The organism is Maledivibacter sp., assembly GCA_025210375.1.
GTDB lineage: Bacteria > Bacillota > Clostridia > Peptostreptococcales > Caminicellaceae > JAOASB01.
Genome location: JAOASB010000003.1, coordinates 1 through 57,671, shown reverse-complemented (window position 1 = coordinate 57,671; position 57,671 = coordinate 1). Strand labels below are relative to the sequence as shown.

Sequence of the window (57,671 nt, the reverse complement as noted above, 5' to 3'; positions counted from 1 at the left end):
ATATCCAGCTACAAAATAGCTCCTTGGTATATTGTAATTCTTTTCGGGTTTTTCTAATATCCATCCACCGGGAATACCTACCTGATGAATCATAAGTTCAAAATATAACATTGCTATTCCTGCTTCAATTTTTGCTGTTCTTTCCGTAATTTTTTCATCCTTGCTAACAGCCAAAACAATCCTCTCTCCATCTATTATAAACTTCCAAGGTTGTCTATTCCCCCATGAAGGTGCTAATCTCATGTAATAAAACACCTCAGCCATACCCCTATTTTCTAAATCATCAATTGTTGCTTTTTTACCCCAATCCTTAATATATGCCATGTCTTCGATGGAGATTCTCTCACTTACAGGGGCATCTGCATATTTAATATCTATATTTGGATATCCATACTGGGTTAATGGGGATACACTTTTTCCCTTGACATCATACATGCCTGCAACCTTTGATCCCTTTTTAGGATAGCCAATCGCCAATAGTCCTATGATATCCCTATCTTCTTGGATATCCAAAATATCCTTTACCTTGCTTATATTTTCAGAAACCTCTATCCAGCATGAGCCGAGTCCCAGATCAGTAGCCCTTAAAATAAGCTCCTCACCTAGATAACCTGCATTCTCTAGATATCCGTCTTCAACCTCTGAAGTGATATAAATATAATGGGGTGCCTTAATAAACTTTCCAAAATATCCCACAAGACCATCTAGCTTTTCGAAGGCTTCCTTTCCATTGTCCATGAAGCCAAAATCCATTTTTATATCTTTCTTTAAGGCTCTATTCCTATTCAAATCATCCAACAGCTGATTTATAACACCTGTATCTATTTTTTTGTCCTTATATTCCCTTACCGATCTTGTATCCTTGATCACTTTATTTACCTTCATAATTAAGCCTCCTAAATTCTTATTTCTGTATTTAATATATACACTATAGATATTCCAGTTAAACAATTAATTTATACACATCAAAAATCCCTAGAATCATCGGATATTTTGAGATGTATAAATTAAGTTTAACTTTGGGAAATCTATATAGATATTCCAGTTAAACAATTAATTTATACATGTACAAATACTCAGTGTTTGTGGGAGTTTTGGACATGTATAAATTAGAGTTTTGACTGGAATCTCTATATATTATTGTTATATTAAAACTTTATTTTATGAATTTTATAAGAATTTAGGATAGGTTTATACTATTATTCTTCAACCATATTAGTTAGGGTTCCTATTTTTTCAATATAACACTCTACCTTATCCCCAGGTCTTAGATACTTACATGGGTTAAATCCTAAACCAACTCCTGCTGGAGTACCAGTAATGATTATATCTCCAGCCCTTAACCCCATTCCCTTGGATAAATCACTAATTATATATGGTATGTCAAATATTAAGTTCTTTGTATTAGAATTTTGTCGAATCTCATTATTTACTTTACAGGTAATATCAAGTTCTATTGGGAATGGAATTAAAGTTTTGTGGGCAATATATGGTCCCATTGGACAATGGGTTTTAAGGCTTTTCCCTTTAAACCATTGTCCATGCTTCATTTGAACATCTCTAGCCGATACATCATTTACAATAGTGTATCCAAATATATGCTCCTCAGCTTCTTGGGCCTTTATATTAATACCATCTTTTCCAATAATAACAGCAAGTTCAACCTCATAATCAACCATATCCGTTATCTCACTATGGTTTAAGATAATATCTCCATCACTTATTGCGGGAGCTGCAATTTTTGAAAAATAAATCGGGGACTTTGGTATGTCATCGGTACCGCCCGGGATTCCCCTAGTCTCCTTAGCATGATCTATATAGTTTTTACCGAGACAAATAATATTTCTTCTTGGATAGGGTATAGGAGCAGAAAGCTTTACATCTTCTTCTGGTATTCCTTTAAGTTTTCCGTCATTGAGTACTCCCTTTATATCTTTTATCAAATTATCAGCTGCAATGTCAATGAAATCATTCATTGTTTCAGGACAATTCATATCTATGTATTTAAATACTTCTTTCATAGGAAAAATTCTTTTCTGCTGTTTTAAAACAATCCCTATTTCCTCTGTATTATCATGTATATAGGTTATAAAATACATATCCATTCTCCCTTTCATAATTAATAAATTATATTTAAAATTTCTATATAATTTTTCTAAATCCTTTAACATTTATGAATAAATTAATTGCTTTTCATTAAGTCTACAAAGAATTTTCTCAAAACATATATTAGAAGAAAGATTGAACTACATCACTATTTGTTCAAAAAACTATCTTTACACCTCAAATTTTTTTATAAAAAATATTTTAAATAAAAAACTTGTGTTCTGATTTTTATTCAAACACAAGTCTACCTATTGATTATAGTAAAAGACAAAATATAAATTCAATTTCGTTACTGATCTATTATTTGCTCCTCACCATCATCTATCTTTATGTTGTTTTTCTTTCGTGTGCTTACAGGAATATCTTTGTCGATTGCGTATTGATGAGACCAATTACTCAGTCCTTTCAAAACATCTGATAATTGATAGCCGTATTCTGTTAGAGTATATTCAACACGAGGTGGCATTTCAGCATATATCTTTCTTGAGATGATATCTTTGTTTTCAAGTTCCCGCAGCTGCTGTGTAAGGGTTTTTTGGGAAATGTTTGGTATTTTCCGTGCAAAATCAGAAAACCTCTTGGTTCCATCTAAAAGATACCAAATAATTCTCATCTTCCATTTACCACCAAGTATATCTATAGCAAGCTGAAGAGAACATCTATACTCATTTTGAAGTTTTCCCATCACATTCACCTCTGTATATTTATTATTTATTATATAACAACTAAAAAATTTGTCAATATTCAGAGTGTATTGTATGATGTGGCGAAAAACAACAGGTAAGAACAAGCTTTATATCATTATCGACCATATTTGTTATTTATAGCTCCTATATCAGCCCTTGTCACAATTATGCCCCATAGATTTAAGTCCTTGATTAAAAGGAGAATGCTCAATTTCTCCTTTTTAAAATCCTCAATAGCTATTATAAATCAAATCCTTCACATATAATCATTTCCTTATCCTGTTTTATATTATTACCTATGGTTGTCAAATAATTTCCTGTTAATGCACCGTTTACTCCTGCCTTAAATCCTATATTCTGCTTTTCCTTCAAAGCCATTCTTCCCCCAGCATATCTTATATAGCAGTCTGGAATGATATATCTATATAGTGCCATCGTCTTCAAAATTTCATTAGGTGCCAATAGCTCTGTATCCTCTAATGGTGTTCCCTTAATAGGACTAAGTACATTTAAAGGCACGGATTTTACCCCTAGATCCTTTATTTCAAATGCCATCTTTATCCTATCCTCTTTAGTTTCGCCCATTCCTAAGATACCACCACAACAAATCTCAAGACCAGAGTTCATTACAGCTTCTATAGTGTCTATTCTATCTTCATAGGTATGGGTGGTGCATATATCACTATAATAATCCTTACAGGCTTCCACATTATGATGATACATTTGGACTCCAGCTTCCTTTAATCTTATAGCCTGATCATAGTCTATTATGCCATGGGAAGCGCATAGCTTTAGATTAGTATCTCTACTAAGTTTCTGGTATATTTCTACGATTGCTTCAAAATCTTTATTTTGCATTCCCCTTCCACTAGTTACCAGGGAAAATCTATGAACCCCTGCTTCTTCCATTTCCTTTGCTCTTTCTAAAATTTTATCATAGTCTAAAAGCTCATACTCATCTACGCCAGTTTTATAATGGGAAGATTGCGCACAAAACTTGCAATCCTCGGAGCATTTTCCAGATCTTGTATTCATTATGGTGCATAGGTCAGCCTTCTTGCCAACAAACCTTTTTCTTATTGCATTTGCCCCTTGAAATAAGGACTCTAAGGATTCCATATCGTCTTCATTTATATTTATTAGTTTTAGTGCTTCTTCAGTTTTAATTTTTCCACCCTTTAGTATCCTATCTGTGATATCCATTATTAGTTTTCTCATATGGAATATAACTCCTTTTCAAATTTGGTCTATTATCCATCACTTTTAAGCTATTTAATAAATCCTGCTCTTCTAATAGCTGGTATAACAAATATGGATGTAAATGCAACTATACCTACCTTGATCAAATCCTGTATTATAAATGGATAAAGACCAGCCTTCATTGCAGCTTCAAATGACATTGCATTGCCTAAGTAAAAATTAACTATTCCATATAAATATGGAACTCCGACTGCATAAACGACAAAAAGTCCTATTGCTCCTGCGGTAAAAATCTTAAAAAACCCTATAACCCCTTTAATCTCACTAATATTTTCAGTTATCTTTCCAATAATAGCAGCACATAAAATAAATCCTATGAGGTAACCAAATGTAGGTTTTAGTATATAGAAAAATCCTCCCGTACCCCCTGCAAATACAGGAAGTCCTATTAATCCCATTAAAATATAAACTACCTGTGATAAAAAACCTAATCTTGCTCCTAAAAATACTCCTGCGTACATACAGAATAAAATTTGTAGTGTAAACGGAACTGGCTGTGTGGGAATAACTAAATAGGCTCCTATGGCAGTAAGTGCTGCAAATAAAGCTACTAGAATCATATCACGTGTACTTAATTTCATAGTCAGTCTCCCTTCATTTATGTATTACATATATATAGTAACTTAAGGAACTCGCATTGTCAACTACCAACGTTTACTTTGTTGACATTTGAAGTTTGCAATCTCTTCCCTTTGACACCCTCAGTATTATAAAGAAAGGGTATTTTATCACACACTGTCAATTTTACAGCTTTATTACAACCAATTTACATCTTTATTAATATACTGTACTTTTTGTGACTTTGTCTTATAATTATATTATTCCAAAATTTTAGATTGGAGGAATGATTTATGCTAAATATTAAGGAAGCCGGTAGGTATGCAAATTTTTTACAGAAAACAATTGATAGGTTGAGTAATTATTTGGATAGTGAAACTTTAATTTATGATATAAAAGAAGAGCATTTGAAAAGCAAGGTTTTGAAAAGTGAGGAAGATGAAGTAAAGTTAATTGAACAAAAAAGTGATTTGGATATCGGTATTGAGGATATTATTTATTTAATCAATTCTTTAACAAATAAAAAGATGGAGCTTTCAATGGCTATAAACAAGGCTAAATCTACTATACTGGTTGACTGGGTAGAAAACTCTGAGAAGCTTCCATTAGATACTGCCATTGAATATAGTAAAAACCTTCGCAGCTTTGCATTATATAGCCTAGAAAACCTTACTCAAAATAGAAGTGAGGAATACATAAGAGATGGAATTGGATATCTTATAAACAACGAAGGTAATCAAAGTCAGTATAACTATGAGGTTAAGGTTCTTAAAAAAATAAATTATGACAGGAATATAGTAAAGGGACTTTACAAAAAAGTACTTAATAAGGCGGATCTTCTATCGGAAGCAATAGATAACGTAATGCTTCAAAAGGTCGTAGATTTCCAGATGGAATACAATATCCATGATTCCTTGGAGGACATAGTAGAGGCCTTTAAAAGAAATAATAAAAATAGTTAGCAAAGAGGTATAGTCCCCTTTGCTAACCTAAAAATCCATATTTAAGCTGAAACATACTGGAGCTTGATTATTTAAAAGTGTGGATTGGTTCGGTAGCAGAACTATGGAGCTACAAAATATCAAAGATGATCTAGCTAAAGAGCTTAAGTTGAAAATATGAGATTATTTGTTCATCTGTCATCTATAGCCAATGGCTTCGATATTCGTTATGCATCATCCATAGATCATAAAGCCCACTATTTCACTTATTCAATACTCCAATAATTCACCAAAATAAATGGTTAATAAAAGATAAATAATCCCGTTTTAGATTTTTAAGCCTCGGTTTTTTTCAGCTTTAATATGGATTTTTAGGTATAGAGGAAATTGCATAACTCTTACTTGGCTAAACCTAATATGCGAATATCATCCTTAATTTGAATATTTAAGATATGGCATATTTGGTGGTATAGCTTTAGTGATTTTAAAACTACATGTAGTAGATGATTCTTATAGAAAGTAATTATGTAATTTGCTCTATAGATATTATAGTCAAAATCTTGATTTATACATATCAAAGTTCCCCAGAAACATGGTATATTTCCATATGTATAAATTGAGGTTCATCCTAAACTCTATGTATATGTTTTAATAATAAAGGATTCCTCTATAATTAAAGGAATCCTTTTTTGTAAACAAATTATGCTATTTTTCCATAGGCATATCGAAATCTCCGCCCCACTCATATATTGAAGCTTCATAATTTCTAACTTTATCAAAGCCAACGGCTCTGAGGATCATGGATGTATATCCAGATCTTATACCCATAGTTCAGTATACTGTAAAGTCATCTTTAGGCCCTACTCCCATATCAGCCATAATAGTCTTAATTTCATCTGGAGATTTTGGAGTACCATCTTTATTTAAAATATCTGTCCATAGCATATGCTCAGATCCTTTAATATGTCCTCCCCTTGGCTCTCCTACTTTTTGAGATCCCTTAAATTCCCCTTCTGTTCTAACATCTATTAAGACTTGCTTTCCTAGATTTTCATATATATACTCTTTTGTTGCACTATAGCTCTCATCATAGTCTTTAAGAACTACACCTGAAGTCGGAATTGGTTTTGATACTTCGTTAGTTGTTTCATAACCTAGCTCTTTCCAATAGGAAAGTCCTCCAACTAATAGCTTCACATTATCCATACCAGCTTGCTTTAACTGCCAAATAGCCCGTCCATCAGCTCCCGGTCCCTTGAATACATCTGAATAAAATACTACCGTTTTATCATTATCTATACCTAATGCTTCAAGTCTTGACTTTAATTCCTGTTTTTTTACAAGGGTTCCCCATCCTGGATCCCCTGGTTTCCCTGTTTTATCTGAGAATGTATGAAGCCCTATGCTCACAGCTCCAGGAATATGTTGCTTATTGTAAATATCAGGCTTATTGCAATCAAGAAGTACTAATTCTTCACTTCCCAATAAATCCTTTAATTCATTAGGCGTTATTAAAAATTCATTATTTACATAAATCGACGCATCAAAATCTTCTTTTTTTACTGTCGAGTTTTCTTTAGCACATCCAGCTAAAAAAGTAATAATCAAAATACTCATCAGCAAAAAAATTTTCCCTTTAGATTTCAATTCTAATTCCCTCCTTATCTTTTTTTGTCATCCCAAATTTTCTTAATTAGTGCTATTAATATACTTAATGAAAATAAGCATAATAATCCAAATACAAAAGTCCTTGTAGTTCCTGTAAGCATACCTCCTATATATGAATAAATAATTGTAGCAGGAAGTTGTCCCAGTCCTGTAGCTATAAAGAATGACCAAAAACTCATAGATGTAAGCCCTGCTGCATAGCTTACAATATCGAATGATATGAAGGGTAGTAATCTTGCAATTAAAATCGCGTATTTACCATATTTTTCAAAAAATCCATCTACACTCTTTAATGCTGTTCTAGATGTAAGCTTTTCTACTGCATTTCTTCCTAAAAATCTGGCTATATAAAAACAAATTGCAGCTCCCGCCATGGCACTAGACCAAGAAAGAATAGCTCCTTTAATCCATCCAAATAATCCTGCATTAGCAAAGGTAATAATGAATGCAGGAAGGGGTGCAGCAATTGATTGTAAAATCATGAGTAAGAAAGATACAATAGGCGCCCACATCCCAAATGACAATATATATTCTCTAGCCATGTCCACATTAACATTACTCAAAATAAATATAGCTTGATTTATATTTATTTTAACTGAAGGTATAAACAAGTACATACATATAATAGCTAAAATAATTAATATCTTTATTTTATTGTTTTTTATAAATTTCATTTGTTATTCCTCCCTATGCATTGATACTAAAAACGATATCATTTTATCCATGTTACTGTCTAATTAATTTTTTCTATACTTCAAGTATGTATCATATGTTTTTTTTATAGTAACCCCCACAAAAATTTTGCTATTTACTTTTATGCTATTGTACCAACTGTAAAAGCCTATGTACCATCGTATTATTTTAATAAATCCAGGGGTTCTCTAATATAGGGTCTTATGCCATATTTTTCTTCGTATTCCCTTAGAATTTTACCCATATTTTTCTTAGAAATCCTCATATTATCTACCAGCTCCCTAGGTACTCCTTGACTAAATGGACATGTAGATAGACACACACCGCAGTCAGTTCCTATACGTCTCCACATGACATAGCAATTTTCTTGATTTATTTGCCATCTAAGCTCCCCATCAATTTCTTCCATGTCTCCAGTGGGTATGGCTTTACCTGGACAGGTTTTAGAACATTTATTACATACCTTACAGAATTCCTTAATCCCGAAATCCTCTCTTTCATCTGGTATAAGGGGCATGTCCGTAGTAACTACACCAAGTCTCACCCTTTGTCCATATTCCTTTGTAATTAGTAATCCATTTCTTCCTATCTCCCCAAGACCAGCATCCTGAGCGACAAGTGGCGCAACTACCATGTAATTACCATCCATATGATTTCTTGCTTCGTATCCCAGCTCCCTAATATAATAGCTAATCCACATACCTATTATTGCCCCATCAATATACCCCTTTGTCACAGCTATAACCTCTTCACATTGTGGGGCCCTGTTTATCATATCCTTATCCATTTCTACAGCAAAAACTATTCCGTATTTATGAAATTTATCTATTTTCTCTCCGTAGCTTTCTGGATTTCTTCCCCTATAGCTATAATAATGATGCTCTTTAAGCTTTGCTATTCCTACTAGTTTTGCTCCAAAATATCTTGAAAATTTCTTTATCTTTTTGGTTATTTCCTCAGCTTCAACCTCAACTCTATTTTTATTTACTTCACCTTCTACATATTTTTTTATATCCGATAAAAATCTAAATCCAGCATCTGCAAGGGGTGAATGAAGAGAATGAAAGGTGGCTGTTCCTTCTCCACATATACTTGGTAGGGTTCTAAGTTCATCATCAATTTCCTTTTTATCGGGATTTCTTTTATAGTAATCTTCGTATTCCTTGGAGCCTTTTTGATAGGTCATCCTTGCAAACATCGTATCTCTTTCATCTATCCTCTTCATAGCAATCATCCTTCTTAATTTTTCTTTAGTGTATAGGGTTTTATAGTATAGCTTAATTTATAAATGGAGAAATATGAGATGCTTTCGGGCATTTTGGACGTGTATAAGTTAGAATTTATGCTGAAATAATAAATACTTATATACTTTTTAGAAAAATTCATCAATATTTAAAGCAGTATTACTATATATTATATCATTATTTAAATTTAATCTACATGGTTGTATTTGTCATAAATAACTGGGAAATAGGAAAGAAATATGGGATTCATGTGCATAGGATGTACTCCTAAAACCTTAACTATTCTTTCCTGAATATAGTTTTCATTAGGCTCTACATTTTTGCTTCCCCTATTACCTCCAAGTTTCGCTAATTTTATACTGTTTTCTATCCATAGACTTCCAAAGCCCCATAGGTTATTGGGAAACTCCATTTTCTCATTTTTTCTCATTGCACCTTTAATAAGATATTCTTTTACTTTATCTCCGTACAGTTGGGTATCGTTTCCCATTACTATACCCCATTGCATTAATAGTGCTGCTGCACCAGCCACATATGCTGTTGATATTCCGGTACCAATTAAATTACGATTATCTATCTTAGCAAGGGGATTTATTATATTGCCATAAGGGGCAACTAATTCCGGCTTAATAATTTGTTCTGGCTCTGAATTCCCTTTGCCAGAAAAATTACAAACACTATTGGTCAAAGGATCATAGCTCCCTACAGTTATCACCTTTGATGCCGTTCCGGGAACTCTTATGGTACGGCTGAAATCACTTTTTAAAAATCTAGTTTCTTCTTGGTCTATTTCCGTCATGGGAATCCAAATATCTAGGCTTCCATCCACAATGTTTTTACCATGAATTTTTAAGCTCCATATCCCCTCCTTAATTGTGTCATTTTTAGGCAAGATTAAAATAAAAGCCTGTTGGTTCCTATCGTCTTTATTGGGTTCATTCAAGCATATATAGCACTCCATAGTATCTATATCAATCCTATAAAGCTCTTTGTCCACATCTATTTTCCCCGTTGTATATCCATGGGGAGATATCAATTCAAAATCAAATACATCATAGAAATTTTTCCATACTTCCAACGTTATTATTCTTTCTTCTCTGCCCACTTGTATTTTTATTTCAGTATCTTTATTTCCCTGTACTCTTCCACCAAAATGATGGCCTGCATATCCCGTATTACCAGCAGCAACCACCATTGTTATCTTCCATTCCTCCAAAATTTCATTTATGCAGCTTTCAAATAATGAATTACCATCACCACATCCTTCATCGGTACCATAATTTCCATTTATGACTATAGGTTTATTTATGCTTTTAGCTTTATCTACTAAATATCTCATAGCCCTCATAAACTCTGTAGTTCTTGAAAATCCTTCTCCTCCCCTTGCTCCTAGCTTAACAATCATTAATTCGGATTTTGGAGCTACGCCCGAATAATTACCTCCATGGGACCTTCCATTTCCCGCTGCTATACCTGCTACACAAGTTCCATGACCCAATACATCAATATGGTGTATTACTGATGAATATTTATCTTCCTTTATATCCTTTAAGGCTCTATTTATTTCCTTTCTATTCCATTCCGTTCCCTTATTGAATCCCTTAGGGGACTGTCCCTCAACAACTGATTGATCCCATATGCATTCAATTCTTGTAGTCCCATCTTCATTTATAAAATCAGGATTGTTATACTCTATCCCGGAATCGATTATTCCAATCATTACTCCTTCTCCATTTAAATCCTTTATAGAGTATTTTTGAAGGGCATCTAAATCATATTTTCCCACTGTATTAATTGAACTAATAAGCCTCCTAGGCTTTTCAATATATTCTACCTCCTTGTATTGTGATAATAGATATATCTTTTCTTCCTCTATAGTAAATATGGCAAATTTTTTACTAATAATTTCTACCTGTGCATCCAATTCATTAGCTATTTTTTTTATATTTTTACCTTTATACTTCACTATTAGCTCCCAACTATCTGTAAGGGTTTCGAATCCGGTCTTTAAATATCCGCTTCTTTGTTTTCTTTCCTCAGGCAGCTTCAAAATTAAATCCAATGTCGTATCAATTTTATTGTTTGCCTTTTTCATAAATACTTTTTCCCCCTATATACTACAACTGAGCAAATTGCATAATCCCCCGTTCATTATGCAACTTAGCTAAGTTTAAATTATGCAATTCCCTCAACTAATTTATAATATTCCCATTTGATGAATAAAGTGTATAAAAATAAAAATTCAGTATAAATACATTTTATGTAACAATATTTTTTTATTTGGAACATATTGCTTTGTATTTCATATACTCATAGTAAAAGGAATAAAGTTGTCAGACTATTTATATGGGGCTTTCTTATATTTTTCAGGGTCTTAAAAAACACTTTATTACAAAATAGAATCCGGTAGCTCCCTGCATTATTGCTATAGCTACTTCCGATTCTATTTATATAAAAAGCCAGGTAGTCAATAAAAATAATTGATTACCCGGCTTCCATGTTTTACCTTAATCATCTTCCTCTTCGCCATTGTCGTCGTCATTGTCGTCGTCATCGTTGTCTTCTTTTTCTTTATCCATATTTTTCTTTGATTTTATTTCTATGATTTTTGTACTTATATCTTTAAATATCTTACTTTCATTGTCTTTTATGATCCCTTTATCATTATCATCGTCGTCTTCATTTTTATTTTCTTTTTCTTTATTCATCTTTTTCTTTGATTCTATTTCTATGATTTTTGTATTTATATCTTTAAGTATCTTGCTTTCACTATCTTTTATAATTCCTTTATCATTATCAGCTTTATTTTGATTTTTATTCTTATCTTTGTACTTTCTAATATTTATATTTGTTTTTTGCTTCTTGCCTTTATTTGATTCATTTTTATCCTTTGCTTTTTTCATATTCTCAAGCTTTCTCTTCTTCTTTTTAATTTCATATTTTATATCCTTCTTTTCTTCCTCTTTATTTTTGTTTTTTATTTGCTTCTTTTTGTTTATCTCTTTTTTAATTTTGTCTTTCTTTTCCTTTATTTTTTTATTAGTTTTTAAGATTTCATCTTTCCTTAACTCTTTGTGTTCCTTCACTAAGTCACTTACTTTTTTATTCTTTATGTCCTCTACCTTCACCTCAGGCTTATTAGTTGAAACAATCTCATAAACCTTATACTTACCAACTGAAACATGATTTTCCCTTGCTTTCTCTAGAACTTCCTTGTCTGAATCAACATATATGAGGTCTATATCCTGTAGTTCGTCATCCTCTTCTACTTTTTTATAAATCTCATTCTCAATTATTGCGGTATGCTCAACATCATCATTTAAAATTACATTTGAAATTAATACTATATTGTTTTCATTATTTAGGTATTCCTTATCGATTGCCTTTTTTATACTATATATGACTGCATTTTCAATCTTCATCCCTACCATATTATCATCAATAATTTCTTGCCCTTGGTCATTTAGAGGGTTTACCTTCTTAACAATTTCTCTATCATCTATTTGAAATTCTAAACTAGGATTTATATCCAAACTTACTATGGCATATGCCTGAAAGCCTTTTATGAAATCAATTCCAAAGCCTCCTATAATAGTAGCAATAATCAAAATAATGGCAGCTGCAATCCCAATGAAAGGTTTAAAGGATGTATAACTTTCCCTTATAATGTCATCCTCTATGAACATTATTTTTTTCCCTATATCAACGTTTCCTTTTTTCTTTAGCTTTACATAATCAACGCCATGGGTAAGAACTATTATGTAACTCTTTTCTACTTCCATTACTACGCCCTTATATACCATGCTTCTTCCTCCCTTCTACTTCGTATATATAATCCCTTAATACATCTAATTCACTGTCTAATATTAAAGCCACTGAAATAATAAATTTTCTATTTCTTTTCAAGACCTTTTTGCTCCCGCCTATTTTTTCTAGTATCTTTTTTACTGGAAGCATTTTCTTTCTATACAATTCTTCCTTTATAGAATCGTCTTCAATCATAGAATTTGCTATAGATATGGCATTTAACCGAGTATCAATATGCTTTGGAGTTTCTTCTACCAACTCTTTGAAGGATATATTAAAGTCCTTCAGCAAAGCTTGTAATTCTAATATCTGTTCCTTCATCTCATATCTTTCAGTTAGGCTACAATGTTTTGATTTTCCTTCCAACTTATTTTCAATTACATCCTGTCCATCCATGGATATCACTTTCTTTAATTTTTTCGTTTTCCTATGAAAGTCTATTACCCTACTTTTAATAACCCTTTCTGCATATCCAATAAAGCTACCTTTAGTAAATTCGTATTTATTTATGGCCTCATTAAAAGCTTCAAGTCCAATACTAAATTCATCGTCATTCTCTATCTCAATATATCTATTTGTGACTTTAGTAATGCACTTTATTATAAAAGGAGTGTATTCATCAATGAAATTTTCTCTTTCCTCATCATCTCCACCTTTAATTTTTGTCAGCCTATCTTCTATAGGTGTTTTTGTTTTCTTAAATATTTTTAAAAATGGGCCCACGCTTTCACCACCTTTTACATCACAGATATACGTAAAAAATAAATATTTTTAGGTACTCAAATATATTATATTTGATTTTATAGGCATAATAAAAGCACTGGATTTTTCCAGTGCTTTTTTGCAGCTATTCTACTCTATATGCCCTTATCTCTTCTACTTCACCATCATCCACGATAAGTAGTATATTATCATCTTCTTCTAAATCCGATAATTTAGCTCTATCGTCATTTACATATACGTTAGTGGAGCTTTTATAATCATAGATCTTTACTTTTGTGTCCTGCTTAATTGCTATCTGTCTTTCATCTTCATAGACAATTATTAGTTTACCAGCTATGCCTACAGCATTATATTTTCTATCTACTTGAATTTCTAGAACCTCGTCATCATCTTCATCTACTATTAATTTAACTTCGTCTCCAACCATTAAATCGTCTAAATCCCCTTCTCTATCTTTAAACTCAACCTTTACATGTTTCTCTAATTCAAATGAAATAACTTTTTTGGATGAAAGGATAGATATTTCTTCATCGTCCACTTCTAATAAAAGCCCCTCATACACATCATAATCTAATTCTCTGTCAACCTCCATATACTCTATCTCTTCATCTTCATTTATTTTTACTTCTACTTCATCCCCTATTTTGATATCCTCTATATCTCCCTCTATATCATCTTCAAATATTACCTTTGTTTCATCTGTTATGTCAAATCTTTTATCCTTACTTCCTATGTCTATTTCAATCCAATCATAGTCACCATCAATATCCTCTACTTCGCCTTTATATTCATGATATAGTTCTCTGTCTACTTCAATATATACTATTTCGTCATCTTCTCTTATTTTTACATAAACTTTATCACCTACTTTTACATCTTCTATATCACCTTCTACACCATGATCAAATACTACCTTTGTTTCATCTATTACGTAATATTTTCTATCTCTATTTCCTATCTCCAGCTCAATCCATTCATAATCATTATCTATATCTTCTACTTCACCTGTATATTCCTTCACTGTATCCTTGTTATAATCTCCTTTGATTTCAAAGAATACTATAATACCTTCATCATTAAGCTGTATCTTTATTTCCATACCTACTTCTAATTCCCTTGTTGAAACATATTTGCCATCCTTAGTATAAACAGGGGCATTTTCTAAAATCCTATATTCTTTATTTCGGTCATCGATTTTTAATATCAATTTATTTTCCCTAATTGCCACTAGCTCCGCAAATTTTTCATTTTCATCTATATCGCTATACACACTATCATCCAACCTTGCGATTAGGACTGCCATTTCTGCCCTGGTAATGGATTTATTTGGTCTATAGGTTTTATCAGGATATCCCTTGATGATGCCCTTTTTATCTGCAAGATATACATACCCTACCGACCCAAGCTGTACAGCTTCGGCATCAATAAATCGAAGCTCCTTATTCATATACTCTTCAGCTTCTTCCTCATAACCTAAGGCTCTTATTATATACTTTGCTACCTCGTGTCTTTTGGCGGGTTCATTTAAGTTCATATCTATAAGCTCAAATTCATCAAGTATTCCCTTTTCCAAAGCCACATCAACATATCCATAGGCCCATACTTCAATCTTGCCTTTATTTTTTAGTTTCTTAGCCCCTTTTTTAATTCTATCTAGGTTTATCCTCGCCATATCTTCATATCCCATAACCCTAAGGGCCATGATTATTGCTTCAAGCTTAGTAACAGATCGTTTAGGTTGATATGTTCCTTCTCCATATCCCTTTATAACTCCCTTTATTGCCATTCTTTCTATGGCCTTTTCAGCCCAATCATAATCATCGATATCTTTAAACTGTTTTGTAATCCCTATTGACAAATAGCCCTTCTTCGCGATTTTAAGGGACTTATGCTTATAATTATTATTCATAGCATAGGTGTCTGTCATCGTTACTGACATTATTAGCAATAATGCTAACATAAAACTTACAATTTTTTTCATACTTTATCCTCCTAATTTCATTTTTGTTATATGGATCATAATAAATAAACTTTACATAGCATACGGAGATCATTAAATTTTTTGGGCCCTCTTAATAAATAATTTATTAATATGATCATAAAAAATTCCTTATGTAAAGGAATTGTAATTTAATGGTAACATATGCTTAATAAAGTATTTTTAAACCTTTGAAGTGATTTTCATATGGAGCATTTAAGATTAATTTGAAATATCGTTTATTTTGATAATGGAAGATAAGATATGAAAAATTTTATTTTTAAAGATATGACATTATGGAGAAGAACTCAATTTTCTTGAATATATGATATAAAATGGGGAACATAAATTAAAGTTTTGACTGGAATCCCTACAATTATAAATTCAAAGCCCTAAGTTTTAAGATATCCCTTTAGATCATAGAAATCTTTAGATTGTTTTTCTTTAATCTATATATTAGAACTTACCACTTAGAACTTTGAACCAAAATATGTCTAATACTCTACATCATATAAGAATAGTCCCTGTGCAGGAGCTGTTGGTCCTGCCTTACTTCTGTCCTTTTTATTTAATATTTTAGCTACTTCCTCGGGCCTCATCCTTCCAACGCCTACTTCTATCAAAGTCCCAACCATAATTCGCACCATATTGTGTAAAAACCCACTTCCCTGAACCGTTATTGCTATGATATTATTATCCTTAGTTATATCAACTTCAAAGACTTTTCTCACCCTAGACTTTTTCTTGGACTTGGCCGTTGTGAAGCTAGTGAAGTCATGTTCTCCAATAAAATAAGAAGCGGCCTTTCTCATATTATCTATATTTAAAGTTTCTTCGATATGGGTTATATGCTTCCTCATAAATGGATCATGGTATTTATGATTCCATATTTTATATAGGTATTTTTTTCTTCGTACATTATATCTTGCATGAAATTTCCCACTGGCTCTTTCTACCCTTTTTACGACTATATCATCGGGTAAATATCTATAACAATAATCTAGGATTTCATTGGTGGTCATTTCGCAGCTTGTATTGAAGTTGGCCACCTGATTTAAAGCATGGACCCCAGCATCGGTTCTACCGGAACCAAAAAGCTCAACATTTTCTTCCGTCATCTTACTTAAAACATCCTCTAGCTTTCCCTGTATGGTCATTTGACCATCCCCAAGTCTTTGCCAACCTTTATATCTACTCCCATCATATTGAATTATAAGCCTTATATTTCCCATAATTTAATCTACCCCTTATCAGAATTTTCAGTACTACTTTAAATTTTACAGTTTATTTTTTCTTATTACAAGGAATCTTTCATAGGGCATATGAAAAAATGAGTAAGATGGATGGGTCTATTATTTTTCAATATCCCTGGTAAGTCCCTTTACATATTTTCTATTCATGAGCTTCTTTTTCTTTCTATCCTCCTTTGTCTCTAGGACAATGTCCATGTCATAATTGTCAAAATCGGGATAAAGCTTTTCCGCTTCTATATGCAAGGTCAATCTCTTTTTATTTACCCTTATCTTCTTCTTTTTCACTATAACCCCGATTTCCCCCTTACTATCTTCTAATCTATGGACTATACCAAAGGCATTTAAGCTGCTAATATATACCCTATCTCCAATACTGAATTCATTATCAATCCTTTGTTTCTCTATTTTTTTCTTATCTATTTTAGTTTTTTTCACTTTATTAAGCTGTTTATCATGGTGGTAAATTATCTCCTTATTTTCTACCTCATTCAATTCCTTAAGCCTTTTATGAACATCACTATAATCTTTACTCTCTTTATATGATATTTCATGGGCTCTTTCGATGAGCTTTTTATCCATACCCAATCTAAGGGCTATATTAAAGCCATTACTATCTCCAGATTCACCTATTTTCAATCTATATAAAGGCTTTAATGTAGCTAAATCAAATCCCATACATCCATTTTCAAAGCCCCTTTCCTTACTTGCGAATTCCTTTATCTCGCTATAATGGGTTGTAGCCAATATGGTTGCCCCTTTTCTATGAATTTCCTCTAGTATGGAGGTTGCCAGTCCCATTCCCTCAGTTGGATCAGTTCCCGCACCCAATTCATCTAAAATGACTAATGAATCCTTATCCGCACATTTTACTATACCTATTATATTGCTCATATGGGAAGAAAATGTACTTAAGCTCTGCTCTATACTCTGATTATCGCCAATATCGACTAGGATATCATTAAATACTGCAAGTTCTCCATCCCTTTGCATGGGTATATGCATCCCGGACTGAGCCATAATGGTTAAGAGTCCTACCGTCTTTAGTGCTACGGTTTTTCCCCCTGTATTAGGCCCTGTAATTACCAAACTTCTAAATTTATCCCCTATGCTAAAGTCTAATGGTACAGCATCCTTGCCGATTAAGGGATGCTTTGCTTCCCTTATGGATATATATTTTTCCATGTTTAGTTTAACTGTATTTCCTTCTATAGCTTTACTATACTTTGCCTTTGCAAATATAAAATCATAATAGGCCATAGCCTCCAGATTAATTTTTATTTCTCTACTATATCCATTAATCATATCAGTCAAATAGGATAATATCTTATATTCTTCATTTTGCTCTTCAATCCTTAAAAGATTTAGTTCTTCTTGTATTTTCCCTACGGCCGCTGGTTCAATAAAAACCGTTGAACCAGAACCAGATGTATCTATGACCTTTCCATTTATATTTTTTCTATATTCTCTTTTCACAGGTATTACATATCTTCCTTCCTTAAAGCCGATAAGATTGTCTTGTATATACTTGCTATAGGCTGGAGAACTTAATATGCTTTGAAATTTACCTTTGATTCTATCCTCTAGGATTCCTATTCTTTTTCTAATTTTGCCTAGTTGTGGTGAAGCTTTATCATCTACCCTCCCATTTCTAATACATCTATCTATTTCTTCACTAATATCTTCAAGATCATATATAGACAAGGAATAGGCACATATATTTGGTGAAATAAGCTCTTTAGATTTCATAAAACCCTTCATTCTCTTTGAATTTTTTATAAAATCCAATAGGAGCATCAATTCCTCAGGGTTTAGTGTATAGTTGATATCTAATTTTTCTAGGGTTTTATTAATACCGGTTAGACTATGAAGAGGAACTCGAAAATTGCTTTCCAACAAATTTTTGGCCTCTGTGGTCTCATTTAGCCAATTTCTAATAATATTTATATCTATTGATGGCTCCAGCCTCCTAACAAAGTCTCTTCCCTCTTCTGACACAGCATATTCTATTAGTATTTCCTTTATTTTATCGTATTCCAACATTCTTAAAGTAGTTTTATTCAACCTTAATCCCTCCATAATTTGATATAATGCTTTGAAAAATATATACGTATTTAGAAACCAGCAACATTCAATTCCTCCTCTCTAGGGTTTTGTTCTATATAAATAAAAAAAGACCGCAAACAAACATTTGGCTTGTTTACAGTCTTTATCACAACATCTGAAATATATAATCCTTATCATACAAATTATTTTTTCCTATAACTACCAATAATCAATAATTATATGGTAGATTGCGGTTTAATCTGACGATAATGATTATACACCCATAATAAAATTAGACATAAGAATGCCGTGGAATTAAGCCACGGCATTTCAGGCTGCCTGAAAACTCGAATTTCTTCGTTGTTGCTTCAACCAAGAACCCTTACGTATGTTTGTATACGCTGCGGTCTCTCGGTTTCAGCACGCCTCGAACTTCAAATTTTCAGACAGTCTGCCATCTTGTTGACTTTGCCAACAATCTGGAATGCCGTGGAATTAAGCCACGGCATTTGTCATCAATTTAATTTATATATCAGCCTATGTTCTTAACAACGATATGAATATCAATTTGAATCCTTAAAAATAGGTTCAAAACTGTATATTCAATCCACCAAAAGAAGGGTACAACAAATAGACCTGATTGGCTCAGATTCTTGAAAGCTTCTCTTGATGCAAATATTAAATTTGATTAGTTTAGTTAAGAACAAACTCCAGCATAAAACACCTCGTAATTATCTTCCTAATAATTATTGCTTCTAATTATAGTATATATTATATACTAATTAGAAGCAATGAATATGTACAATTTCCCTAGATGGCTTTATTATCCACTATTTTTGTCCCCCCGCACCGGTATTAGGACAACCACCTATCCCAAATGTAGAAAATTCTCTTTTTACATCTGTACTTTCGCATTTAGGACATTCTTGTATACTATCATCGGTAATCTTCACAAGCTTCTCAAATGTACTATCGCACTGACCACATCGATATTCATAGATTGGCATAATCTCACCTCCCTATAAATATTATAAGCATATAAATAAATATTTCAATCATTTTTAGGCATATATAGATAACTCAGGTTAATAATTAATATATGCATTGAAATTATTAGCTTAATTTGAAGCTTTGCGATGATGCATAAATTAATTATTAACTCAGATTATCTATAGATATGTGACTAAGAAAATTAATAAAAAGAAAAGAGAATGACTTCAAGAATTTAGTAAGAAAACTATCTGAAAGATTTGTGAAAAATTCGTAGAACTGACAGGAGGTCAGTTCAGCGACCATGAGGCATGGACGCCTCACGGGAGCGTTAGAATTTTTCTCAAAGCTTGAAGATAAAGTTTTCTCTAAATTCTTGTCGGATTGAACGTTCTTTTTATTAATTTTCGAAATTCCACATCTATATATAGAGTTTAGAGTAAATCTTAATTTATACATAGCAAAATATCCCATGTTTCTAGGGCTTTTTTCATTACTTTCATAACCCCATGACTATCTTCTAAGGGTTGCAATAATTCTACTGGTATCCTTTATCATTTCAAATAAATCCCTTATATCCTTTACAACAATATCGCTTGCAAGAAGGGCTTTAGTCGCTAGACCCTCTGCCCCTATGACACATATCCCTATGGTGCTTTCCCTAAGCATCAATGTATCATTGTTCCCATTCCCTACCGCTATTGTCCTATATGAACCTAGTTCCCTTATAAAATTCAATTTATCTACAGTCCCATTTTCCCTAGATATTATCTTAACTTCTACATCCATATCCTTAAAGTTTTCCTCAACAGTTCCAAAGGTATCAGCAGTAATAATATATATATTAGCCAGCCTTGAAATATCAACTAGTTTTTCTTTGATTCCAGCTATTAGCCTTCCACCCTCAGCTAAAGTTCCATTATAATCAAAAACTACATTTTCAATATATATTTTTTTGTAGGAAGGAATGTTCACTTCTATCATAATTTCCCACTTCCTTTTTAGGCATATAAAGAAAATAAACCAGTCAGGTTACAAAGTAATTCTGATTATTTTCTAGGAACTCAATCGTGAGCATACTCACTGTATGTGAGTATGCTCGAAAAGAATCAAAAGAACGAGTAAGATGACTAGTTTATTTTTTGAATATGTCTTATACTTTAAATTCGTTTATTATTTCATTCATTTTATTGGCTGATTCCAATTGATTTTCTGATATATTAGCTACTTCTTGAATCGCTGCCGTTATTTCAGTAATATTATGGGCAATTTCATTTGAACCAGACGCAGATTCCTCAATGGTAGTATTTATAGCTTCAATAGTACTACTTATTTCATCCATTGAAGCGGATATTTCTTCTGTGGTTGCAGCAAAATTTTCTACTAAGCTACTAATAACCTCTGAATCTTTCATATATTGCCTTCCAGTATCTTCTAACAAGTCATAGTCTGAACCAATTTTTCCATCTATAAAATATAGTATCCCTTCAGCATTTTCAGCTAGCTCCTTAACGGCCCCTTGTACTTCATCGATAATTGGTTTGATTTTGGATACTGTATTTGAGGATTCCTCAGCAAGCTTTCTGACTTCTTCAGCTACCACAGCAAAACCTCTTCCTTGTTCTCCCGCACTAGCGGCTTCTATTGCAGCATTCAAAGCTAGTAGATTTATTTGCTGTGATATTTGTGAGATTATATCCGACATATTTTGTATCTCTATTACTACCCCACTTTTTTCTACAGCCTTCTTGATATGGTTTGACTTTTCTTTATACATATCATCAGTTATTCTTCTGGACTCTATGGCATTTTCCTTCATTTCATTTGCTCTTTTACCTATTTCATTTGCTATTGTATTCCCCTCATCGGCCTTATGGGCAAGTTGTCTTGTTGCCTTAGCAATTTCTTCAAAAGAAACGGTCACTTGTTGAAGGGCAGCATTATTTTCTTCCATTCCTGCTGCGATTTCCTCAGTAGTAGCGCTCATATTTTCAGCCTGGGCCAAAACTTCCTCAGTAGTAGCTGAAAGCTGTTCACTGGATTCACCTAAATCATTAGAATTATTCATAGCTTCTTTAACTAAATTCTTTATATTAAAATTCATTTTATTAAATGCCCTAGCAAGCATCCCAATTTCATCATTTTTCTTAGTATTAATCTCCTGAGTTAGATCCCCTTCAGAAATGACATCTGCATATTCAGCTAGTCTTTTCAATGGTTTTGTCATGGCACCTAAGAATAGTATCATAAATAATCCAGTAACTATGAATAATGCAACTAATATAAATACTGACCTTATGATAATATCACTAATACCAGCTTTTATACCCTTAAGGGATATCCCTACCTTTAATGCTCCTACATGTTCTTCATTCTCAAAAATAGGTACAGTTATATCAAAGACATCAGAACCCGCTTCCTCATAAAACATGTTGCCAGAATATTGCTCTCCTTCCACAGCAGCAGTTTTACTTCCTTCATCATTCAGCTGTATTCCGATCTTATCTCTATTACTATGGGCTATTGCCTTTAAATCTCTATCTAAGACTATAGCATATATTACTATTTCTTCTTTTCCTACTTCCTCCACCAGCTTTTGCTTATCAAAAACCTCCTGAGCCTTCATTATTTCCTCTGCTCTTATCCCGATTTGGATTATTCCACCATTTTCCATGGAAATGGCTCCATATTTATAGTAATGGTCATCGGATTCACTTTTTCGAACTTTTTCCATTATTTCTTTATTTGATCCTGTAAATAAGGGATAGGCTTTATGATCCTTTGAATAAACCAATCCAATATTTTTATCTATGTTTGAATATATTACTTCTCTATCTTTATTAGAAATATTTATTTCAAAAACGCCAACTTCTTTTCCAATTTTCTTTAGATATTCATTTGACATATTTTCACTTTGGGATAACATTTTTGCGATGAACCTAATATTATTTTCAAACTGAGTTTCAAGATTTGTAATAGCTATATCATCTGTCTTAATTCTATAGGCCAGCTGATTGGCAACCATAAACAAATCCTCTTGAACTTGTTTTTTCATATGCCCATTAAGTGTATATCCTGATATTGCAGTTATTAGTGAAAGAGATAATAGCATGGCAATTAAAGAAAGTGCAGCAATTTTTACTCTTAAAGAAACTCCTTTTGTTTTTTTCTTAGTCACAAACTCTCCCCCTTATACTTAGTCATATGCAATATTATACCACAATTTTTGGATTTAAATCATTTTTTGTCGTATCTTGTTAATTTTAACAATAATTTAAATTTTATCTTTTTTATAAATGAGGAAATTTTATAACTCTTACTTGGCAAAGTTTTATATGGAAATATCATTCTTAATGTAATTATGCGGTTTGCCCATAAAAAAACCATAGGATAGACTTTTTTTAATTGTCTACCCTATGGGGTGCATTTTAACTACTCTAAAACCAAGTTTCATGGGCTTAAGTAACTTAAAACAATGAATATAAAAAACCGAGCAGTCTAGATCTACTCGGTTTTTACATATCCTAATATTCCATTTCAGCTAAACGCTTATATCCTGTATATCTTTCCTTTGAATCCTTTTCAGCTTCTTCAAATAGGGTAGCTGCAACTTCTGGGAATCCAGTTTCAAGAGCCGTATATCTTACTTCGCCTCTTAAGAATTCTTTGAAGTCACCCTTAGGTTGTTTTGAATCAAGGATAAATGGATTCTTACCTTGTTCCTTAAGTAATGGATTGAATCTCCATAGGTGCCAGTATCCTGCTTCAACTGCAAGCTTAATTCTTTCTTGAGATTTACCCATACCAGCTTTTATACCATGGTTTATGCATGGTGCATAGCAGATGATTAAAGAAGGTCCTTTATAGCTTTCAGCCTCTACTAAAGCCTTCATGAATTGGTTATTATCTGCTCCCATACCTGTTTGAGCTACATATACATAACCATATTGAGTAGCTATCATACCAAGGTCTTTCTTCTTAACCCTCATACCAGCAGCAGCAAATTTAGCTGTAGCAGCCGTTGGAGTAGCCTTAGAAGCTTGACCACCTGTATTTGAGTAAACTTCAGTATCAAATACAAGGACATTTACATCTTCACCGGATGCAAGAACATGATCTAATCCGCCATAACCAATGTCATAAGACCATCCGTCTCCACCAACAATCCAAACTGACTTCTTAACTAAATAATCTTTCTTTTCGATTATTTCATCTGTTATTTCTTTAGCTTGTGCCTCGAAGCTATTTCCTTCTATAGCAGCAATTACCTTAGCAGAAGCTGCCTTAGAAGCTTCTCCATCATTCATTACTTCAATCCAGCACTCAAATGCTTCCTTAACCTCAGTAGCTACTCCTAACTCCATAGCTTCTGCCATTAACATTTGAAGCTTTTCTCTGATTTTCTTAGAAGCTAATGCCATACCATAACCGTATTCAGCATTGTCTTCAAATAATGAATTAGCCCAAGCAGGTCCTTTACCTTCTGCATTCTTACAATAAGGTGTAGAAGGGGCACTACCTCCCCAGATTGAAGAACAACCTGTGGCATTGGCGATCATCATTCTATCTCCGTATAATTGAGTTACAGCTTTCATATATGGAGTCTCACCACAACCAGCACAAGCTCCTGAGAACTCGAATAAAGGCTGTGCAAATTGACTTCCCTTTACAGTAGTCTTAGCCATAATATCATCTTTATAGGTTACATTGTCAACTGCATAATCCCAGTTAGCAACTTCATTTTCTTGAGTAGCAAGATTTTTCATAACTAATGCTTTACCCTTAGGAGCAGGACATATATCCGCACAGTTTCCACAGCCTGTACAATCTAGTGTAGAAACTTGGATTCTATACTCAAGTCCATCCATACCTTTTCCTATAGCCTTCTTAGTAGCAAAAGACTCAGGAGCATTTCCCTTCTCTTCCTCATTTACTAAGAATGGTCTTATAGCCGCATGAGGACATACATATGAGCATTTGTTACATTGGATACAATTATCTATTTGCCATTCAGGTACGTTTACTGCAATACCTCTCTTTTCGTATGCAGCTGATCCAGCTTCAAAGGTACCATCTTCAATATCTTTGAATGTAGAAACTGGTAGATCTTCACCTTTTTGAGCATTTATTGGTTTTAAGATGTTCTTGATAAAACTAGGATCGTCAGTTGTAGCAGCAGCTTCCTCAACTACTTCTCCAGCCCAAATCCCTGGAACCTCTACTTTCACAAGAGCTTCTCTTCCTTTATCAACTGCGGCATGATTCATGTTTACTATCTTTTCACCCTTCTTACCATAGGACTTAACGATAGCATCCTTTAAGTAATTCATGGCATCATCAACAGGAATAACCTTAGCTAGAGTAAAGAAAGCCGATTGCATTACCATATTGAATCTGGTACCTAAACCGATTTCATTAGCTATATTATATGCATTTATGATGTAGAAATTTATATTATTTTCTGCAATATATTTTTTCAGCTCTGCTGGAAGATTCTTATCTAATTCTTCTACAGTCCATTGAGTATTAAGAACAAAAGTTCCACCCTTTTTAAGTCCTTTTAGAAGATCATATTTATCAACATAGGATTGATTATGACACGCTACATAATCAGACTCATCAATAAGATAGGTTGATCTGATTGGCTTTTCACCAAATCTTAAGTGGGATACTGTTATTCCACCTGACTTCTTAGAGTCATAGGCAAAATAACCTTGGGCATAAAGGTCAGTTTTGTCGCCAATGATCTTGATTGCATTCTTATTAGCTCCAACGGTACCATCTGAACCTAGTCCCCAGAATTTACATCTTTTTGTACCCTTTATTTCAGTGATTATACGCTCTTCAACACTTAATGAAGTATGAGTAACATCATCATTAATACCTATTGTAAATCCATTCTTAGGTGCATCATTATTAAGCTCATCGTATATTCTCTTTATTTGAGAAGGTGTAGTATCCTTTGAACCAAGACCATATCTACCACCAACAACAATAGGAGCGTTTTCCTTATCGTAAAATAATGTTCTTACGTCTTGATACAATGGCTCACCCAATGCTCCAGGCTCTTTAGTTCTATCAAGTACAGCAATTTTCTTAACCGTGCTTGGTAATACATCAAAGAAGTATTTTTCTGAGAAAGGTCTATAAAGACGAACCTTAATTAAACCTATCTTTTCTCCTTTTTCTATTAGATGATCTATAGTCTCTTCAATGGTTTCTACTACAGAACCCATTGCAATAATTATACGTTCCGCATCCTTCGCACCATAATAGTTAAATGGCTTGTATTCTCTACCAGTAATCTTACTTATTTCAGCCATGTAACCCGCTACTACATCTGGTACTTCTTCATAAAATTTATTGGAAGCTTCCTTAGCTTGGAAGAATATATCTGGGTTTTGAGCAGTACCTCTAGTAACAGGATGCTCAGGATTTAAAGCATTCTTTCTAAATGCTTTTATAGCGTCCCAATCGACTAATCTAGTAAATTCGTCATAGTCAATCAGCTCAATTTTTTGAATCTCATGGGAAGTTCTAAATCCATCAAAGAAATGTAGGAATGGAACTCTAGTTTTAATTGATGAAAGATGGGCAATTCCACCTAGGTCCATAACCTCTTGAACTGATCCTGATGCAAGGAATGCAAATCCAGTTTGTCTTGCAGCCATTACGTCAGAATGATCTCCAAAGATTGAAAGAGCATGTGTAGCTATGGCTCTAGCACTAACATGGAATACGCCTGGTAATAATTCCCCTGCGATCTTATACATATTAGGTATCATTAAAAGTAAACCCTGTGAAGCAGTATAAGTAGTGGTTAATGCTCCACCTTGAAGTGAACCGTGAACAGCACCAGCGGCACCAGCCTCTGATTGCATCTCTGTTACAGCTACAGTTTGACCAAAAATATTTTTTTGACCATTAGCTGCCCATTCATCAACAAATTCAGCCATATTTGATGATGGTGTGATTGGATAGATAGCAGCAACATCTGTAAATGCATATGAAACATATGCAGCAGCTGTATTACCATCCATTGTTTTCATAACCTTATTAGCCATCATTTTGACCCCCTTATTATGTAAATATTATGATTAATCTACATTACAATCTTAGTATAGTATACAATATACAATTAGTCAATGGCATGTTTTTAACAACCTTTATACAATTATGCAAGAAAATAATCCAAGCCATAAAACCATTGAAAATTCTAGGTTGTAGGTTCATAGTTGCAAATGTCAAAGTGAATACCAGTGGCTTCTTAAAAGTATTGATAAAAATACATTAAAGATAAACAACTTTAAGGTTTAATATATTTTCCAAAACAATAATACTTGTAGGCCTATTTATTTTATATGGAGAAATTGCATAATTCTAACTTGCAACTTAAAACTTTTCTTTGAACTTTTCCCCCATTGCCTTCTCCAAATAAGGCTCAATATTCCAAAACTCTTTAAAGCCTTTATATTCTTTTAAAGCGACTTCATTTGATTTGTCATCCTTAAAAGCCCTTATAAGTATGTTTTTAGGTGTATGCTCCATATCTATGAATTCTAGCATCTGAACTGAATATCCCATGATTTCAAGGATATTTCCCCTCACACTATCTGTCACAAGGCTTGAAAGCTTTTCTTTAATTATGCCGTGTTTTTCCATGGGTTTCATTATAGGATTATGGATTTTATTAAAAAGCTCATGCTGGCAGCATGGTACTGCAAGGATAACATCTGCATTCCAGTTTACTGCTTTTACAAGGGCATCATCGGTTGCAGTATCACAGGCATGAAGTGACACTACCATATCAATCTTGTCTATTCCTTCAAAGCCCTTAATATCTCCGTGTATGAACTTCAATTTATTATAATTTAATTCATGGGCTATCTTATTACAGAAATTAATGACATCCTTCTTTAAATCCAAGCCAATTATATTTATATCTAAGTTCAGTTCTTCTACAAGGTAGTAATATAAAGCGAAGGTAAGATAGGATTTTCCACATCCGAAATCAATAATATTTATGGTTCTGTCTTTATCTAAGTATGGAATACAGTCTGAAACCATTTCTAAAAATCTATTTAATTGTTTAAATTTATCGTATCTTTGTGATAAAACCTTGCCGTTTTTGTTCATTACCCCTAACTTGATTAAAAATTCACAGGGCTTGTCTTCCTCTAGTATGTATTTTTTCTTTCTATTATGGCTAAAATCTATGTTTTGCCTTGTGGGAGGTTTTTTTAATATGCTTGATTTTCCCTTCTTACTTATTAGAATTTGATAATCTGCGTCGGTTGTGTATATGGCTCCTTGCTTAAAATAATTTTTCATAAGCTCCTGTGCCTTAGATTCCCCTTCCCTAGAAGTAAGATTATTGTGTATTATTTTTTTATCATAATGATATGAAAACTGAAATAGTAATTCATCTTTAATCATTACGGGTTTTATTGAAACCTTATTAAATGTCTTTTCACTTTTTTTTCTTACCTTACTTAGTACTCCATATATGATTTTTTCTTCTTGAAATGTCATATGGAATAATTCAGATATATCATTCATAATATCTCTCCTCGTTGAATATTTAATCACAGAATAGTATTTTTTATATTTTCCATATTCATTTTAGGATTACACGTTATTATATTATACCATTTTTATACTTTTTTATTTTATTTAAAATAGTACATATGAAAAAAATAAATAAATGGGGTTACAAAGTAATTTCAATTATTTTCTAAACCCTCGGTTACGGTCATACTCACCCTATGTGAATATATTTTTATAAATTTCTATATTGACAAAATATTCAATTGGTTTATAATATAAAGCATATTAATTAAAATTTAATAACTAAAACTCTTATCGAGAGTGGCGGAGGGACTGGCCCTACGAAGCCCGGCAACCGGCATATTTATGCATCGGTGCTAATTCCAGCGATATAATGATATCGACAGATGAGATCAATCATACTCAAAAACCTCTTTCGATATCGAAGGAGGTTTTTTTTTATAACATACTATAGAGATTCCAGTTAAACAGTTAATTTATACATACCTAGACTCTCTATATTCTAGTAATTTAAATTTATGAAGAGGTGAATCGAGTGATCAAGCTTAAAAATTTGACTAAGATATATAAGAAAAGTAATCAAGAAGTAACTGCCTTAAAGGGCATTAGTCTAGAAGTTCATAGGGGCTCCATTCATGGAATAATCGGCTTAAGCGGTGCAGGTAAATCATCCTTGATTAGATGTATAAATAGGCTTGAAGAACCTAGCTCAGGTGAAGTATGGGTTGATGGCGTAAATCTAATGTCCCTGGATAATAAGGGACTAAGAGACGCACGCAAGGGAATGGGTATGATCTTCCAAGGCTTCAATCTTTTATCAAGCAAAACTGTTTTCGATAATATTGCCTTTCCATTAAGGCTATCAAAGGTTCCAGAAGCCGAAATAAAGAAAAGAGTTTTAGATTTGCTTGAGTTGGTAGAGCTTTCTGATAAAGCAGGTTCTTACCCTTCACAACTCAGCGGTGGTCAAAAACAAAGGGTAGGTATAGCTAGAGCCCTTGCCAATGAACCTAAGGTTCTTTTATGTGATGAAGCTACCTCTGCCCTGGATCCTAAAACTACAAAACAAATTTTAACTCTACTTAAAAGTATAAATGATTCATTGGGCATCACTATTATTGTAGTCACCCATGAAATGGATGTGATTAAAGAAATATGTGATTATGTAACAATACTAGAGGGTGGAAAAGTTATAGAAGAAGGCAATACAATAGATATTTTTTCAAAGCCCAGAAACCAGGTGACAAAGCATTTTGTAGAAAGCACAAGCTATATACCAAAGGAATTCCTAAAGGATATAGTTCTAAGCCTGTCCTTCGTGGGGGGAAGTGCAAATGAACCTATTATATCAAAGTTAATGAAGGAATTTGATATAGAGGTAAATATTTTATCGGGACGAATTGAATATATTCAAAATAAACCTTTAGGTAAGTTAACCGTAGGAATTGATAATCTATCATTGGATTTGGAAAATATTATTTCATACCTTGAAACCCATAATGTGAAAGCTGAGGTGCTTAAAAGTGAATAACTTATTTGAACTACTTATACCATCACTGTTAGAAACTCTATATATGGTAGGAATATCGGCAATCCTAACCATACTACTTGGTCTTCCCCTTGGAATAATCCTTGTGGTCACTGAAAAGAATCATATATTGCCCTTCCCTAAGTTGAACAAAGTGCTTTCAACAATAGTTAATATCATAAGGTCATTCCCTGCAATAATCCTTATAATATTAATTATTCCATTTACTAGATTGATAGTGGGGACATCTATTGGAACTACAGCCGCTATCGTACCATTGGTGGTAGCAGCTACTCCATTTTTCGCCAGAGTAGTTGAAACATCCCTTAAGGAAGTAGATTCGGGCATTATTGAGGCGTCGATTTCAATGGGGGCAACCCCCCTTCAAATCATCACTAAGGTTTTATTACCCGAGGCAATGTCATCCCTTGTCCTCGGCATAACTATAACACTCATAAATATTTTGGGCTTTTCCGCAATAACAGGAATAGTTGGAGGAGGTGGTCTAGGAGACCTAGCCATTAGATATGGCTATCATCGTTTTAAAACGAATGTCTTAATTGCTTCAGTAATTGTACTGATTGTGATTGTTCAGTTAGTTCAAATTTCTGGAAATAGCTTAGCAAGAATACTAAATAAAAAATAGGAGGGTTTTTTGATGAAAAAAAATATATTATTTATCGGTTTATTGATTTTATGTATTGCTTTAGCAGGGTGTGCAGGCAATGCTACCAAAAGCACAGGGGCATCAGACTCAGAAAAAGTAGTATTAAAGGTTGGTGCTACACCTGTACCCCATTCTGAAATTCTAAATATTATAAAGCCTCAGCTTGAAGAGAAGGGAATCGAGCTTCAAATAATAGAGTTTACTGATTATGTAACACCAAATCTTTCTTTAGATTCAAAGGAAATAGATGCAAACTTCTTTCAACATGCACCTTATATGGAGTCCTTTGCTGGAGAACACAATATAGAGCTGTTTAATGCAGCAAAAATTCATGTAGAACCTTTAGGTTTATATTCAAAAAAAATCAAATCGTCGGATGAACTAAAGGATGGAGCAACTATTTCTATTCCTAATGATCCAACTAATGAAGGTAGAGCCTTGATCCTTTTAGAATCTAAGGGCTATATCAAGCTTAAAGAGGATGCGGGTCTTGAAGCTACAGATAAGGATATAGTAGAAAACCCTAAAAATTTAGTATTTATGCCTATTGAAGCTGCCCAGCTACCAAGAACACTGGATGATGTTGATGCTTCCATTATAAATACTAACTACGCCCTTGAAGCCGGTTTAAATCCTTCAGATGATGCATTACTAATGGAAGGTAGTGATTCTCCTTATTCAAATATCCTTACTATTAGACCAGAAGATAAGGATAATGAAAACATAAAAACATTGATAGAAGCTTTACAATCTGAAAAGGTTAAGAAGTTTATTGAGGAGCAATATAAAGGAGCTATAGTTCCTACGTTTTAGATGAAATAAGAAAAGTAAGGAAAACAACCTATAGATATTCCAGTTAAACAGTTAATTTATACACATCAAAAATCCCTAGAAACATCGGATATTTTGAGATGTATAAATTAAGTTTAACTTTTGGAAATCTATATATATATTCCAAAATGTTGATTATAAAAGTTTTTTAATAAAAAAAGTCAGAGCTGAGATATACCAGCCTTGACTTTTTTTATTGATCCTCATGGATATACTTTTTATTAAATCCTCTCCCTTGCCTCATAATGGGTATGTAAAAGCTCGTGGGCTTTATGTCCATAGGGCTTACCTAGATATTCTTCATATAGCTTTATTATCTCAGGATTTTCATGGGATTTTCTTAGTTTCTTACTCTTATCTTCTTTATATATTGCTTGTTGACGTTTCTTAACGATCTCATCATTCCCATGATGATAGGGCTGTCCACCACCACCTATACATCCCCCGGGGCATGCCATGATCTCTATTGCATGATAGTGGGACTTCCCATCTCTTATATCTTCAAGAAGCCTACGGGCATTTCCTAAACCGTGGGCTATACCTATCTTGATATCCATATCATTTATTTTGACCGTGGCCTCTCTGATACCTTCCATACCTCTTAACTGTGTAAAATCAACCTTTTCAAGGTCTTCTCCCGTCATCCAGTCATATGCAGTACGAATAGCAGCCTCTATAACTCCACCGGTGGTACCAAAGATCACAGATGCTCCAGTGCTTTCCCCAAGGGGATTATCGAAGTCACTATCGGGTAGATTTACAAAGTCTATTCCGGCTTCCTTTAGCATATATCCAAATTCACGGGTAGTAACTACTATATCTACATTATCATTTTCATCTTTAGTAAGCTCAGGACGCTTTGCTTCAGCTTTTTTAGCAATACAAGGCATGACTGAAACTACCACTAATTTCTCTGGATCAATCCCCATTTTTTCTGCATAATAGGTCTTAACCACAGTCCCCATCATTATATGAGGTGACTTACATGTTGATGGTATATCTAATAATTCTGGAAATTGATGCTCAATAAATTTTACCCACGCTGGACAACAGCTGGTGAGCATGGGCAGTGTTCCCCCATGTTCTAAGCGGTGTATAAGCTCCGATGCTTCCTCCATAATGGTTAAATCCGCTGCAAAGTCAGTATCAAAAACTGCGTCGAAGCCCATACGTCTTAGAGCTGTAGCCAGCTTTCCAGTTACTATGGTGCCTGGCTCCATTCCAAAAAGCTCCCCAATGGCAACTCTAATGGCCGGTGCAGTTTGTACAACCACATATTTATCTGGATCATTTAAAGCTTCCCATACTTTATCCGTATGGTTAACCTCAGTTAAGGCCGCCGTTGGGCAAACAGCCACACATTGCCCACAATAGGTACAAGAGGACTCTACCATGGGTATATTGAATGCCGGCCCTACAAAGGCATTAAAACCCCTACTGATAGCAGAAAGTATCCCACAGGTTTGGACCTCGTTACACATGGTCTCACATCTCCTACACATTATACACTTATTTGCATCCTTTACTATGGCACCACTTGAGACATCCTTTGGAAATTTCATTTTCTCCCCAGCCCATTTTATATCCCTCACCCCAAGCTCATGGGCTAAGGATTGAAGCTCACATTCCATGTTTTTAGGACATGTAAAACATTCGTTTGGATGATTTGATAATAGTAGTTCTACTGCCATTCTACGGGCTTTTATTGCCCTTAAGGAATCCGTACGGATTTCCATACCCTCGTGAACCTTTGTGACACATGCAGGAACTAATGTATCTCGTCCCGGTGCTTCGACCATACAGACCCTACATGAAGCCGTCTGATTTACTGCCTTTAAATCATGTAAGTCTAAATGACATAGTGTTGGTATCCTTATACCCGCTTTATTTGAAGCTTCTAATATGGTTATGTCCTTTGGCACTGTGAGCTTCTGGTCATTAATTGTGATTGTGACCATATCCTTATTTTCAGTCATATTCTCACCTCACTCCTTATTTAGGTTTTATTACTGCGCTAAATTTACATGCTTTAAAGCATGCTCCGCATTTTATACATATGCTTTCATCAATTACATAGGTCTTTTTAGGCTCGCCGGATATACAATCCACAGGGCATACCCTGGCACATGCCGTACATCCCACACATTTTTTTGGATCTATCTTATATTTTGCGAGCCCCTTGCATCTTCCAGTAGGACACACCTTGTCCTCCACATGGGCTATGTATTCATCCCAAAAATGTTTCATTGTACTTAAAACAGGATTTGGTGCAGTTTGTCCAAGTCCGCACAATGAGCTATCCTTTATCATATAGGATAATTGCTTAAGTATATCCAAATCCTCGGTTTTTCCTTTACCCTCTGTTATTCTTGTTAAAATTTCATATATTCTCTTTGTGCCAACACGACATGGCGTACATCTACCGCAGGACTCATCCTGGGTGAACTCAAGGTAAAACTTAGCAACATCCACCATACAAGTAGTATCATCCATTACGATCAAACCGCCGGACCCCATCATAGAACCAATAGCATTTAAGCTATCATAATCTATTGGAGTATCAAGGTCTTTTTCAGTAATTACTCCCCCAGAAGGGCCTCCCGTTTGGACAGCCTTAAATTTCCGACCATCTTGGATTCCCCCTCCAATGTCAAATACTATTTCTCTAAGGGTTGTTCCCATTGGCACTTCAATTAAACCTACATTATTGATCTTTCCTGCAAGGGCAAAAACCTTTGTTCCTTTACTTTTTTCGGAGCCTATGGAGGAAAACCATTCTGGTCCCTTCATCACAATGGGGGGAATATTTGCAAAGGTTTCAACATTGTTTACGCAGGTAGGCTTACCCCAGAGTCCACTATTTGCTGGATATGGAGGTTTATATCTCGGTTCCCCACGTCTACCCTCAGCTGAATTTATCAGAGCCGTTTCTTCTCCGCATACGAAGGCTCCAGCTCCAAATTTCAATTCAATATCAAAGCTGAAATTGGAATTAAAAATATTTTCACCTAAAAGACCTAGATTTCGAGCTTGATCTATGGCTATATTAAGTCTTTCTATGGCAAGGGGATATTCCGCCCTAATATATATAAGCCCATGCTGGGCACCTACTGCATATCCTGCTATAGCCATTGACTCAAGAACACTATGGGGATCACCCTCTAATATGCTCCTATCCATGAATGCTCCCGGGTCACCTTCATCTGCATTGCATATAATATATTTAGTATCACCCTGAGCCTTTTTTGTGAACTCCCATTTCAAGCCAGTGGGAAAGCCTCCTCCGCCGCGACCTCTGAGCCCTGATCTTTTTACAATGTCAATAATCTCATCCTGGGTCATGGTGCTGACTACTTTTCCAAGGGATTCATAACCATCTAGTGCAATATACTCATATATATCCTCTGGATTTATAAGTCCACAATTTCTGAGGGCAATTCTTAGTTGTTTTTTATAAAAGGGCATTTTTTCATGGGTTTCAATTATTTCACCCTTTTCAGGTTCTTTATATAGAAGTCTTTCAACTCTCCTACCCTTTACTATGTGTTCATCTATGATATCCTTAGCATCCTTTGGAGTAACCCTAACATAAAAAACATTATCAGGCTCTATCTTAACAATGGGGCCTTGCTCGCAAAATCCAAAACATCCTGTTTTTATTACCTTAGCTTCTTTTTCATATCCACGGGCCTTAAGAATAAGGTTGAGATTCTTGATTACTTTTTCACTCTCACTTGCTACACAGCCTGTACCTCCACAAACCATTATGTTTGTGCGAAAATTACTGCCCATATCCTACCTCCTCATTAATTAGTAGAGATAAACAACTTAAAGCAAAGAAATATTCAGTGAATTTATGCTCGTTCAAAGGTAACATCTAATATGAAATCCTTTAGTGGCTTTCCTTCCTTTATATGCTTTTTAACTATTTCTCTTCCTTTGTTTTCATCTATTTTTCCATATAGAACAGGTTTTTCTCCTGGAATATTGACCTGAACACATGGTTCTGAATGACAGTAGCCCACACAGCCTACTTGTACGACCTTTACATTATCAATATCCTCTTTAGATATCTCGTCCACTATTGCATTTAAGGTTTCCCTTGCACCGGATGCAATACCACAGGTTGCCATGCCTACTAATATCTCAATCTGATCTCCTTCACCCTTATCCCTTAATTTAACTTTGTTTAAGGATTCCTCACGAATTTTCTTTAGATCCTCAAGGGATTTAACTTCCATTTGACTACACCTCCTATTTTTTTATCCACGATATTGATTTAATATTTCATCGATGTCTTCTTCCTTTACTCGTCCATATACCTTTTCATCTACCATAACTACCGGTGCCAATCCACAGGCTCCTATACACCTAACATCCTTTAAAGTAAATAGTCCATCCTCTGTGGTCTCATTGGAACCAATTCCTAACTTTTCCTTTAAACTCTCCGTAATTCTATCGGCTCCTCTTACAAAACATGCCGTGCCCATGCATACGCTAATAATATGTTGTCCCACGGGCTTCGTGGTGAAATAAGAGTAAAAACTTACTACTCCGAAAACCTCAGCCCCTGGTATTCCAAGCTTTCTTGCTATAAAAAGCTGTACTTCCCTTGGTAAATATCCAAAAATATGCTGAGCCCTATGAAGTATCTGTACTAATGCTCCCTTTGTAGTCTTAAGGCCAGCAATATACCTATCTAATTCATCAAATTTTTCCTTTGGTAAATTATCTGTTTTTTCAGGCACACTTATTTCTTTAGGTGTTGTCATATGATCTCACCATCCTTTCAAAATATGGGTTTGAAGCTCTTTACTTATTTAATATTTCCTTATTTAGGCATTTTTAATACGAAAATCTGGACTTTCTTTTCATATAAATAGAAATCATATGTATTTATAAATCAAAAAAATACAGCTACAATATATATTACAGCTGTATTTTTCCCTAATTTTTATTCATTCTTCTTTAGTTCCCCATACATTTCCTTGATCTTCTTAAAATCTTCCCAAAAAGGTCTTTTTTTACCTTCGTCCCTAAGCAAAGCCGCTGGATGGAAGGTGGGAAGTATCATACAACCCTTCTTTTCTATCCATTGTCCTCTTTCCTTTGTAATCCTTAGATTCTTGTCTATTATATTCTTCGAAGCTATAGACCCTAAACATACAATTATCTTAGGCTGTATGAGCTTTACCTGCCATCTGAGATATTGAATACACGCCTGCATCTCATCATCCTTAGGATTCCTATTGTTAGGTGGACGACATTTTACTATATTTGCTATGTAAACTTCTTGTCTTTTAAATCCAATAGCTTCTATTGCCTTTGTGAGCAGCTTACCCGCCGCTCCTATAAAGGCCTCACCGCTTAAGTCCTCTTCTCTACCTGGGCCCTCTCCTATAAACATGATATCTGCATTGGGATCACCTTGTCCAAAAACTACGTTAGTTCGGCTTTCACATAACCTACATTTCCTGCAACTATAAGTAATTGCCCTAAGTTCATCTAAAGTATACATATTTTTATCACCTTACCAGTACTTACAGTATTTTTAATGAAACTCCCATTTATGGTAATTATACTAATAAAACAGTTTGAAATCAAAGTTTTATTTATTACTATAGGGTTTATAAAAAGTAATCATACAATTTGCTCTATTGAAAATTTTTCTAAAATGGAGTAATATAAAGGAAAATTTATATTGGGGGTATGAGTATGAACTTTGAGAAAAGAATTGAAGAAATGCGTGATGAAATCATCACATCTACCAAAGAGATTATTAAGCTAAAAAGTGTAAAGGACCATCCCCAGGAGGGAATGCCCTTTGGAAGGGATATCCATGAATGCTTCATGTATGCTTTGGATTTATCTAAAGAATTTGGATTTGAAATCAAAAATTTAGATAACTATGCTGGCCATGCTGAATTTGGCAGTGGTGACGGGGTTGTAGGTGTATTAGTCCATCTTGATGTTGTCCCCGAAGGCGATGATTGGACTCATCCACCTTATGCCGCAGAAATCCACGACGGAAAAATTTTTGGCAGGGGAACTATAGATGATAAAGGGCCTGCCATAGCCGCATTATATGCTATGAAAGCAGTTAAGGATTCCGGTGTGAAACTAAATAAAAAAATCCGTATTATTTTCGGTCTAGATGAAGAAAGCAGCTGGGAAAGCTTAAAGTACTATTTAAATAAAGAACAGGCTCCAAGCGTTGCCTTTACTCCAGATGCTGAATTCCCTGCAATCCATGGTGAAAAGGGTATCCTAATGTTTGACCTAGTAAAAAGACTTGGAAATAAATATAATGATGATGGAATAAAGGTATTGAAAATAAAGGGTGGCAATAGACCAAATATGGTTCCCGATTATTGTGAAGCCCATCTTGCTTCTAATGCCTTGTTAAAGGAAAAGCTAGTAGACTATGTCAGTAAAACTAATATTAAGCTAGAAATACAGGAAGAGAATGATATATCTATCATCAAATCCTATGGCATATCTGCCCATGGCAGCCTTCCTAAGCATGGCCAAAATGCGGTATCCCAGCTCATGGTATTTTTGAACACCTTGGATTTAGCCTCCGGTGATATAGCTGATTTTATTAAGGTATATAATGAAAAAATAGGAATGGAATACGGTGGTGAATCAATAGGCTGTGGACTTGAGGATGAGGCTACTGGAAGCCTTATATTCAATGTGGGAATAATCGATTTGAACGAAACCGATGTAAAGGTTACGGTAAATATTAGATACCCAGTAACTTTTACAGCTAAAGATGTGTATGAAGGAATGGAAATAGAATTAAAGGGTAGTGAAATTGATATAGTTCATATTGAAGATTCTGAACCCCTATATCTACCTAAGGATCATGAATTGATTCAAAAGCTAATGAAGGTTTATAGAGAATTCACTGGAGATAATAGTGAGCCAATAACCATTGGTGGGGGTACATATGCTAGATCAATGGAAAATGCAGTTGCCTTCGGCCCATTATTCCCGGGACAACCAGAACTAGCCCATCAAAGGGATGAATATATAGCTACTGAAGATTTGATCAAAATTACAAAGATATATGCAAATGCATTATATGAATTGGCAAAGTAATGATGAAAGCGTGTGACCACGCTTTATATGTTACAAGCTCCAAGTCTCAAGTTTTAGAGTCTTACTAATGGGTTTTAAAAATAAAAAACCTACGGGCCTCAAGCCCCGTAGGTCTTCATTTTTAAATTTAATACCTCTTACGTCGTTTATTTTCATCCAATCTATTTATCCTGCCAAGGATTTTACCTCCCGTTTTTATAACATTTAGATTAGAATAGTACATTATTTTCTTAATCCCTGGAAGCCCTATGGATGTAAGTATCATATTATGTCCCCTATTATTTAGCTTATTGAAGCTTCTTCTAAACTCATACATATCTAAATTTTGCTTATTTATAAACTTTGTGAGCTTATTATAATCGTATCCCTTTACTATTGATCGTGCCGCCATTGCTCCGCTTATTAAGGAATTCATCATTCCAAATCCAAGGAAAGGATCTATACCTCCACCCGCATTGCCAACAAAGCATAAATTATCAATTTTATTAGGATATACATACCCCGTGTTGTGCTTTAATCTGAATTCCTCTACTACCTTCCATTTTATATCTTCATAATATAAAAATTTGTCCCAATAAAAATCTACTTGTTTTTCAGCTATATCCGTTACGACCAGTATTAAACTTGCTCTTTTACTGTTAAATGGTGTAAGGTAGGCATAGCCATTATTACAATACCCTTTATTTATCCACATAATTAATGTATTTGGATCAAACTCTCCTAAAACAGTTGCCCCTTTTACATGGGTAGTTACCCAGTCATACCAGCAGCCCTTTTCTTGAGTGAAATTTGAATTTCCACTTCCCACAATTACGTAATCATACTTTTTTGAAAGCTTTTCATAATCGGCTAATTCGTTAAATATGATCCTTGGTTTTTCTAACTGGGAATATAATTGCTTTTTAACAGATTTTTTTTCCTTACTTCTTTCAAAAAAATACCCAAAGTTACCTTTTATAGTAGTAATTTTACTTTCAGAATAGTGAACTAAGGTATTAAGTGTGTTTAAGGGAGTAATATCCAATCCAAAATCCGCCCTAAAATAGGAAAGTGAATCTTTCATAGGTCTATGCAATATAGATAGTATCGCCGCAACATGGGGGTGCATTTCTCCTATGTAATCATTCTTTTCATATATCGTTGGCTTTACACCCAGCCGTTGAAATTCATGGGCACATGAAAGCCCTGAGATTCCAGCTCCTATAATTGCAACCTTCAAATGTTTCAGCTCCCATACCTATCTAATATTTTGAACCAAGTAAAAATTGCTAAAGCAATAGATACCAAAATCATAATGTATAATTTAATGCTCATCTTTTTTCTCTCCATTTTCCTAAAACAATTATTATAAACCAGCTTTGTATTGTCATTGCTCCAATATTTATAATTAAACTGGCAAAATAGCTCCAATTTATATATTCAACTACGCCTCTTTTTACTAAAATCAATTCCATTATTGAATATAATATAAATATAACAATAATATTTACTACTATCATCCACCTTTTATGGGGATGATATTGAGCCATTAGGGTTCCTATAACAAAAACTGGTCCTAGTGAAAAAAACAAAGATGATCCAAGGAATTCTATAATGGGATCATGTATTGTATATAACCCAAGGGATGTGTAATGGTAATCAACAAAGATTTCTACTACGGTAATAAATAATCCTCCAAAAACATTTTTCTTAAACGTCTTCCAATCTACTAATATAAAAAACAATATCCAGTTAATAGTAAATAGTATTGACCATTCCATCTAAATCACTCAATTCAATAATCTGGGTTTAATATTTTTGTTTTATTGGAAATATTTTAGAAATTATATATGGCTTTGATTGGAGTCTTTCAATCTTTTCTTGTAGCCTAATAATCTCTCTCATTTCATCGTCCCTCATTTGAGCAAAAAGCTGTCTAGCCCTAGGGTTTCTAATATGTATAAGATTTTGATTATAAAACAGCTCATTGGAAATCCTGTACTCAAGTATGTCCTTTAAGATATCTACATCCTTCATGATAGCCTCCTAACTTTGAAGGTTTAATTGTATCATTAGATCTTTAATTAATTTAACATGCTCCTTAGAAGTCTCTTTAAGTTCTTTTATTTCTTTTTTGAGTCGTTTATTATCAATATTGTCCATTGCCTCTGTATATTTCTTTAAAAGAAGCTCTTCATGTTCTACTGATAATATGAAAGCCGTATCCATCAAGTTCTGCTGAGACAATTTTTTCATATTCATCCTCCATAAAGCATTTATTGTTAAATATTTTTTTCTACTTAGGTAAATATTATACTTAATGATATGAAGATTTACGTAGAAATTAGATAGGGATTCAATAAAAATTTATATTAAGGAATGGGATCATAAATGAATATATATATATGGACTGGCACTTTTTTTTATGGGAATATCATAATTTTATTAATAATTTTTCTCATATTGATTGATAAAAAAAGGCTTAAGGAGTTGATTCCCGTGGGCTTATTCATTGGGGTCGAAAACTATACCGCGGAAATGCTAGGATTGTACTGGGGATATTGGGAATATCCTCTCAAAACTCCTGGATATCCTGAGGTAACTATCATATCGAGCCTTATTTATTTCCCTATTATTGCAATGCTTTTCTGTCAATATTTATCAAATAGTAAAATAAAAAATACTATTCTAATAGGCTTCTTTGTTACATACAATATGGTTATTGAAATAATAACCCTAAAAACCACTAAACTATTTATATATAAAAGGGGAATGAACTTGCTTATTGCCCTTATTATGTACATTGGGGCATATGTTTTGATAATTTTATTTAGGTATTTTTATTCAAGATTAAAATATAGTAAAGGTAGTTGAAGTATATGAAGGTTGCCATAGTAGGTGCAGGACTTTCCGGTCTATCATGTGCCTTAGAATTAGAAAAGTTAGGAATCATGCCTGAGATTTTTGAGATGGGAAACTCAATTGGCGATTCATTAGATTACACCATTATCAGTATGAAAATATATAATCAATTCAATGAAACCTCAACAAAGTATCTAAAAAAACAGTATGGACTTAAAATAAAGCCCACTGAGTCCCTAAAAAGGATTACAATGCATGGACCGAATTCTACCACAACGGTAAAGGGAAGATTAGGATATATATTTGAAAAAAACAAGAGAGAAGCCTCAATAGAAAATCAAATTTATAAAAAATTAAAATCAAATATACATTTTGATTCCTATGTGGACCCTATAGACTTAAGTACTCATTTCGATTACGTGGTATGTGCAACTGGTAACAGCTTAACTGCTGAGAAACTAAATATTTTTACACGAACATTTTATGCCCAAATGAGAATAGCCACTATACTGGGAGATTTTAATTCCCATGCAATGGAGCTATGGTTTAATAAAGAATATGCTAAAAACGGATATATTTACATTTTACCCCATAATGGGTCTAAAGCAATTTTAGCCTTGATAGTTGACAATATTAGTCAAAGTGAATTAGATTATTATTGGAAGAATTTTTTATCTAAAGAAAATCTTCAATATAAAATCCTATCCACTAGAGATTATGAATTTAATACAGGTATTGTAGAAACATTACAAAGAAATAATATCTTCCTAATAGGGAACTCTGGAGGCTTAGTAGATAATTTTTTAGGTTTTGGTTTCATATCAGCCATAGAAAGTGGAATCTTGACTGCAAAAGCTATATATAATAATCTCGATATTAATGAGCTATTAAGCAATCAGATAAATAATATAGCAAATATGAGAAAGCTTCGTGGGGCCATAGATAAGTTTAGTAATAAGGATTTGGATAGATTAATAAAATTCCTAGGTCTACCTATTATAAAACCACTTATTTATAACAATCCTTGTTTCAAAATAAACAATATTACTTCCATAGGTAAGCTTTATAATAATTTTTCAAAAAATAGGAAATGAAATTTTTCAAAAAATTCTTTTATTTTCTATTTACTCTTCTCGTATTGTTTTTGATTCGTCTTTGTTTGATCTCAGCTGCTATTAAAATAAGAATAGGTATCCCCACTTGAAGAGGCAAGAAGTAGTATATGCCTATACTATCTACCCATTTAGTTTTCATAATGATATTATCATGGATAAAGTAAGAGAAATTACACATGAGCAAGGCTATGGGTGCTACTATAAATCTATATTCTCTACAACCCAATATCTTAGATATGCCATTACAAACAGCCAATAGGCATATGCTTATTTTAACAAAAAAAGAAGTTAAGGTTGCTACTATAACAATAACCTCTAACCTTTGTAAAAGATCTCCAATACTAACCTTGCTAGCGGCACTATGGTTTGGAAAATAAGTCGCTGCGTATAAATCCTCACCTAAGACCAGTATCTCAGCAAGGGAAACCCCGATTATTAAAAATCCTCCCCATAACAATCCCTTGATAAATACATTGTATGAAGATTTTTTTGATTTTAAAGCAAAAAAAACCATCAAAAAAACTACTACATCTCCAAATGGAAATGATAATGCTTGTAGGGTGCCTTTCAAAAATGGCTTGGTGCCTTTATATAGTATTGGCATAATATTGCAAATATCCATTTGAGGAATCAACATAAGTATCATAATCGTTGGAATTGGTGCATTTAATATTACGAAAAGCTTTGACCATCTTCCTAGCACTTCTATACCTGCTTTCACCACAAGAGTACACAGTATAACTACTATTATTGTTGGTATGATAATGGGAGTTTCTGGTAGGGAAATAGCTACAAGATAGTCTCCTTGATCCCTTAATACCAGTGTACCTAGATGAAAAGCATATACAACAAATATTAATCCCACAGCTTTCCCAAAGAATTTTCCAAATACGGCCTCTAGTATACCAAATATATCCTTACCATGATAAAGTGAAAGCAGTCTGGAATATATTAGATACAGTGGAATTGCAAGAACTAATGCCAATAATATAGCCAGCCAAAGATCTCTCCCAGCAGCAATACCAGTTGGTAAAGCTAGTGTACTACCGGAAATAAATAAAATAATTAAGCATATTCCCTGAATATCTGATATTAATTCTTTATTCAATGATACTTCCTCCTAGATATATTTAGTCTTCCACCTTTATGGGTTTAGATGCTAATGCGCTGCCATTTATATTTACCTTTACATTTATTTCTGTTTTCATTCCACTAAAAACCATATCCCAATTTGATTCGATTTTTCTCCATTCCTCTGGCATCTTAGCTTTTATTTTTGTACTAAATCCAAATATATCACTTTCGTATTCCTTCTGTACCTTTTTTATTACATCTTCAACCTGTTTTTTTATTTCTTTTTCCGTATCTTTTTTCAATATCTCCCTAGCACTTTTTTCTATAACATCTACATTGCCAGCTATTTCAGCTATACCAAAATCGCTTTCTATATCTATCATCATAATTATCTTATCCCCTATTTTTTTAGGTTTTAACTTTGTCTTGCTACTGAACAATTCCATGGTTACGTCTACCTTCCTACCGGCTGCACTGGTTTCTATAGTAACTAATCCACCTTTTATCCTGTTTATAACCCATAAATAGGCTTTGGTTTCAATTTCATTTAGGGTTCCTACTATTTTATTCCCTTTAAAAACTGCTTGCCCACCAACTTTTGCAACTTTTTCTCCATTCTTCTTTGCGACTTTCACCATTGGAAGTGTGGGAGAGATTCCTTCTGCATAGATATCTTTAATAAACCTCCACGTAGGAATGCCATGATATGTAGAAATACTTTTTTCGTTTCTTAATATATCATCTATGTGGAAGGAGGTTATGCTTTCACGTTTTTCAAAGGTTTTTTCAAATATTTTACTAGCTGTTTCCTCTGCTGAAACTAATATCCATATATCGTCTCTAAATTCTGAATCTCTACTGGCATAATCCAGTATGGATAATATATTCTTATCCACAATGTCCGGGCCTAATATTATGACCTTTGCATGGCCCCAATATAATCTTCTGGCATTCTTCATTACTGTATCCCTTACGGCATCAAATACCGTAAGCCCCTTACTTTGAAACAATGTACTCCCAAAGCTTTGTCCACCTTCTATAAGCCTAACAACTTCACTGGTACTGATGTATTCATTCTTTTCCTTATCATAGTCAATAGCAACTCCGGCTACGAATCTCATTTTGTTTACATCTCTGTAATTCCAACATCCTGCAAGCATAAATGAACTTATTACTATTATTAAAAAATATATTTTCTTCATGCTACTACCCTCTTTATTATTAATAATTACTTTCCTAATATTGCATTGACTATGGTTTCTATACCCTTCGCAGGACTTGGGATTTCTACTCCTAGTATCAAAAGCAAGCTTATGATAAAAGCAGCTGCAAAAAAGATGCTATATACAACAAGCTCCTTTGTTTTATTTTTTTTATATAAAGGAACCATCTCTATGGTACCAATTATGAGATATCCTAATATCACTAGAACAAACATTTTTAGTCTCCTATCTTTATTGTTTTTGATCTCAATGCACTACCCCTTATGTTCAAAGTCCCATCTACTTCTACATCTAGCTTAGAAAAAGTATTCTCCCAATCGGTCTTTAATACCGTCCATAGCTCTGGCATTTCTCTACTGACAATAGCACCAAATCCAAAAATATCACTTTTATATTCTTCTTGTACTTTTTTGATTACATCTTGCACCATTTTCTCAATGGTATCTTCTCCATTTTTTTGAATCATTCCTAGATTTTTTTCATCCATAAAATCTAAGGTTCCATCTATCTCAATAATGTTGACCATAGTTTTAATGTCCACTTTCATAGTAAGCTTTCCATCCCTATATATGGGTTTTACTTTAGTTTTATTATTAAATATCTCAAAGGTTATTCTTATTGGTTCCTTCGTTATTTCTGTTTCCTCCGTTACTAATGTCCCCCCCTTTAATTCATCGATAACAAACAAAAAGCTTTTTGTCTCGCTTCCATTTAACCAGCCTATCTTTTCTAGTCCTTTAAATACAGCGGTTCCAAATATCTGCCCAATCTTCTTTTTATTAAATTCAGCTATATTTACAGTGGGCAGGGTGGGTGATATTCCTTCAGTGGATAGTTCATCAACGAATTTCCAAAGAGGTACTGCACGATACTTGGATATACTTTTTTGATTCTGAAGCATATCCTCAAGGTGAAAAGAGTTAATTTCTTGTACCTTAGCATTTGTTTCAAAAATCTTTTTTGCTGTTTCTTCCCTGGATACAAGAAGCATTATGTCATCCCTAGTCTCAGAATCCCGTTTAATAAAATCAATAATACTTAAGAATTTTTCTTTTTCCTTAATTATATCTTCACTCAAAATAAACACCTTGGCATGACTCCAGAATACCTTCTTACCAGTTTTAGATATCAAATTTCTTATTGCATTGAACAAATTATCTCCAAGACCAGTAAAATTTTCAGGCTTGATCTGGGTTTGCCCACCTTCCATTACGGGCCTTACTATTTCTACTGTCAATTCAAGCATATTTTTTTCTTTGTTATAGTCTACTGCTGCTCCTGAAACTATTCTTTTATCACTAATTTCACTATAATTCCAGCAGCCAGGTATGAATAAACTGGTCATTATTAAGAGGACTATTAGAAATCTTTTCTTTCCCATGCTATTACCTCTTTTCATGCAATCCATCATTGGTTTGTCGGACTTTATTATTATCCCCAATAAGCTTAGGTCTCAGATACATGACCCACCATGGCGCTCTAATAGCAGTATCCTTTATATCCTGCATATCTAAAGAACCGATGTTCAACATATACGGTATTCCAAAGGATTTCATGGCCATAAGATGAATGAATAAACCTATAACTCCAAAGATATAACCATAGAGTCCTAAAAAAGCAGATAACAATAAAAATATGAGTCTAACAACTATTAATGCTCCCACCATTTGAGGCAGTAGAAAGTTAGATATACCAGTTAAAGCAGTAACTATTACTATGGGTGCGCTAACAAATCTTGCAGTAACTGCAGCTTCGCCTAGGATCAATGCCCCAACAAAGCTTATTGTGGAACCGGCGGGCTTGGGAAGTCTAACTCCAGTTTCCCTTAGTATCTCAAAGGCAAGGAGCATAAACAGTGCTTCAACTATAGTGGGAAATGGTACTCCTTCCCTTGCTGCAGAAATACTAAGAAGCAGCGGCGTAGGTATCATTTCCTGATGAAAGGTGGTTAAAGCTATGTATATGGCAGGGACACTGGTTGAAAGGAAAAAGGCAAATATTCTAATAAATCTATTTATTGAGGCATAGATAAAACCATGATAATAGTCCTCATTTGCTTGAAAATATTCGATAAAAACATGGGGTAAGGTGAGAACATGGGGCGTTCCATCTACTATCAAAGCAATTCTTCCTTCTAGTAAATTGCCTGCTACTATATCTGGTCTTTCAGTATTTCCTATGGTTGTAAATGGAGATAATGGAGAATCCTTGACAAGCTCCTCTACATATCCGGATTCTAATATTCCATCTATCTCTATATCATCTAATCGCTTATTCAGTTCAGCGAGTATTTCCTTGCTGGCTAAGCCTTCCACATAGCAAATACAAATCTTTGTTTTTGTACGGGTACCTAATTCCCTAAATTTGAATTTTAAATCAGTACTTCTTATTTTTCTCCTTATTAATGTTAAATTTGTCATAATAGCCTCATTGAAGCCTTCCCTTGGTCCCCTAACTATTCTCTCAGAGCTTGGTTCCTCTATGGATCTTGTATTCCAACCCTTAGAATCTATTAATAGGGCTTCATTAAAACCATCCACCAATAAAATAGCATCTCCATATAAGCATGAACTTAATAGGTCATAAACATCCTTCTGTATTTTAACTGTACTAGAAACAATTATGCTGTCTTTAAAAATATCTATTACTTTTTTATCTATATCTAAATCCTGGGGCGAAAGCTCAACTACGGGTTGAATTATATTCTCATTTACGATTTCCTTATTTACCATCCCATCTATAAAAACTAAACAGCATTTTAAGGAAGATGGCCCCTTGGTTTCAAATCCTCTGAATCTAATCGTATCATCGTTATTGAATATCTTTTTAAATAGCTCTATATTTTCATCCAAATCCTTATATAGCTTCCAATCCTCTGCAGTTACAACTGTTTTCCGATTTTTTTTGCCTAGTATTTTGTCTTTTAATATCTTAAACATATCGTCACCCTTCATATATTTTTATAAGAATTTTTTTCTATTAATAAACATTTAATCCAATAAAGGTATTATTAGTTTGTATGTAGCCCTGCAAAAATATACCCAATAAAAAAGAAAAAAGAGAATTCATTAAAACGAATTCTCTCTCACTTTATATTAATAGGGGAACCTTACTATGAAATGATTACCCTCTTCATCCACACAAAGCTCCATATTACCTTTATTTTTTTCAACTAGCTTTTTAACTATATGAAGTCCTAATCCACTTCCGTCTTTTCCCTTTGTAGTGAATCCCTTTTCAAATATTTTTTCCTTCATATTTTGGGGAATAAGTGGTACATTGTTAACCACCTCAAATACATACTCACCTAGATCCTCATATATTTTTATTATAAGCTTTTTCTCCTCTGACTCTGCCTTATCTAAGGCATAAATAGCATTCTTTAATAGATTAGATAATATCTTAGTTAAATCATAAATCTTAACGGGTAAATCCGATTGAAGTTTTATACAGTCTAATACTACTTCAATATTACGTTCCCTCGCCTTTGATAAAATAGAAAAAATGGTTGACTCTATCTCTGGAATGCCTATCTCATATTTTTCTTTTATGGTAACTCCTTCATTACTTGCTTTTATTAAATAGCTTAGTGCCTTATCATAGTGCTGAAGCTCCATAAGTCCCCATATTATTTGTAAATGATTTGTAAAATCATGTTTGTACACCCTCAGCTTTTCATTCATTTTTTCACTCAATACTAGACGATAGTTTGCCATCTCCTTTTCCGTGACTACTTTAGAAAGTATCAAAGTTTCAATAACTATCACCAATGCAGTAACAAGACTTATAAGAATGATTGGCGTGAAATTGTTTTTAAAATTCTTTTTCACAGTTTTAGTCAGCTCATCCTTCGGTACCGTAGCTACAAGATACCAGTTTATAGGATATAATTTAGCTATTCCAACAAAATGTCTGTTCTCGGAAATATCTACTTCATTCATTTTATAGAAGTTCTGTTCTTTTACTAAATGATTCAATATTGGTTTAGGTACATTATAATTTTTTGTACTCAGAACAGGGTTATTATCTCCATCGCAGATAACAACTCCTCCAGTATTGCCGATATATGTATCATTATATAAATCCTTAAAGCTATGGGAATCTATGGTTACAAAACAGTATCCTACATTTTGTGAGTTTTCTAAATCAAATATCTTATATACTAAAAATAAAAATTTCTCATCCCTTGACTTAAAATAAATATAATCTGGAACATCATATTGCCATAAAAAGTCATTTTCCTTGGAAACCAATTCTTTAAAGGAGTTGCTTTCAAAAAAATTTTCACCGTTTATTACTATGTCGTGATTAGAGGAAATAATATGTCCCTTGTTGTTTATACATACAAATCCCTCAATATATGGAATATTATTTTTTAAGATATTAAACTGCTCTTTTGTGAACTGAGATATCCTACTTTTGTAAAATGGAGTTAGAGTTTCAAAGTTTTGTACACTTACTCGTATGCCATTATGCTTGGTAATTTTTGAAACACCCTTTTCAATATTATGCAATGCAAAATTGACAGACTTGCTAGTCTGCCTCAATATTTGTTCAACATCCTCGATTTTCTCTTTTTCAACTGCATCGATTGTTCTAATATAAACAAAGTTTACATATAAGGCCATGGGTATATAAATCAATATTAGCAAAATACTCAGATATCTAATGCTTACTGCTTTGTTTTTACTAAAGAACTTTAGGAGTCTGTTCAAGGCTATTCACTCCATCTTCATGTTAATATCCTATTTAAGGTATTAGATTATGGGGGGTAGTTGTCTATAATATTTTACATATTTATTAATATCTTTTCAAGAAATTATTTTTGCTAATAATTGAGAAATTTGCATATTATACTTATTTTTTAATGGGGTATATCAAAATAAAGCTCTTCATAGTAATATACCCCATGGATTTTTTTATTACTTCAATATCTCATCTATAACTCCACCACCTAGGCATACCTCTCCATCGTAAAAAACCACAAACTGTCCCTCTGTAACGGCTTTTTGTTGTTTATTAAAAATAACCTGACAGCTATTATTTGATTTCATATGCACGGTGACCTTCTTGTCCTCTTGTCTATACCTAAACTTTGCAGTACAGGTGAAGGACTTTTCCCGTTTTTTTTCACTTATTAAATGAAGCCCCTCAGCCACTAATCCCTTTGAGTATAAAGCAGGATTATCTTCACCTTGAACAACATATAATATATTGTTTTTTACGTCCTTACTAGCAACAAACCAAGGCTGTCCACTACCTCTACCTCCGATTCCCAGTCCTTTTCTTTGTCCTATGGTATAATACATGAGTCCATCATGGGTTCCTAATACTTCACCGGAAAAACTCTTGATTTCACCTTTCATTGCGGGTAGATAATTGCTGAGAAACTCTTTGAAATTCTTTTCTCCTATAAAACATATCCCTGTACTATCCTTCTTTCCAGCAGTTTCTAATCCAGCTTCTGCGGCAATCCCTCTTACCCTGTCCTTTGTTAAATGCCCAATGGGGAATATTGTTTTTGAAAGAGGATATTGACCTAATGCACATAGAAAATAGGTTTGATCCTTGCCTTCGTCCATACCTCTAAGCAGCCTGTATCCTCCATCATGAAAATCTACCCTTGCATAATGACCCGTCGCAAGATAATCAGCTCCCAGTTTTATTGCATAATCTAGAAAAGCCTTGAATTTTATCTCTTTATTGCAAAGCACATCTGGATTGGGAGTACGACCTTTTTTATATTCATCCAAGAAGTATTCAAAAACTCTATCCCAATATTCCTTTTCAAAATTCACTGTATAGTAAGGTATATCTATTTGATCACATACCTTTCTAACATCCTCATAGTCTTCTTCGGCTGAGCAGAATCCAAGTTCATCCTCATCACTCCAATTCTTCATAAATATTCCTACTACTTCATAGCCTTGTTTTTTTAGTAGAAGGGCTGCAACCGAGGAATCTACTCCTCCTGACATACCAATAATCACCTTAGTATTTCTTATATCCTTGTCCATCTTGACCAGCCTTTCTTTTTGATGGTTTAACAATATTATTTGAATTTTTCAATATATATATTTTGTTATTTTGCAAATAATAATTAAGCTAGGATTATTCATAGAAGGTTTAGAAAAGTGCAAAGGGTTTTGATTTCTAAGGCATTTATAGAATTTGAAGGCATACCAAGGCGGCACATCAAGGATTTGATAAATGACCTAAAGACAAAGGAACCCAGGAGGATTTAAAATTTTCTATGGATAATCCGAGTTTAAGAAAATAATTTCACAAAATATTTTAAAGGAGGGCTTATATGTCAGATAATAAATATAAAGAAAAAAGCATGTCAATTCCCATTGAAAAACATGAAACTGCGGCATGGGCAAATATCGAACACATCAAAAAAAATTCAAGAGTTCCTTTGCCCAGTAAATTTGAAGTTGAAAATGCTAAGGAATGGGTAGATAAAAATCAGAAATAAAAGTTCAGGGACTCAATGTCCCTGAACTTTTATTAATTATACTGCATCTCCGAAAGTCTTTTATATGTTTCGTACCTATCCTTTGCATCCTGTTCAGCTTTTAGATACAACTCTTGGGCTATATCAGGGAAGGTATTCTCAATCTGTGCAAATCTAACCTCACCTAGTATATAGTCCCTAAAGGATGCTTTAGGCTCTCTAGAGTCTAGTACAAATGGATTCTTATTTTGCTGTTTTAGTAAAGGATTATATCTATATAGATGCCAATATCCTGATTCAACTGCCTTTTTCTCCTGTACAACGGAGGTTCCCATGCCAGTCTTTATACCATGGCTTATACATGGAGCATAGGCTATGATTAAGGATGGCCCTTTATAATTTTCGGCTTCCACAAAGACCTTTACTGTATGATTCATATTGGAGCCCATCGCAACCTGAGCGACATATACATAGCCATAACTCATCGCCATCATGCCAAGGTCTTTTTTTCGTATCTTTTTACCTGAAGCAGCAAATTTTGCCGCAGCCGCTGTTGGTGTTGCCTTTGAGGATTGTCCTCCCGTATTGGAATAAACCTCTGTGTCCATAACTAGAATATTTACATCTTCACCGGAAGCCAATACATGATCTAGACCTCCATAGCCAATATCATAGGCCCAACCATCTCCACCAACTATCCACTGTGACTGCTTAACAAGATAATCCTTTTTCTTTATAATCTCATCAACGATCTTATTTCCCCTAAACTCCTGTTTATCTATGACAGATAACAGCCTCTTGCTAGCCGCCTTTGAAGCTTCCCCATCATACATTGCCTCTATCCATTCAGTAAAGGCTTCCTTACATTCATTAGGAAGCTCTGCTCCTTGTCCTTGCTCCATCAAATCCCTTAGTCTTTCTCTTATCTGTTTTGCCGCTAAATACATTCCATATCCATACTCAGCATTATCCTCAAATAGGGAATTTGCCCAAGCAGGACCATGCCCACATGCATTAGTGGTGAATGGAACAGATGGTGCGCTACCTCCCCATATGGAGGAACATCCCGTTGCATTGGCGATCATCATTCTATCTCCAAATAATTGTGTGGCTAATTTTACATAAGCAGTTTCTCCACAGCCAGCACATGCTCCTGAGAACTCAAGCAGTGGCTGGGCAAACTGACTTCCCTTTACGGAATGCTTATTCATTAAACCATCTTTATATGGCAAATTATTTACGGCATATTCCCAGTTTCCTGTTTGCCTTGGTGTCTCCTCCTCTGCATTTACCATTACTAATGCCTTCTGGGGTGCTGGACATATATCTGCACAATTGCCGCATCCAGTACAATCTAATGGACTTATTTGCATACGGTATTCTAGTCCGTCAAAACCCTTACCTATGGCCTTCTTAGTCTCAAAGGTATCTGGAGCATTTTTCTTTTCCTCTTCATTTAGCAAAAACGGCCTTAGTACTGCATGGGGGCAAACATATGCACATTGATTACACTGAATACACTTATCGGTTTGCCACTGTGGTATCATTACGGCTATACCACGTTTCTCAAATGCTGTGGTTCCAAGGGGAAAGGTTCCATCTTCTCTACCCTTGAAGGAACTAACTGGAAGGTCATCCCCCTCTTGTTTAGCCATAGGTCTTAGGATATTTTTAATAAATTCTGGTTCATCCTTTACATTCACTTCTTCATCCCGTACATTGCCCCATGACTCCGGCACATTTACCTTAATAAATCCATCCACTCCCCTATCTACGGCTGCAAAGTTCATATCAACAATTTTTTGACCTTTTTTACCATATGTGGCTTCAATAGATTGCTTAAGATATTTTACAGCATCCTCTATTGGAATCACTTCTGTTAGTTTAAAGAAGGCTGACTGCATAATCATATTTATTCTACCGCCAAGCCCAATATCATGGGCTATTCCTACCGCATCAATGATGTAGAATTGTATGTTATTTTCACATATATATCTTTTAAGAGAAGCCGGCAGCTTTTCACTTAACTCTTCTTCCCTCCAAGGACAATTTAGTACAAAGGTTCCCTTTTCTTTAAGTCCTTTAAGTAAATCATAGTGATATACATAGGACTTGTTATGACATGCTACATAATCGGCCCTATTTACTAGATATGAAGATTTTATAGGTTTCTTTCCAAATCTTAAATGGGATACTGTGGTTCCACCGGATTTTTTACTATCGTAGGAGAAATATCCCTGGGCATACAAATCAGTTTTATCTCCAATAATTTTGATAGCAATTTTATTTGCTCCCACTGTACCATCTGATCCTAATCCCCATAGCTTACAGCTTATTGTATCCGCTGGTGTGGTTTCTACTTCACCTTGATCCACTAGGGAAGTATTGGTAACATCGTCGATAATACCTATTGTAAAATTATTTTTAGGATTTACTCCCTTGAGATTATTGAATACTGTAATAATTTGGGATGGTGTTGTATCCTTAGAACCTAATCCATATCTACCTCCTACTATAACCGGCTTTTCATCCCTTTCATAGAATAAACTTCTAACATCCTCATAAAGGGGCTCACCTAAAGCACCGGGTTCCTTAGTTCTATCCAATATAGCAATCTTCCTAACTGTATGTGGTAGAATCTTGAAGAAATATTTGGGTGAAAAAGGTCTATACAGATGAACCTTTATTACTCCAACCCTTTCTCCTTTATCCATCAAATAATCGACGGTTTCCTCTATGGTATCACATACGGACCCCATGGCTATGATTATCCGCTCGGCATCCTGGGCTCCATAATAATTAAATGGATGATATTCTCTACCTGTGATTTTACTGATTTCATCCATATATCCTTGAACAATATCCGGAACCTTTTCATAGAAAGGATTTATGGATTCCCTTCCTTGAAAATAAATATCCGGGTTCTGAGCTGTTCCCCTTAGTACAGGACGCATAGGATTTAATGAGTTATTTCTGAATTCTTCAACGGAATCGTAATCCAATATACTTCTAAAATCTTCATAATCAATAACTTCAACCTTTTGTACCTCATGGGAATTCCTAAAGCCATCAAAGAAATGAAGAAATGGAATTCTTGATTTTATAGCAGATAAGTGGGCTATTCCCCCTAGATCCATCACTTCTTGTACACTTCCAGAGGCTAGTAATGCAAAGCCAGTTTGTCTAGCTGCCATTACATCCTGATGATCCCCAAATATAGATAATGCATGGGCTGCTACAGCACGGGCGCTTACATGAAATACCCCTGGAAGAAGTTCTCCTGCAATCTTATACATATTGGGTATCATCAATAATAAGCCTTGGGAAGCCGTGTATGTAGTAGTCAAAGCCCCTCCCTGTAATGACCCATGAACTGACCCCGAAGCCCCTGCTTCAGATTGCAGCTCTGCTACTCTGACGGTCTGACCAAAAAGATTTTTCTTCCCCTTTGCTGACCATAGGTCTACTAATTCAGCCATTGGAGAAGAAGGTGTAATCGGATATATGGACGCCACTTCAGTAAATGCATATGAAACATATGCAGCAGCTTCATTGCCGTCCATGGTCTTCATTTTTTTTGCCATAAAACAACCTCCATCCTTTGATCTGGTTAAAGTAAAACCAGTTTCTCATACATTTTTTAGTATTTTACATTTTTCTTATATCATTCATAAAATTGAGTGAATCGACAATTATATATAGAGCGAATTGCATAATTACTTATTACAAAAACTATCTACTATATATAGTTTTAAAATCCCCAAACCTATACCACCAAATATGCTATATCTTAAATATTCAAATTAAGAATGATATTCCCATATTAGGTTTAGCCAAGTCAGAGTTATGCAATTTCCTCTATAGATAAACAACATTAAGATTTAAAATATATTAAACCTTGAAGTTGTTTATCTTTAATTTGATCTAAATATTAAAAACCCTACCTATTGTTTCTAACCCATAGTGTACTTTTTCAAATAAAAGCCCAGCTATAAACCATACAGGCGTATAATCTAATCTTATTAGCCCATTAACTGAAAAATTGCTGTTGCTATAATCCCATGGACATATGCCTAAGACCCTTCTCAATATCCATCCAGTACAATACTCTACTGTAAATATTAATACCGTATATATACCTCCTCTTAAAATAAAATTTAAGCCCCCAATTCTTTGATGGATAGGTTCAAAAAAAATTGCCAAGCCATATATGAAAAACATCCATATATATGTTTGCCCAGTCAATTTGATATCTCCTTTTAAAAAAGATCCAAGCCCAGTCCAAAACACTTCCATGCACCAGCCAAAAAGTCCATAAATTACAAATCTGCCTATCATGTATTTATTTTTACCTTAATTTAGTAAATTATTTATATTATTTCAATAAAAAAAGAGCTGTCTCAAAGACAATAGCCTAAATTTTGAGACAACCCTTTAAATCCTTACCTAAATTATTGGGATAAATACTATATATCCTTCAATCTCCCACACATTCATTTTTCTTGCCTTATCCATCATTTTCAAGGCTTTCTTTTTTTGTAATTATATTACTTATTTGTTGCTACAATCATTTCATATCCAAATGTTAAAATTAACTGATATTTTAAATTTAGTAATTCCAATGGTTTGAAGGAATAATATTGTAAAATACTATTTAAGATATTCTTATCCATAAATTAATTTTAAATATTCATAATATTACAACTTTATTTTTTTTACATTTTTCTACATTTTTTTTTTTTTTTATGCTATACTTCTTTTGCGCGCATATTTTATAATAATTAATGAGAGGAGCTTTTTTATGAAAAAAAAATTGTTAATATGTATTATGATCTTATCAGTTTTCACCATTACATCTCTTAACGTTTTTGCTGCTTACGGAGATTTGATAAATGGAACCTGCCCAGATCAACAAAGTTGGATGGATAAAATTGCTAGATACAACGACTTGGTTTTAGAACAAAGAAGTAAAATTGAAGAAATAAATATGAAAATATATAACGTAGAATGTGAAATGTCTGATACTGAAAAGAGCTATACACAAAATAAATATCTAGCTGCTTTTTATGCTACAACTAATCCCGAACTATCACTTGAGTACGCATATAATGCAGCTGCGGACAGGGCTACACTTGAAAAATTAAAAAAAGATAAACAAGCTTTAGAAGCTGGAATTGAGACACATGAAGAGAATATTGATAATTTAAAAAAATATATCAATGATTGGAAAGCTAAACTAAGAGAGCATGATCCAAATACTTGTAAATGGTGGGAATATCATCATGAGCATTAAAGGAAGATGAAATATTTTTAAAAATTTTTTGTTCTAAATTATGCATAAGCAAAAAAGCATTGCTAACATCTTAAAAATAGAGTTTAGCAATGCTTTTTATTTAGGCTTTAACGATATTCTTTACTTTTAAAATGTATTGAAATACCTGAAAACAATATTCTAAAGACTAATTTAAGATACAATAAAAGCTCCTGCTGATCCAGGAGTTTACAGTCTGAAACGATAGTTTCACTATGGAACTATCGTCTTTTCTTCGATTAAGGTATATGCCCTACATCCATGTCATTAGGTAAAAGGCAGAGAAGTCCCTTTGTCTATTAAAAAACACTATTCCATTATAGAGTAGTGTTCAAATTTTCACTTATAATATTTCTTACTCTCTCATTTAAAGTCTTGGAATCCTTTACTATTTCTTCATCCATATGTAGCGGGGACGCACATGTCGCAGGGACGCATGTCGCAGGGACGGAGTTGTTGACACTATTATGCTTTTGGAATAATACCTATAAGTCTAGCGATTTGCCTAATTGATAACTTGTATTTTTCTTTTAGTTTTCTCAAATATATATTTCTTGTACATCTATCAAAGTTTTGTAAATCTGATGCATGGTTTATCTTACATAATTTTTTATTATTGTTCTTGCTTCTTCGTCGGTTATGCGGCGTCTTTTCTCTATATCTAAACAAGCATCATCATTGACCTCATTATTATATTGAGTAAATCCTTCTATTGCCTTTTTTCTATCATTATTGAATATATTAAGTGTAAAGCCTATATCAATTAGCTCTGCTTTATTTACATATTCATGATAACTACTCCATTTGTATTCTTCTATATTAGTTACTAATCCAGCTTTAATAGGGTTTTGATGAATATATCGCTGGACAGTTAGGAGATATTTATCATCTTCTACGGGCTCACTTTTAAATCGATCTTGAAATAAGTTTCCTATTCTGTCGTATTTACTGTTGTACCAATAAACATAACTTCCACATATCCTACGCATTACTTGTTCTAAT

The 57,671-nt window shown here is 33.8% G+C and carries 47 protein-coding genes and 1 riboswitch (1 of these 48 running past the window's edge); of the genes, 8 read left to right on the top strand and 39 right to left on the bottom strand.

Annotated elements, in window-relative coordinates; genetic code table 11:
- From N4A68_00895 to N4A68_00875, 5 genes are all read right to left on the bottom strand, one after another.
- Positions 1-885, bottom strand: the 5' portion of a protein-coding gene (locus tag N4A68_00895; GenBank protein MCT4562875.1) for a nitroreductase family protein. It extends 12 nt beyond the left edge of the window; only the first 885 of its 897 coding nucleotides appear in the window; it begins with the start codon at positions 883-885; its stop codon lies beyond the left edge, outside the window.
- Positions 886-1,199: 314 nt separating this feature from the next.
- On the bottom strand, positions 1,200-2,099 hold the full coding sequence (locus N4A68_00890; GenBank protein MCT4562874.1) for a fumarylacetoacetate hydrolase family protein: 900 nt from the start codon (positions 2,097-2,099) through the stop codon (positions 1,200-1,202).
- Between the two features lie 296 nt (positions 2,100-2,395).
- The gene (locus N4A68_00885; GenBank protein ID MCT4562873.1) at positions 2,396-2,791 is read right to left on the bottom strand and encodes a helix-turn-helix transcriptional regulator; all 396 of its coding nucleotides are present in this window, start codon (positions 2,789-2,791) and stop codon (positions 2,396-2,398) included.
- Between the two features lie 241 nt (positions 2,792-3,032).
- Positions 3,033-4,010, bottom strand: coding sequence for a biotin synthase BioB (bioB, locus tag N4A68_00880; GenBank protein ID MCT4562872.1), 978 nt, complete (start codon positions 4,008-4,010; stop codon positions 3,033-3,035).
- A 50-nt stretch (positions 4,011-4,060) separates the two neighbouring features.
- Positions 4,061-4,633, bottom strand: a complete 573-nt coding sequence (locus N4A68_00875; GenBank protein ID MCT4562871.1) for a biotin transporter BioY — start codon at positions 4,631-4,633, stop codon at positions 4,061-4,063.
- Positions 4,634-4,903: 270 nt separating this feature from the next.
- Here N4A68_00875 and N4A68_00870 point away from each other — a divergent pair, with 270 nt between their 5' ends.
- The gene (locus tag N4A68_00870) at positions 4,904-5,572 is read left to right on the top strand and encodes a hypothetical protein (protein ID MCT4562870.1); all 669 of its coding nucleotides are present in this window, start codon (positions 4,904-4,906) and stop codon (positions 5,570-5,572) included.
- A gap of 684 nt (positions 5,573-6,256) precedes the next feature.
- Here N4A68_00870 and N4A68_00865 read toward each other — a convergent pair.
- The 15 genes from N4A68_00865 to N4A68_00795 form a co-directional block, all read right to left on the bottom strand.
- Complete coding sequence (locus N4A68_00865) at positions 6,257-6,379, bottom strand: hypothetical protein (protein MCT4562869.1); 123 nt, start codon at positions 6,377-6,379, stop codon at positions 6,257-6,259.
- 3 nt (positions 6,380-6,382) lie between these two features.
- Entirely contained in the window at positions 6,383-7,198 is an 816-nt protein-coding gene (locus N4A68_00860) for a rhodanese-like domain-containing protein (GenBank protein MCT4562868.1), read from the bottom strand.
- A 14-nt stretch (positions 7,199-7,212) separates the two neighbouring features.
- Positions 7,213-7,893 carry a TVP38/TMEM64 family protein gene (locus N4A68_00855; protein MCT4562867.1) on the bottom strand — a complete coding sequence of 227 codons (681 nt, stop codon included), beginning with the start codon at positions 7,891-7,893 and terminating at the stop codon, positions 7,213-7,215.
- Between the two features lie 182 nt (positions 7,894-8,075).
- Entirely contained in the window at positions 8,076-9,137 is a 1,062-nt protein-coding gene (locus N4A68_00850) for a 4Fe-4S dicluster domain-containing protein (GenBank protein MCT4562866.1), read from the bottom strand.
- A gap of 206 nt (positions 9,138-9,343) precedes the next feature.
- The gene (locus N4A68_00845) at positions 9,344-11,251 is read right to left on the bottom strand and encodes a S8 family serine peptidase (GenBank protein MCT4562865.1); all 1,908 of its coding nucleotides are present in this window, start codon (positions 11,249-11,251) and stop codon (positions 9,344-9,346) included.
- 412 nt (positions 11,252-11,663) lie between these two features.
- Positions 11,664-12,959, bottom strand: a complete 1,296-nt coding sequence (locus tag N4A68_00840) for an anti-sigma factor domain-containing protein (protein MCT4562864.1) — start codon at positions 12,957-12,959, stop codon at positions 11,664-11,666.
- The gene (gene sigI, locus N4A68_00835; protein MCT4562863.1) at positions 12,949-13,686 is read right to left on the bottom strand and encodes an RNA polymerase sigma-I factor; all 738 of its coding nucleotides are present in this window, start codon (positions 13,684-13,686) and stop codon (positions 12,949-12,951) included. Before sigI ends, N4A68_00840 begins: the two co-directional genes overlap by 11 nt.
- Before the next feature lie 124 nt (positions 13,687-13,810).
- Positions 13,811-15,667 (bottom strand): S-layer homology domain-containing protein, encoded by a 1,857-nt coding sequence (locus tag N4A68_00830; protein ID MCT4562862.1) that lies wholly within the window; start codon positions 15,665-15,667, stop codon positions 13,811-13,813.
- A gap of 491 nt (positions 15,668-16,158) precedes the next feature.
- Positions 16,159-16,896 (bottom strand): tRNA pseudouridine(38-40) synthase TruA, encoded by a 738-nt coding sequence (gene truA / locus N4A68_00825; protein ID MCT4562861.1) that lies wholly within the window; start codon positions 16,894-16,896, stop codon positions 16,159-16,161.
- A gap of 120 nt (positions 16,897-17,016) precedes the next feature.
- A complete protein-coding gene (locus N4A68_00820; protein ID MCT4562860.1) occupies positions 17,017-18,978 on the bottom strand; it encodes an endonuclease MutS2 in 1,962 nt (653 codons plus the stop codon).
- Positions 18,979-19,790: 812 nt separating this feature from the next.
- Complete coding sequence (locus N4A68_00815; GenBank protein ID MCT4562859.1) at positions 19,791-19,967, bottom strand: zinc ribbon domain-containing protein; 177 nt, start codon at positions 19,965-19,967, stop codon at positions 19,791-19,793.
- A gap of 496 nt (positions 19,968-20,463) precedes the next feature.
- Positions 20,464-20,934, bottom strand: a complete 471-nt coding sequence (locus N4A68_00810; protein MCT4562858.1) for an ATPase P — start codon at positions 20,932-20,934, stop codon at positions 20,464-20,466.
- Between the two features lie 169 nt (positions 20,935-21,103).
- On the bottom strand, positions 21,104-23,128 hold the full coding sequence (locus tag N4A68_00805) for a methyl-accepting chemotaxis protein (GenBank protein ID MCT4562857.1): 2,025 nt from the start codon (positions 23,126-23,128) through the stop codon (positions 21,104-21,106).
- A gap of 346 nt (positions 23,129-23,474) precedes the next feature.
- Positions 23,475-27,014: a pyruvate:ferredoxin (flavodoxin) oxidoreductase gene (gene nifJ / locus N4A68_00800; GenBank protein ID MCT4562856.1), complete on the bottom strand. Its 3,540-nt coding sequence runs from the start codon at positions 27,012-27,014 to the stop codon at positions 23,475-23,477.
- A 328-nt stretch (positions 27,015-27,342) separates the two neighbouring features.
- Positions 27,343-28,509, bottom strand: coding sequence for an SAM-dependent methyltransferase (locus N4A68_00795; GenBank protein ID MCT4562855.1), 1,167 nt, complete (start codon positions 28,507-28,509; stop codon positions 27,343-27,345).
- 297 nt (positions 28,510-28,806) lie between these two features.
- Positions 28,807-28,911, top strand: a riboswitch (SAM riboswitch).
- Between the two features lie 142 nt (positions 28,912-29,053).
- On the opposite strand from N4A68_00795, the gene N4A68_00790 reads away from it, so the two are divergent.
- From N4A68_00790 to N4A68_00780, 3 genes are read left to right on the top strand one after another with little or no spacing between them, the layout of a single operon-like run.
- Positions 29,054-30,049: an ATP-binding cassette domain-containing protein gene (locus N4A68_00790; GenBank protein ID MCT4562854.1), complete on the top strand. Its 996-nt coding sequence runs from the start codon at positions 29,054-29,056 to the stop codon at positions 30,047-30,049.
- Positions 30,042-30,692, top strand: a complete 651-nt coding sequence (locus N4A68_00785; protein ID MCT4562853.1) for an ABC transporter permease — start codon at positions 30,042-30,044, stop codon at positions 30,690-30,692. Before N4A68_00790 ends, N4A68_00785 begins: the two co-directional genes overlap by 8 nt.
- 12 nt (positions 30,693-30,704) lie before the next feature.
- Positions 30,705-31,526, top strand: a complete 822-nt coding sequence (locus tag N4A68_00780; protein ID MCT4562852.1) for a MetQ/NlpA family ABC transporter substrate-binding protein — start codon at positions 30,705-30,707, stop codon at positions 31,524-31,526.
- A gap of 239 nt (positions 31,527-31,765) precedes the next feature.
- On the opposite strand, the gene N4A68_00775 is transcribed toward N4A68_00780, so the two are convergent.
- The 5 genes from N4A68_00775 to N4A68_00755 all read right to left on the bottom strand — a co-directional run bounded on the left by N4A68_00775 (position 31,766) and on the right by N4A68_00755 (position 37,062).
- On the bottom strand, positions 31,766-33,520 hold the full coding sequence (locus N4A68_00775; protein MCT4562851.1) for an NADH-dependent [FeFe] hydrogenase, group A6: 1,755 nt from the start codon (positions 33,518-33,520) through the stop codon (positions 31,766-31,768).
- A 16-nt stretch (positions 33,521-33,536) separates the two neighbouring features.
- Entirely contained in the window at positions 33,537-35,336 is a 1,800-nt protein-coding gene (gene nuoF / locus N4A68_00770; protein MCT4562850.1) for an NADH-quinone oxidoreductase subunit NuoF, read from the bottom strand.
- Between the two features lie 62 nt (positions 35,337-35,398).
- The gene (locus N4A68_00765) at positions 35,399-35,785 is read right to left on the bottom strand and encodes a (2Fe-2S) ferredoxin domain-containing protein (protein MCT4562849.1); all 387 of its coding nucleotides are present in this window, start codon (positions 35,783-35,785) and stop codon (positions 35,399-35,401) included.
- Between the two features lie 21 nt (positions 35,786-35,806).
- Positions 35,807-36,316, bottom strand: a complete 510-nt coding sequence (gene nuoE / locus N4A68_00760; GenBank protein ID MCT4562848.1) for an NADH-quinone oxidoreductase subunit NuoE — start codon at positions 36,314-36,316, stop codon at positions 35,807-35,809.
- Positions 36,317-36,498: 182 nt separating this feature from the next.
- A complete protein-coding gene (locus N4A68_00755; protein MCT4562847.1) occupies positions 36,499-37,062 on the bottom strand; it encodes a uracil-DNA glycosylase in 564 nt (187 codons plus the stop codon).
- A 197-nt stretch (positions 37,063-37,259) separates the two neighbouring features.
- Between N4A68_00755 and pepV the strand changes: the two genes are divergently transcribed.
- A complete protein-coding gene (gene pepV, locus N4A68_00750; protein ID MCT4562846.1) occupies positions 37,260-38,648 on the top strand; it encodes a dipeptidase PepV in 1,389 nt (462 codons plus the stop codon).
- 127 nt (positions 38,649-38,775) lie between these two features.
- On the opposite strand, the gene N4A68_00745 is transcribed toward pepV, so the two are convergent.
- The 4 genes from N4A68_00745 to N4A68_00730 all read right to left on the bottom strand — a co-directional run bounded on the left by N4A68_00745 (position 38,776) and on the right by N4A68_00730 (position 40,883).
- On the bottom strand, positions 38,776-39,867 hold the full coding sequence (locus N4A68_00745) for an NAD(P)-binding protein (GenBank protein MCT4562845.1): 1,092 nt from the start codon (positions 39,865-39,867) through the stop codon (positions 38,776-38,778).
- Positions 39,868-39,958: 91 nt separating this feature from the next.
- Positions 39,959-40,408 carry a hypothetical protein gene (locus N4A68_00740; protein ID MCT4562844.1) on the bottom strand — a complete coding sequence of 150 codons (450 nt, stop codon included), beginning with the start codon at positions 40,406-40,408 and terminating at the stop codon, positions 39,959-39,961.
- A 28-nt stretch (positions 40,409-40,436) separates the two neighbouring features.
- The gene (locus N4A68_00735) at positions 40,437-40,664 is read right to left on the bottom strand and encodes a PA2169 family four-helix-bundle protein (GenBank protein ID MCT4562843.1); all 228 of its coding nucleotides are present in this window, start codon (positions 40,662-40,664) and stop codon (positions 40,437-40,439) included.
- Positions 40,665-40,673: 9 nt separating this feature from the next.
- A complete protein-coding gene (locus N4A68_00730; protein ID MCT4562842.1) occupies positions 40,674-40,883 on the bottom strand; it encodes a hypothetical protein in 210 nt (69 codons plus the stop codon).
- A gap of 623 nt (positions 40,884-41,506) precedes the next feature.
- Here N4A68_00730 and N4A68_00725 point away from each other — a divergent pair.
- Positions 41,507-42,583: an NAD(P)-binding protein gene (locus tag N4A68_00725; GenBank protein ID MCT4562841.1), complete on the top strand. Its 1,077-nt coding sequence runs from the start codon at positions 41,507-41,509 to the stop codon at positions 42,581-42,583.
- A gap of 19 nt (positions 42,584-42,602) precedes the next feature.
- Here the strand turns inward: N4A68_00725 and N4A68_00720 are convergent, their stop codons facing one another.
- The 7 genes from N4A68_00720 to mnmA form a co-directional block, all read right to left on the bottom strand.
- Positions 42,603-43,712, bottom strand: coding sequence for an endospore germination permease (locus N4A68_00720; protein ID MCT4562840.1), 1,110 nt, complete (start codon positions 43,710-43,712; stop codon positions 42,603-42,605).
- Between the two features lie 22 nt (positions 43,713-43,734).
- Positions 43,735-44,880, bottom strand: coding sequence for a Ger(x)C family spore germination protein (locus tag N4A68_00715; GenBank protein ID MCT4562839.1), 1,146 nt, complete (start codon positions 44,878-44,880; stop codon positions 43,735-43,737).
- A 26-nt stretch (positions 44,881-44,906) separates the two neighbouring features.
- Complete coding sequence (locus tag N4A68_00710) at positions 44,907-45,116, bottom strand: hypothetical protein (protein ID MCT4562838.1); 210 nt, start codon at positions 45,114-45,116, stop codon at positions 44,907-44,909.
- 2 nt (positions 45,117-45,118) lie between these two features.
- On the bottom strand, positions 45,119-46,282 hold the full coding sequence (locus N4A68_00705; GenBank protein MCT4562837.1) for a Ger(x)C family spore germination protein: 1,164 nt from the start codon (positions 46,280-46,282) through the stop codon (positions 45,119-45,121).
- A gap of 4 nt (positions 46,283-46,286) precedes the next feature.
- The gene (locus tag N4A68_00700; protein ID MCT4562836.1) at positions 46,287-47,840 is read right to left on the bottom strand and encodes a spore germination protein; all 1,554 of its coding nucleotides are present in this window, start codon (positions 47,838-47,840) and stop codon (positions 46,287-46,289) included.
- Between the two features lie 156 nt (positions 47,841-47,996).
- Positions 47,997-49,616, bottom strand: a complete 1,620-nt coding sequence (locus N4A68_00695) for a cache domain-containing protein (protein MCT4562835.1) — start codon at positions 49,614-49,616, stop codon at positions 47,997-47,999.
- Between the two features lie 207 nt (positions 49,617-49,823).
- Positions 49,824-50,918, bottom strand: a complete 1,095-nt coding sequence (mnmA, locus tag N4A68_00690; protein MCT4562834.1) for a tRNA 2-thiouridine(34) synthase MnmA — start codon at positions 50,916-50,918, stop codon at positions 49,824-49,826.
- Positions 50,919-51,211: 293 nt separating this feature from the next.
- Here mnmA and N4A68_00685 point away from each other — a divergent pair, with 293 nt between their 5' ends.
- Positions 51,212-51,379, top strand: a complete 168-nt coding sequence (locus N4A68_00685; protein ID MCT4562833.1) for a DUF3787 domain-containing protein — start codon at positions 51,212-51,214, stop codon at positions 51,377-51,379.
- A gap of 32 nt (positions 51,380-51,411) precedes the next feature.
- Here N4A68_00685 and nifJ (N4A68_00680) read toward each other — a convergent pair whose 3' ends face one another.
- Together nifJ (N4A68_00680) and N4A68_00675 are read right to left on the bottom strand one after the other, a co-directional pair.
- Entirely contained in the window at positions 51,412-54,942 is a 3,531-nt protein-coding gene (gene nifJ / locus N4A68_00680) for a pyruvate:ferredoxin (flavodoxin) oxidoreductase (protein MCT4562832.1), read from the bottom strand.
- Positions 54,943-55,282: 340 nt separating this feature from the next.
- Positions 55,283-55,696, bottom strand: a complete 414-nt coding sequence (locus tag N4A68_00675; protein MCT4562831.1) for a putative ABC transporter permease — start codon at positions 55,694-55,696, stop codon at positions 55,283-55,285.
- Between the two features lie 463 nt (positions 55,697-56,159).
- On the opposite strand from N4A68_00675, the gene N4A68_00670 reads away from it, so the two are divergent.
- Positions 56,160-56,651, top strand: a complete 492-nt coding sequence (locus tag N4A68_00670; protein ID MCT4562830.1) for a hypothetical protein — start codon at positions 56,160-56,162, stop codon at positions 56,649-56,651.
- Between the two features lie 611 nt (positions 56,652-57,262).
- On the opposite strand, the gene N4A68_00665 is transcribed toward N4A68_00670, so the two are convergent.
- On the bottom strand, positions 57,263-57,671 hold a 409-nt coding region (locus N4A68_00665), incomplete at its 5' end, for a transposase (GenBank protein MCT4562829.1).

What these genes read in the sequence shown, in the direction of transcription:
- N4A68_00890 (MCT4562874.1), bottom strand. Translation starts at nt 2,099, where the DNA reads ATGTATTTTATAACCTATATACATGATAATACAGAGGAAATAGGGATT.
- N4A68_00885 (MCT4562873.1), bottom strand. Translation starts at nt 2,791, where the DNA reads ATGGGAAAACTTCAAAATGAGTATAGATGTTCTCTTCAGCTTGCTATA.
- bioB (MCT4562872.1), bottom strand. Translation starts at nt 4,010, where the DNA reads ATGAGAAAACTAATAATGGATATCACAGATAGGATACTAAAGGGTGGA.
- N4A68_00875 (MCT4562871.1), bottom strand. Translation starts at nt 4,633, where the DNA reads ATGAAATTAAGTACACGTGATATGATTCTAGTAGCTTTATTTGCAGCA.
- N4A68_00870 (MCT4562870.1), top strand. Translation starts at nt 4,904, where the DNA reads ATGCTAAATATTAAGGAAGCCGGTAGGTATGCAAATTTTTTACAGAAA.
- N4A68_00865 (MCT4562869.1), bottom strand. Translation starts at nt 6,379, where the DNA reads ATGGGTATAAGATCTGGATATACATCCATGATCCTCAGAGCCGTTGGC.
- N4A68_00855 (MCT4562867.1), bottom strand. Translation starts at nt 7,893, where the DNA reads ATGAAATTTATAAAAAACAATAAAATAAAGATATTAATTATTTTAGCT.
- N4A68_00850 (MCT4562866.1), bottom strand. Translation starts at nt 9,137, where the DNA reads ATGAAGAGGATAGATGAAAGAGATACGATGTTTGCAAGGATGACCTAT.
- N4A68_00845 (MCT4562865.1), bottom strand. Translation starts at nt 11,251, where the DNA reads ATGAAAAAGGCAAACAATAAAATTGATACGACATTGGATTTAATTTTG.
- N4A68_00840 (MCT4562864.1), bottom strand. Translation starts at nt 12,959, where the DNA reads ATGGTATATAAGGGCGTAGTAATGGAAGTAGAAAAGAGTTACATAATA.
- N4A68_00830 (MCT4562862.1), bottom strand. Translation starts at nt 15,667, where the DNA reads ATGAAAAAAATTGTAAGTTTTATGTTAGCATTATTGCTAATAATGTCA.
- truA (MCT4562861.1), bottom strand. Translation starts at nt 16,896, where the DNA reads ATGGGAAATATAAGGCTTATAATTCAATATGATGGGAGTAGATATAAA.
- N4A68_00815 (MCT4562859.1), bottom strand. Translation starts at nt 19,967, where the DNA reads ATGCCAATCTATGAATATCGATGTGGTCAGTGCGATAGTACATTTGAG.
- N4A68_00810 (MCT4562858.1), bottom strand. Translation starts at nt 20,934, where the DNA reads ATGATAGAAGTGAACATTCCTTCCTACAAAAAAATATATATTGAAAAT.
- nifJ (MCT4562856.1), bottom strand. Translation starts at nt 27,014, where the DNA reads ATGGCTAATAAGGTTATGAAAACAATGGATGGTAATACAGCTGCTGCA.
- N4A68_00795 (MCT4562855.1), bottom strand. Translation starts at nt 28,509, where the DNA reads ATGAATGATATATCTGAATTATTCCATATGACATTTCAAGAAGAAAAA.
- N4A68_00780 (MCT4562852.1), top strand. Translation starts at nt 30,705, where the DNA reads ATGAAAAAAAATATATTATTTATCGGTTTATTGATTTTATGTATTGCT.
- N4A68_00775 (MCT4562851.1), bottom strand. Translation starts at nt 33,520, where the DNA reads ATGACTGAAAATAAGGATATGGTCACAATCACAATTAATGACCAGAAG.
- nuoF (MCT4562850.1), bottom strand. Translation starts at nt 35,336, where the DNA reads ATGGGCAGTAATTTTCGCACAAACATAATGGTTTGTGGAGGTACAGGC.
- N4A68_00765 (MCT4562849.1), bottom strand. Translation starts at nt 35,785, where the DNA reads ATGGAAGTTAAATCCCTTGAGGATCTAAAGAAAATTCGTGAGGAATCC.
- nuoE (MCT4562848.1), bottom strand. Translation starts at nt 36,316, where the DNA reads ATGACAACACCTAAAGAAATAAGTGTGCCTGAAAAAACAGATAATTTA.
- N4A68_00755 (MCT4562847.1), bottom strand. Translation starts at nt 37,062, where the DNA reads ATGTATACTTTAGATGAACTTAGGGCAATTACTTATAGTTGCAGGAAA.
- pepV (MCT4562846.1), top strand. Translation starts at nt 37,260, where the DNA reads ATGAACTTTGAGAAAAGAATTGAAGAAATGCGTGATGAAATCATCACA.
- N4A68_00740 (MCT4562844.1), bottom strand. Translation starts at nt 40,408, where the DNA reads ATGGAATGGTCAATACTATTTACTATTAACTGGATATTGTTTTTTATA.
- N4A68_00735 (MCT4562843.1), bottom strand. Translation starts at nt 40,664, where the DNA reads ATGAAGGATGTAGATATCTTAAAGGACATACTTGAGTACAGGATTTCC.
- N4A68_00730 (MCT4562842.1), bottom strand. Translation starts at nt 40,883, where the DNA reads ATGAAAAAATTGTCTCAGCAGAACTTGATGGATACGGCTTTCATATTA.
- N4A68_00725 (MCT4562841.1), top strand. Translation starts at nt 41,507, where the DNA reads ATGAAGGTTGCCATAGTAGGTGCAGGACTTTCCGGTCTATCATGTGCC.
- N4A68_00715 (MCT4562839.1), bottom strand. Translation starts at nt 44,880, where the DNA reads ATGAAGAAAATATATTTTTTAATAATAGTAATAAGTTCATTTATGCTT.
- N4A68_00710 (MCT4562838.1), bottom strand. Translation starts at nt 45,116, where the DNA reads ATGTTTGTTCTAGTGATATTAGGATATCTCATAATTGGTACCATAGAG.
- N4A68_00705 (MCT4562837.1), bottom strand. Translation starts at nt 46,282, where the DNA reads ATGGGAAAGAAAAGATTTCTAATAGTCCTCTTAATAATGACCAGTTTA.
- N4A68_00700 (MCT4562836.1), bottom strand. Translation starts at nt 47,840, where the DNA reads ATGTTTAAGATATTAAAAGACAAAATACTAGGCAAAAAAAATCGGAAA.
- mnmA (MCT4562834.1), bottom strand. Translation starts at nt 50,918, where the DNA reads ATGGACAAGGATATAAGAAATACTAAGGTGATTATTGGTATGTCAGGA.
- N4A68_00685 (MCT4562833.1), top strand. Translation starts at nt 51,212, where the DNA reads ATGTCAGATAATAAATATAAAGAAAAAAGCATGTCAATTCCCATTGAA.
- nifJ (MCT4562832.1), bottom strand. Translation starts at nt 54,942, where the DNA reads ATGGCAAAAAAAATGAAGACCATGGACGGCAATGAAGCTGCTGCATAT.
- N4A68_00675 (MCT4562831.1), bottom strand. Translation starts at nt 55,696, where the DNA reads ATGATAGGCAGATTTGTAATTTATGGACTTTTTGGCTGGTGCATGGAA.
- N4A68_00670 (MCT4562830.1), top strand. Translation starts at nt 56,160, where the DNA reads ATGAAAAAAAAATTGTTAATATGTATTATGATCTTATCAGTTTTCACC.